Origin of the sequence: uncultured Campylobacter sp. (genome assembly GCF_938045345.1) — a bacterium.
GTDB lineage: Bacteria > Campylobacterota > Campylobacteria > Campylobacterales > Campylobacteraceae > Campylobacter_B.
Map to the genome: position 1 here is coordinate 1 of NZ_CALIMS010000012.1, position 57387 is coordinate 57387.

Here is a 57387-nt window from a genome sequence, read left to right on the forward strand (position 1 = left end):
ATGGGCGATGTGACCGCAAGTTTCAGAGCCTTATTTGAACGATTAACTTTCCAATCACTCACATATAATCTTGAAAAACCATCCTACAATGAACACTTGATACCGGTACTTTTTATTTTAACAAGCAACAGTGAGGATAGTGCATATGAAGAAGGTGGGTTTTATGGTGATTTGATCCCAAAGCACAAATACTCATTTGAAAGATTCGTAGGTCCAACCAATGTACTCGTATGTGGGAATACTGTTCAAGTTAAGGATTATAGCATATACGATTGGACAATGTTTGATGGGGATGCAAAGAAAGAACATCATGACAAAACATTCCAATCCTATTTGGAAAAAGCGTATAAAATGGGGCAGGATTTAGTGTAACCTTTTAAGGCTTTATGTCTCTGCAAATTCCAGTTTGTCGAAGTAAAAAAATCAAATAGGATATTACCAAGAGGAAGTAAAAGCAAATTGCCGATATTTCCTTTTTTTGTTGTCAAAAATCCAAAAAACGGAAAGGAGAATTTATGGAAGAACTGAAAAATAAGGATAAAAACGGCATTAGCACAGAGAGAAAGATTGGAAAGACCACCTATGAGGTTGCTGTCCATTTCAATGAAAATGCGACAGAAACAATGCAAGATAAGTTGACAAGAATAATGTTGAGGGAGCTTAGGAGAAAATCGGACGAAAAAAAAGATGATTTTGATTAAAAAGTCCTTGACAAGTAGCAACAGGTTCTGCAAATTAAAATTTTAAAATTTAAAGCGACCGTTAGAGCGACTGCGCCGTAGCTCAAAGACCGCCGAAGCGGCGCTGTTTGCGGCGGAAATCATCCACTATGCGTGCAAGCTCCTCGCGCCTGAAATCCGGCCACAGCGTCGGCGTAAACGCAAGCTCGGCGTAGCTCGCCTGCCAGAGCAAGAAATTCGACAGCCGCTGCTCGCCGCCCGTGCGCACCAGCAGATCCACGTCGCCGCTGTGCGCGGTATCCAGATGCGCGCCGATGCCCGCTTCGCTTAGTCGTTCGCCGCTTGCAAGCAGCCTCTCGTACGCTCGCACGATCTCGTCTCGCGAGCCGTAGTTGATAGCTAGGTTAAAATTTAGCGCTCGCCCGTTTTGAGTTAAATTTGAAAGATATTCGATCTCGCTTCGCAGATCGCCCCTAAAAGCCGATATGTCGCCGATCGGATAGAATTTTATCCCGTTTTGGATAAATTTTTCACGGCGCGAAATTAGGAATTTTTGAAGCAACTTCATCAAGAATTCCACTTCGCTTTTCGGGCGCTTCCAATTTTCGGTGCTAAAGGCGTAGAGCGTGAGGTTTGCGATGCCTTCGTCGATGCAAAACTCGCAGATCTGCTCCACGACCTCTGCGCCCGCTTCGTGCCCACCGGTGCGCAGCAGACCGCGCTTTTTCGCCCAGCGCCCGTTGCCGTCCATCACGAGGGCTAGATGATTTAGGCTATTCACGGATCAGATTTTTTTCAGCTCAGCCGCGATTTTTAGGGCGACTTCGTCCTTCGGCGCGGTGTCGATTACGACCTGATCGTTTTTCGTGATGAAAGTGACCTTAAGGACGTCGCCGCCGAGCTTGATGATGTCGTCCAGCACGTTTAGGCAGACGGCGTCGAGATGCTTTTCGTTTAGCATGCGTTTGGCCTCGCCGACGGCATTTTCGCGGTCGGTTTCGAGTTTAAAGCCTACCTTTTTGATATTTCCGCGCACGGAGCTTAAGATATCCTCGTTTTCGCCCAGGCGTAAATTCCAAATTTCGCCGATCTCCGCCTTTTTTACCTTATCTTTATAGCGCACCTTCGGCGAGTAATCGCTTACCGCGGCCGCCATTATCAAATACGCGCCGTCTGGAAATTTTGTGCTGTCAAGCGCCGATTTTAGCCCGATAGTGCTTTCAAATTTAACGAGCTTGTACGGTAAATTTTCATATTCGTTGCTAGAGATCAGCGTCACGTCCGCGCCTAGGTAAAACAGTGCGTCGGCAATCGCTTTGGAGGTTTTGCCGCTAGAGAAATTCGTAATGCCGCGCACGCTATCGATCTTTTCGATCGTCGCGCCTCCGGTGATGATGACGGTTTTATCCTCCCAAAATTTATCGTTGTAAAGCGCGCGCTTTAGCGTCTGCATGATCGCCTCGGTGCTCGCTAGCCCGCCCTTGCCGGTGTCGCCGCAAGCTAGAGTTTTTTCTACCGGATCCACGAAATACGCATTGACGCTCGCTTTTAGCATATCGATGCAGTTTTTCGTGATATTGTTTTCAAGTAGCGCAGGGTTCGCGGCCGGCGCGATGACCACCTTGGCGTGGGCGAAAGCCGCGTTTAGCACCTCTAAAAATACATTGTCGCAGACGCCCCAAGCGAGCTTGTTTATAGTATTTGCCGTCGCAGGCGCGATCAAAACCAAATCCACCTTAGAATAAGCGATGTGGTTGACGCCCGCTTGCCAGTTTTCGTTGGCTTTACAAAGTACCGGGTGATCGCACAGCGCCTCGAATGCCTTGTAGCTGACAAACTCCTGCACGCCGTCGCTAAGCGCAACATAGACGTCGAAATTCGACTTTTTCAGAGCGGATAAAATTTCAAACGCTTTGTAAAAACTGATACTCCCGCAAACCGCCAGTAAAACCTTTTTCTTACTCATCTTCGCTCCTAAAAAATTTATGGAAAAACCCATCTTTGTTGATTTGTTTGCTTCGGCTGATCGCCAGCGCGCCGCTCGGAACGTCGCTTGTAACCGTCGTGCCCGCGGCGATTATGACGTCGTCGGCTATCCGCACGGGCGCTACTAGCTGCGTATCCGAGCCGATGAAGACGTTTTTGCCGATTATCGTTTTGTATTTTTTCTTGCCGTCGTAGTTGCACGTAATCGTGCCGCAGCCGATATTGCTGCCCTCATCGATCTCGCAATCCCCAAGATAGCTTAAATGCCCCGCCTTGATCTTGTTTACTTTTGCGTTTTTAAGTTCGACGAAATTTCCGATATGGGTGCCGGTAACCTCGCATTTTGGGCGCAGATGCGCCATCGGACCGATGTCGGAGTTTTTTACGATGCTATCTTCGATGACGCAGCCGCTTTTGATGAGTGAGCTTTCGATCACGCAAGGACCGATGATGCTTACGTTTTCTTGTAGCTCGCATTCGCCGATAAATTTTGCTCTACTGTCGATGTAGATGCTTTGCGGTAGGCGCATCAAAACGCCTTGCTTCATCAAATTTTCTTTGATCTCGTTTTGCATTAAATTTTCGGCGATGCTGAGGGCAAATTTATCGTTTATGCCCATGAAGCTTTGCTCGTTCACCCACACGGCGGCGCATTTTAAGCCCATATCTTTGGCGATTTTGATCGCGTCTGTGAGGTAGTATTCTTTTTGCGCGTTATCTGGTTTGATCTGCGGCAGAATCTGTTTCAATGCCTCGCTTTTGAAGCAGTAGCAGCCTGCGTTTGCGTCTTTTACTGCCTTTTCTTCCTCGTTTGCGTCCTTTTGCTCGACGATCTTTAAAATTTCGCCACCTCTGGTGATTACGCGGCCATATCCGAATGGATCGCGCGCGCTAAAAACACTTAAATTTACTTCCGCGTCCCCCTCGCAGAGTTTGCGAAGCTCGGCGCTTTTTACCAAAGGCATATCGCCGCAGATTATGAGCGTTTTTTCCCCACGGATTTCGACCTCTTTTAGTCCGCCCGCAGTGCCCGGGAAGTGCTCGTGGTCTTGTTTGTAAATTTTAGCGTTTGGAAAGTGCGCCAAAACCGCGCTTTTAACCTCGTCGAATTGATAGTGTAAAATCACGCTCACGTCGTTTGAAATTTCGTAAGCTTTCTTTAGGATGTGGATTATCATCGGCTCGCCGCAAAGCTCGAAAAGAACTTTAGCTTTTTGCGACTTCATCCGAGTGCCGAGTCCTGCGGCAAGAACTATAACCGAAACATCGTTCATTTTTACCCTTAAATTTCAAAAATCGGATAATTTTAACACATTTAAAATAAATAAAAACCTAAATTTATGCCGCGCGGGCGAAATTTAAATCCCAAATTCAACTAAAATTTTATAAAATTCCGCCTAAATTTTAAAGCTTAGGCGGACGTTTTGAAAAAACTGATTTTGGTTACTTGTATTTGGGCTTTTAGTTTCTCGCTGATAGGCGAGTTTTTGCGCGGCATAGATAGCGCGTATTTGGCGTTTTCGCGCGTATCATTGGCGCTAATTTGCTTTTTGCCGTTTATGAAATTTCGTGGCGTAAATCTAGCCTTGGCGCTTAAAATTTGCGCCGTGGGCGCCGTGCAGATCGGCGTGATGTATATCTTCTACTACCGCAGCTTTGCGTATTTGAAGGTCTATGAAGTGGCGCTTTTTACGATATTTACTCCGTTTTACGTGACGCTGCTTTACGACGCGCTTAAGCTTAGATTTCGCGCGCTATATCTTTTCAGCGTCGCTGTCGCGGTGCTCGGGGCTTTGGTGATTAAATTCGGCGCGATAAACTCCGAGTTTTTGACTGGCTTCTTGCTCGTGCAAGGCGCAAATTTATGCTTCGGGCTCGGACAGAGCGCGTATAAATTTATGCTGGAGCGCCACGGCTTTAGCGAGCAGAAGGAGCTTTTCGGCTATTTTTTCGTCGGAGCTACCGCGGTTACGGCGATTGCCGCGATCGTGCTCGGGGATTTTTCTAAATTTAATCCCAGCTTCTCACAAGGCGCGGTGATCGTGTATCTGGGCACGGTAGCTAGCGCTTTAGGGTATTTTTTGTGGAACAAAGGCGCGTGCGAGGTCGATAGCGGCGTGCTTGCGATTATGAATAACGCACTCATTCCCGCAGCGATCGTCGTAAATTTAGTGTTTTGGCAAAAGGATGCCGATCTAGCGCGCCTGCTTGCAGGCTCGGCGCTGATTTATGTTTCGCTTATTTTGCATAAAAAGATCATGAAATTTTACGCCGTGCGCGAGCAAAGAATTTAGTATTTAACTAAAATTTTATATTTTTACATTAGAATTAGCCCTTATTTTATTTGAAGTTGGCAAAATGAAAAAAACCTTGAAATTTATCGCCTTTACCCTGCTCATAGTCATTGCGATATATTTCTTATACGGCAAATTTTTTAAGCAAGAAGAAGCGCCGAAGGCCCTTACCACAAGGCTTGAGAAGGGCAGCATCAGAGGCACGGTGACGGCTGCGGGCGAGGTTTATGCCAGGGATTTGGTCGACGTGGGCGCGCAGGTAAGCGGTCAGATCAAAAAGCTCTACGTCAAAGTTGGCGATAAGGTTCAAAAGGGCGATATGATCGCACAGATCGATTCCGTCACGCAAGAAAACGAGATCGCGCAGCAAAAGGCGCAGCTTCTGATCCACGAAGCAAATTTAGCTTCGGCAAAGATCGCTGCGGAAAACGCTAAAACGCAGTATAACCGCGAGCTGCAGTTGTATAAAAGAAACGCCGCTTCCAAAGAGGCGGTGGAAAATGCCAAAAATAGCGCTGCTTTAAAAGAGGCCGAGCAGAAGCAGATCGAGGCGCAGATCAAGCAGACCAAACTTCAGCTAAGCACGGCGGAGACAAATTTCGGCTATACCAAGATCACGGCTCCGATAAGCGGCACGATCGTTTCGATGCCGGTAGAGGAGGGCAAAACGGTAAATTCCAACCAAACTACGCCTACGATCGTAAAGATCGCCGATCTAAGCAAGATGGAGATCAAGATGCAGATCGCAGAGGGCGATATATCCAAAGTAAAGGTTGGAATGGACGTAGAATACTCCATACTATCGGATCTGGATAATATCAAAAAGGCTAAAATTTACAAGATCGATCCGGGTCTTACCACGCTTAGCGACGGGACGTACGATAAAACCTCTAGCGGTTCGTCCTATTCTTCGAGCAGCAGCGACAGCGCGATCTATTTTTACGCAAAGATGCTCGTGGATAACAAAAACGATTTTTTAAAGATCGGTATGACGACTGAAAACAACATAATCGTAAGCGAAGCGAACAATACGAGTTACCTGCCTACCTCCGTCATTAAGCGCGACGGGGGAGGTGATTACGTCACGGTACTTAACGGCAAAGAGCCCGAGCAGCGATACGTAAAAACGGGCGTTAGCGACGATCTGAATACCGAAATTTTAAGCGGCCTTGATGAAAAAGATGAGGTGCTCATCGCTGACGGAAAAGCCGCGCCGTTAAATATGGACGGGCCTCCGATGGTATTTTAGAGAATTTTATGGTGTGAAGATGCTAGAACTTAAAGATATAAACAAAAAATTCATTCTCGGCGATAACGAAATCCACGTACTAAAGGACGTAAACTTAAATATCGAAGCGGGCGAGTTTATATCGATAATCGGGCAATCGGGAAGCGGAAAATCGACTCTGATGAATATAATCGGCTGCATCGATACGCCAAGCAGTGGAAGCTACAAGATCGAGGGCCGCGAGACTGCGAATTTAAGCGGCGACGAGCTTGCGGCGCTTAGAAGTAAAAAATTCGGCTTCGTCTTTCAAAAATACAATCTCATCGCCACGATGGACGCGACCGCAAATGTCTCGCTGCCTGCGGTGTATGCGGGCGTAGTGGCAAGCGAACGGACGAAACGGGCGGTGGAGCTTTTGGATAAGCTGGAGCTTGGCGATCGCATCAAAAATTTACCGAGCAAGCTTAGCGGCGGACAGCAGCAGCGCGTAAGTATCGCTCGCGCTCTAATAAACGGCGGCGAAGTGATTTTGGCGGACGAGCCCACCGGCGCGCTTGATAGCAAAAGCGGCGAGACGGTGATGCAAATTTTAACGGCGCTGCATAAAGAGGGCCACACCATCATCATAGTTACGCATGATGCGCATATTGCGGAATTTGCGGATCGTATCATCGAGATAAAAGACGGTAAAATTTTAAGTGATAAAAGAAAAGCTGGGCGGGTTTTTGAGCGCAAAAAAGAGGAGATTAAAACGAAAAATTCCTTTATATTTTGCAAAGATCAGCTCATCGAAAGCTTTAAAATGTCCATTAGCGCGATATTTTCGCATAAACTAAGATCGATTTTGACGATGCTAGGCATCATCATCGGTATTGCCTCCGTCATCTGCGTAGTAGCTCTCGGTAAGGGTTCGGAGGAAAAAATTTTATCCGAGATCCGTAAAATTGGCACCAATACGATCGATATCTTTCCCGGTAAAAATTTCGGCGATGTGCGAGCGGGCTTTGTGAGCACCCTTACGATAAGCGATTCTAAAGTTTTGGCGCGCCAGCCCTACGTCGATTACGCTACACCAAATGCTTCTGCAAGCGGTACGGCAACCTATGCGAATTTAAGCTCCAAGGCTCAACTGCGCGGTGGTGGCGTGAATTCTTTGGCGGTTAATGGCATAGATATAAAAGATGGTAGAAATTTTAGTGACGATGATATTAAAAATTCTGCCTCTGTCGCGATTATCGATCCAAACACCAAAAAAACATTTTTCAAAAACACCGATCCTATCGGCAAGACGATTTTATTTTCGGGTAAGCCACTTAAGATCATAGGAGTTTCGGGCAAGGATAAAAACGCTTTCGGAAGCAACGAAAATTTAAGAATTTACGCGCCGTACTCAACCGTGATGAATAAAATCACGGGCAATCGAAAAATCAGCTCTATCACCATCAAAATAAAAGACGATGTCAATACTCAAGTAGCCGAAGAGAGCCTAACCCAGCTACTTATCCAAAGACACGGCTCACGGGATTTTCATACGATGAACGCAGATACTATCAAACAAACAATACAAAGCACTACCGGCACGATGACGATTCTGATCTCATCAATCGCGGTGATCTCACTCGTCGTCGGCGGCATCGGCGTGATGAATATCATGCTCGTAAGCGTCACCGAGCGCACGCGCGAGATCGGCATCAGGATGGCGATCGGCGCGAAGCAATCCAATATCTTGCAGCAGTTTTTGATAGAGGCGATCTTGCTTTGCTCGCTCGGCGGAGCTTTAGGAATTTTAATCGCTTTAGCGCTTGGATTTGCGTTTAATACCATAAGCCCCGATTTTGCGATGAAATTTACTACCGCACCTTTCGTGATCGCCTTTGCGGCGTCGTCCGCGATCGGTATAGTTTTCGGCTATTTGCCGGCAAGAAACGCCAGCAGATTAAATCCGATAGATGCTTTAGCACAAGAATAAACAAGGAGAGAAAATGATAAATTCCAAAGTAATTTTAAGCGGCGTTTTAGCTGTTTTTATCGGCGGTTGTGCCTCAAATCAAAGTGAGGTCGAATTTAAACCTGTAGAGCATTTCAAGGACGAAAATGCAAGCTATGAAATCGATACGCTGTGGTATAAAAAATATGGCGAATCATACCTAAATAAGCTTGTAGATCAAGCTCTTGCGAATAACTATGATCTAAAAACAGCGGCTTTAAACGTTGAGAGTGCTTATGCAAATTTAGGGCTAAGCAGGGCTGATCTTTTTCCTACGCTAAGCAGCTCGTGGAGTGCGGGCGCTAATCGCGACATAAGCACCGGCTCGAACTGGAACAAAACCTATAGCTCTGGTTTTAACGTAAGCTATGAGCTTGATCTTTTCGGCAAGATCCGCTCGGCGGTAAATGCCGAGGGCTGGAACGCTAAAGCCAGCGAGTTTGACCTTGAAAATACTCGCCTGACTCTTATAAATTCTGTCGTAAGCGGCTACTTCGAGATGCTTTATTTAAACGATTCGCTAAAATGGACAAAACAGAATTTAAGCGATTACCGCGAGATCGAAAAAATAATCAAGGCAAAATACGATTACGGCAAGTCCGAACAGCTAGATTACAGGCAGATTCAAAATTCTATCCTAGGGCTTGAAAACAAGGTCTTAAGCATTCAAAAAAATATCGAGGATAATCATAAATATATGAGAAATCTCATCTCTTCCAGCTTGCAATTTGATGATAACACCGATTCGATAAATTCCATAGAATTCCAAGGCGTTGATCTAAATGTGCCCTACACGGCGCTTGCTAACCGTCCAGATATTAGAGCTGCGATCGCTAGGTTAAATTCCAGTTTTTATGATGAACAGACCGCTAAGTTAAATTTCTTTCCTAGCGTGAATTTGGGCGCAGGGCTTACTAACGGGCAAGGCGTGAGCGCTAACGATAGCTTCAAGCTAAATTTTTTAAGCGGCAACGTAAGCATAAGTCTGCCGTTTTTGGATTATGCGAGGGTTGAAAACCGCCTTAAAATTTCGGAGATCGCTTTTCGCAAAAACGTCGTAAATTACGAACAGACGCTCTCTAACGCTACGAATGAGGTGCTAAATTTATATAGAATTTACCAGATCAATCTGGCTAGCCTTAAAAATTTAAGCGCTGCTTACGATGAAAAGGCGCGCATTGCCGATCTTTACGCTGCGAAATACGAAGCTGGCTCAAGTGAGCTGAAGGATATGCTAGAAGCCCGCACCGACGCCGTAAATGCCAAGATAAACGAGCTAAATCAAAGATATTTAACGCTTCAAAACGAGGCGGCGATCTATCGCGCGATGGCAGGTAAATTTAAACGCAAATGAAAAAGGCTTTGATATTTTGGCTGCTTTGTGGCGCGATATTTGCTGATTCTATGGTACTAAGTGCGCAAGATGGTGCAGTAAGCCTTGGCGCCAGCGCTTATGCTGCGGACGATAAACAATCAGAATTTGAGAAAAACCATAGTGAAATTCTGCTAAATCGTCAAAAAAATGAATTAGATCGGCAAAGCCTGCAAAATAATTTGCAACGTGAATCAAAAGGCGTAGGCGACCACGATGATTTTTCGATGAAAAAGCAGCCGATGCAAGACATCAAGGAGCGAAACAATAAAAATGAGAAGGACTTAAAACTGCGCCGTAAAAAGCTGCAAGGCGACGCTTATCGGCGCTAGGGCTGCTTTTGTTTATCGGTTTTTAAGTAAAGTTTCTATAAAATCTCCACTTTACATTTTCTTTAAGGAACAGTTATGAAAAGAACGTACCAACCCCACAATACCCCTAAAAAGCGCACTCACGGCTTTCGCGTCCGCATGAAAACAAAAAACGGTCGCAGAGTTTTAAGTGCAAGACGTGCTAAAGGCAGAAGAAGATTGGCTGCGTAGGCGAATTTACTGCGATAAGCGATAGCAGGGTTTTTTCGGAGGTTTATAAAAGTGCGGCGAAGTGGCATTGCGAATGCGCTGTTGTGTATTTTTTAGCTAGCGAAGAGCGTAAATTTAGCGCGGTCGCCAGCAAAAAAATAGGCAACGCAGTCGTGCGAAATCGCGCCAAAAGGCTTCTGCGCGCAGCGTTTTATAATCAAAAAGACGCCATTGTTAGCGGAATTTTTATATTAATCGCAAAAAAGCAGATCATAGATATGAGTTTTGAAGAGATCGAGCGAAATTTAAAATGGGCGTTTAAAAAGATCGGCGCAGTAAAATGAAGAGATTTTTTATAGCCGTGATCGAGTTTTATCGAAAATTTATTTCGCCTTTGCTACCGCGCTGTTGCCGTTATTATCCGAGCTGTTCGGAATACGCGCTTTATGAGTTTAAGTTTAACGGCGTCTTTGGCGCGCTCTGCGCTGTAACGGCTAGAATTTTAAGATGCAATCCGCTCTTTAGCGGCGGCATAGATTATCCGATAATCGCGCGAAATTTCAAATTTTGCGTATTTTCAAAAGCCTGCGAAGGCGGCTTTAACGCACGCGCGCAGAAATTTAAGCTTTGGTTTATACCATATAAAAAAAATAGATATTACGTCATACGACTAGGAGAAAATAGTGCTAGATAAACTTCCTCAATCAAAGCGCCTTGCTATCGCAATAGCAACTGCGCTCATATTTTTTGTAGCTTACGATCATTTTTATTTATCAAAAATTCGCGCCGCAATAGAGGCAAACGCAACCGCGGCGCAAATCGCTCAAAAAAATGCCGCCAAGTCCGCTCCGCAAACTACTGCCGCTGGCGTGAGCGCGCAGGGAGCGAATTTAAATACCGTAAATTCCATCTCTGCACCGTTAGTACGCGTGATCGGTAAAGAAGCAAATTTTACGATCGACGGACTCGGTCGCATAAGCTCGTATGCGCTAAATGATGCTAAATTCCGTGACGAAAACGGCGATGCGATAAATTTAATTGATCCTAAATCACATTCTAAACCGCTTGAGATGCGCTTCGAGGACACGGCGTTGAATGCGATGGCTTTCGATACTCCTTACAGCGCCTCATCTAATGAGCTTGACGCACGAAATGGAGAGGCTAGTGTTACGTTAAGTCAAAGTTTAGGCGCCGTTAGCATAAATAAAATTCTTACCTTTTATCCAAATGGTAGTTATAAATTGGATCTGAAGTTAAGCGGCAATGCGCGTTATTTTATCAGCCCCGGCTCGCGTCCGAACGTAGAAGTAGATAGCTATACGGTTCATGGCGTCATCGTAGGAAAACCGGGCGAAGCTGGAATTTCAGATAAAATCGCTTCATTTTTTACTGGCTCGCGAGCTATAAGCGAAAGCGTAGAAATTTTTAAAGATGGCGATGTGGATAAAAATGAGCGAATAAGTGGCGCAAATATCGCTGCAAGCTCCGATCGCTATTATACAACGCTATTTTACGGAGAGAGCTTGAATGCGACCGTGACTGACGCAGATAAAATTTCGCAGGTTTTCATAGGCTCGGACGGCGATCTTAGTCTTACGGGCTATATCGGCGCGAAAGATCACGCGACGCTAAGCTCGATAAATCCTGCTCTTACGCACATTATCGAATATGGCTGGTTTACCTTCATCGCCCGCCCGATGTTTAAATTTCTAAACTGGTTGCACGGCTATATCGGTAACTGGGGCTGGTCGATCGTCGTGCTTACGCTCATTATCCGCCTAATCTTATTCCCGCTAAGCTACAAGGGAATGCTATCGATGAATAAGCTAAAAGATCTGGCGCCTAAGATGAAGGAGCTTCAGGAGAAATACAAGGACGATAAACAAAAGCTGCAGATGCATATGATGGATCTGTATAAGAAAAACGGTGCCAATCCGATGGGCGGCTGCTTGCCAATACTGCTTCAGATACCGGTATTTTTCGCGATCTACCGCGTGCTACTTAATGCGATCGAGCTAAAGGGCGCGGAGTGGGCGCTGTGGATCCATGATCTATCGCTTAAAGATCCATATTACATCCTGCCGATTACGATGGGAATTTTGATGTTTTTACAGCAAAAGATTACGCCGACTACGTTTACCGATCCGATGCAAGAGAAGATGATGAAATTCTTGCCGCTCATTTTTACGGTATTTTTCGTAATGTTCCCGGCGGGTCTTACGTTATACTGGACGGTAAATAATTTCTGCTCCATTATCCAGCAATACGTCATAAACAAGGCCTTTGCTAGGCATAAACAAGCTCAAATAGCGGAGAAAAAGTCATGATAATTGAAGCAGAAAATTTAAAAGACGCATATAATAAAGCAGCAGCTGAGCTTGGATGCTCAGTAACGCAGCTTAACGTGCGCGTCTTGCAGCATCCAAGCGGTGGATTTTTGGGCTTTTTTAAAAAAAATGCTATTATAGAAGCGGTTTTGGAAGGGGAAAAATTTAGTGAAAATCCGGAATTTAACGCCTCTCAAAACAAAACCGGCAAAGCGGAGAAAAAGCAGAGCGACAAATCAGAGTCTCAAAGTCCTCGCACCACGCATTCTAAACATCGCAAAGAAAAGCAAAAGGGCGTTGTGACGGATGAAATTCTATCCGATATCAAAGAGAAGCTATCTGCGCTTTTTAGATCAAGCGAGTTTAATATCGAAGTTAGCGATGTTAGCAAAATAGACGAAAATACCGTCTATATCAAGCTACAAGGCGAGGATAGCGCGCTTTTGATAGGCAAAGAGGGGCACCGCTACAAGGCACTTTCGTATATGATTTATAACTGGATCAGCATTAGATATGATCTTGCTGTGGTTTTTGAAATCGCGGAATTTTTACAAAATCAAGAACGATTTATCGATTCTTATGTAAATGCGCTCGTGGAGCGCTCTGGAAATGAGCGTATCGTCACGAAGGCTTTTGACGGTGCATTTATCAAAATCGTAGCCGACAAGCTAAAACAAGCATATCCAGATCGTTTCGTGGGCATCAAATCCACGCGTAGCGGCAAAATCGTCATCGTAGACGAAAAAAGCTAATCGTGAGCGAGACTATCGCCGCTATCGCTACGGCTCACGGCATCGGCGGAATTTGCATAGTTAGAATTTCAGGCGAGGAAGCGCTATCTATCGCTCTAAGCCTTTCACATCGCAGTTTTTTGCGACCTCGCTATGCTACGCTTGTGAATCTTTTTGACGCGAGCGGCGAAGCGTTCGGCGAGGCGATTTTGATATATTTTAAGGCTCCGCATAGCTTTACCGGCGAGGATGTCGTAGAAGTGCAGACCCACGGCGGCTTTACGGCTTCATCCTTGGCATTAGATGCCGTACTGGCTCTGGGTGCGCGCATAGCAAATCCGGGTGAGTTTAGTAAGCGAGCGTTTTTAAACGGCAAAATGGATCTTAGCAAAGCCGAAGCCATAAGCGATCTTATAAATTCGCGCTCGCAAAGTGCGGCTAAAATTTTAGCTAGAAACCTGCGCGGCGAGCTAGCAGACTTCGTCGCAAATCTGCGCGCGGCTCTGGTTAAGACGCTAGCTTTTGTCGAGGTTTGCATCGACTACGCAGAGGACGATCTGCCTTCTGATGTGCTGCAAAGCTCGCAAAAGATGCTGGATGAAAATATAAAAAGCCTGGGAAAAATCACTCGCATCAGCCGCAGCCGAAGAGGGCTAATCGAGGGCTTTAAAGTAGCGATTGTGGGTAAGCCTAATGTCGGTAAATCAAGCATTTTAAACTCTATGCTGAGCTTTAGTCGCGCTATCGTGAGCGACGAAGCGGGCACTACGCGCGATCTCATCGAAGAAAGCCTGCAGATAGGCACTCATCTAATCCGTATAGTCGATACTGCAGGTATCAGACACAGCGGCTCAAAGCTCGAAAGTATCGGCATTTCATATTCGCTTCGCGCTGCAAGCGAGGCGGACGTGATTTTGGCAGTGTTTGACGCAAGCCGCGAATGGGATGCTGAGGACGCGCAGATCCTAAAAATATTGCGCGAACAAAAAGGCAAAAAAATCATCTACGTTTTAAATAAATGCGACTTGCCGCGTAAATTTCATCCTAGCGCGGAGGATCTTGGCGAGGATTTAGAGGCTTTTTCTGAAAAAAATTTCACAGCCGAAAATCCCATATCAGAGAATTTCACAGCCGAAAATTTAAAGCAAAGTCGGACCTGCGACGCTTCTTTAAATTCCTGCGCGCAGAATTTAAAAGCTAAAAATTTAAAGCGTGACTTAAGCGCGCAAAATTCTATTTTCACGAATTTCGCGCCTACAGGCCAAATAACTCCTGCGAATTCCATAAATCTGGTGGGGCAGAATTACGCCGCAAAAGCGGGACTAGTGGCACCAAATACCGAGCGCGCTACTGCAAGCTGTGCTGCGGGGAATTTTACTCAGGATGATTCCAAACAAAATTCTGCAAATTCCATCGCGCCTAGTAGCTCTGCAATAAATTCCGCTGGGCAAAATACCCAGGCAAATTCCATTTTTGCGCCGCTTGAAATTTCTGCAAACGAGGGCGTGGATAAAATTTTAACCGCGCTTGAGAGCTACTTAAATTCTCAAAATTTCGATGGCCTTATGCTAAGCAACGAGCGGCAAATTCTATCTTGCGAGAGCGCGCTTGCGGCTCTTAAAAATGCGAGCGAGCGCCTGGCTTGCGGCGAACTTGAGCTTTTTGCATTTGAGATAAATCGCGCGATTGAGGCGATTGCACGTATTTCGCGTCCATTTGAGCGAGACGAAATTCTAGACGAAATGTTTAGCAATTTTTGCCTCGGTAAATAGCGTTTTAGCTACTAATTAGCCAAAATTCAATATAATCTCGCATTTAAAACGAGGTCTTTATGAAGGAAAAAATCCAATATTTTTTGGCGCTGGGTCTGATAAAATTTGCAAAATTCGCGCCGAAAAGCTTCATATTCGCATTTTTCGATAAGCTCGCACTTTTCGCATCGTGGAAGCTTAGTAGGCGCGTTAAAGTCGCGCAGGATAACCTTCGCGCCGCCTATCCGCAAAAAAGCGAAAGTGAGCTTCACGCTCTTGCGATCGAGAATTTTCGCAGTATCGCTAGGACGCTTACTGATACGCTTTTATTTTACAATGGCAGACTAAAATTTGATGATCTGATTTCAAACGGCGAGCAGGCGCTAGAGCGCGTCCGAGAGCTAAAAGGTGATAATCCGCACGGGATTTTATTTTTTACGGCGCATTTTGGAAATTGGGAAATTCTAGCTAATTTTTTCGGCGCCAATGGCTTTCCTGTCTCGGTAGTCGGGCGTCGCAGCGATAATGAGTTGATTGAAGAGCGGCTCGTGGCGCCGTTTCGCGAGCGCTACGGCAACGACCTCATTTACAAGGACGATGCGATGCGCAGACTCGTGCAGGCGCTAAAGCAGGGGCGCAACGTAGGCATTCTGCCCGATCAAAAGCCAGGCCCTAAAAATAGCCTGATTACGACTTTTTTTGGACGGCAGTGCTACACCACGAAGACCATCGCGTCGCTTTATTTGAAATTTTGCCCCGTGCTGATACCCATTTTTGCGCGTCGCGGAGAGGATGATCGCTATGAGATCGTGATCAAGGATTTCCCGCCGCTACCTGAAGGGCTAAATAAGGACGAAGCCGAGCTATTTATCACGCAAAAGTGCAACGACATTTTCGAAGAGGTTGTGCGAACCGCGCCGCAGCAGTGGTTTTGGATACACAAACGTTGGAAGATGGACTGATGGCGCGGCAAATTTCAAGAGGCGAGAGCAGACAGGGCATCGCGAGAAATTTATCCGCGCCGCAGGGCTTGCGCCTTTTTGAAAAAGAGCAAAGCGCCGTAAATTTAAGTAACGCCGCGCGCGCCGTTAAAATTTTAAATCGCAAAAATTTCGTAGCGATCGCCGCCGCGCGAGATGGCAAAAATTCGAATTTCAAAAATTTCATATCGATTTGCGGCAGCCCCTCTTGCACTTTGCGGCGTGAAATCTTTAGAGGTAAAAATTTAAAATCGGGCGCTGCAGGTTGCGCGTGGCACGCAGGCAGCAGGTCGTTAAATTTAAACAGCGAAAACTCCGATGCAAATCCGTCCGCCCCAAAAACTCCGCATCGAAAAGCGCTCATCTTAAGCGACGGCCGCAAGGGGCATGAGAACCAAAGCATCGCATTTTGCGAGCTAAAAGGGCTTGAGTTTTGCATTTGTAGGATCGCTTACGCAAACAAGCTTCTTAAGCTCTGCTCCTACGCGCTTGATTTTTTCGGGCTTTATTTTAAAATTTTTAAGTGCGACCTTGGCGGAAGCGGCACGGCGGCGGACTACAAAAACGGATCAAATTTAAATAGCCCCGTCGCGTCAGATAGCGCAAATTTAGATGCCGCGGCGGATCGCAATTTAAATTTCGCGAATTTCGATCTATTTGTAGGCGCGGGCTCTACGAGCTATTACGCGCTGAAATTTTACGCGCGCAGATACGCTAGGCCGAGCGTCGCACTGATGTATCCGAAAGGCTACCGCAAGGATTTTAGCATCATCATAGCAGGCGCGCACGATCGCCCAGAGCCGCGTGCAAATCTTAAAATTTCGCCCGTCTCGCTTAGTTTTTCGCGCCCGCCGGGGCTGTATAAGCCGCAGCGCAAATCCATCGGATTTATCATCGGCGGGCCGAATTCCTGCTTTGAGATGGGGGATGAAATTTTAAAGCAGATAGAGGGCGTAAGGGCGCGGTTTGCGGACTGCGAGTTTGCGCTAACGACCTCTCCGCGCACACCGCGGGCTACCGAGAGCGCGCTAGCCAAGCTTAGCTGGGATTACAGCGTGATTTACAGCCGCGAGCCAGTAAATCCGATCGGCGATTTTTTGGCGCAGTGCGAGTGGGTTTTTATCAGTGAGGACAGCGTTTCGATGATAAGCGAGGCCGTATCTAGCGGTCGCGCGAACGTAGCCATTTTGAGTTTGAAACGTAAAGACGCTCATAATAAATTTGACGATTTTATAAGCGCTCTCGTTTCTACGGGCTACGCTAGGCGCTACAGCGAGGGCGTGAAGCTAAAAAAGACCGCAAAGTACGATCTGAAGGAATTTGTGAGGGAGATAGAGTTATGAGGGTCGTGCAAATTTTGCCAGAGCTGAACGAAGGCGGCGTCGAGCGCGGCGTAGTCGAGCTAAATAGGGAGTTTGCACGGCGCGGCATCGAAAATTTCGTTATCAGTAACGGCGGCAAATTGGCGCCCGAGATAGAAAACGAGGGCGGCGTGCACGTGCAGCTCGACGTTTGCTCTAAAGATATCCTAAGCGTTCCGTCGCGCGTTTTAAAGCTACGTAAAATTTTAAGCGAGATCACTCCAGACATCGTGCATGTCCGCTCCCGCGTGCCGGCGTGGCTGGTTAAATTTGCTCGCCCGCGTGCAAAGATCGTAAGCACCGTGCATGGGATAAATTCTGTAAATTTCTACAGCAAGATTATGACCGATGCGGACGCGATCATCTGTCCTAGCGGCTATGCGCGCGATCACGTGGTACGAAGCTACGGCGTAGATGCGGCCAAGATCACGATCATTCCGCGCGGCATCGATCTAGAAAAATTTAATCCCAAAAATTTAGACGAGCGCTTCATTGCGGAATTTCGGCAGAATTTTAACCTCGCGCAGGATGATTTCATCGTCTCGGGCGTTGGGCGCATTACGCAGATTAAGGATTACAAAACCCTGATCCGCGCCGCGGCTTTGGCAAGCGAACAAAAGCTTAAAATTTTGATCGTAGGCGGCGCGAGAGCGGATCGCGACGAGTATTTTTCCGAGCTAAAATCGCTCGTAGAGGGGCTTGGTCTCTGCGAGCGCGTAATTTTTGCAGGCTCGCAGAGCAAGGTAGCCGAGATTTACTCGCTCTCGTCGGTCACGGTAAGCGCTTCAAGCAAGCCCGAGAGCTTCGGGCGCTCGATGGCTGAGGCGATAGCGCTAAACTGCCCCGTGATTGCGACGCGCCACGGCGGCGCGCTGGATATCGTAAGAGAGGGCGAAAACGGTTATTTTTTTGACGCGGGCGACGCGCAGGCGTTAGCGGGGCTGTTTGCCCCCGCGCGCGAGCTGAAATTTGACGGCTACGGCTACGTTTCGCAAAACTTCAGCCTAAAGCAGATGGTAGAAAAAACGATAAAGGTTTATGAGAGTTTAATATGAAAAAATTTTTTTACGAAAACGCGCCTAGCGGCTGGAGGATCGCATTTTTAACGCTGCTGCTTCTTTGGTGCGCGTCGCTGTTTTTCAAAAACGCGGTCTATCAGATCTCCTTTGCGGCGCTAAGTCTGGCTACGATTTTGAGCTTTTTGGCTTATCGCGTAAGGATCGAGCGATGATCTACGCGGCGGTTTTGGCTTTTGCGGCGCTTTTTGCGTGGTTTTGCCTGCGCTTTGCGTGGTGGGCGAAGGACCAACCTTACGAGTATCCGCGCGTGCTGATGTATCATATGATCCGCGAGCATCTGCCAAAGCGCGCCTCTAAATTTAACCGTCTGCGCGTAGAGCCCGCCGCGTTTGAGAAGCAGCTTGCGTGGCTGAAGCGAAACGGCTTTACGAGCTACACTCTAAGTGAGCTTGCGAGTTTGGATAAAAAGCCCGCAAAGGCGGTTTGCATTACCTTCGACGACGGGTATCGCGATAATCTTACGGGCGCCCTGCCTCTTTTGCAAAAATACGGCTTTAAGGCGACGATTTTCATCGTGAACCGGCGCTTTGAGGGGAATTGGGCGACCGATAAGGATCTGAAAAAATCAAGCGATGAGCTAAATCGCGAGGAGATGCTAAGCGACGATGAGGTTCGCGAGCTTTTGCAAAGCGGGCTCATCGAGATCGGCTCGCATACGCTCGATCACGCGAACTTACCTAGCTTAGACGCGGCAGAGCAGCTGCGTCAGATGAGTGAATCAAAGCGCGAAATAGAGGCGAAATTTGACGTCCCTTGCAGCGCCTTTGCCTATCCGTTCGGCTTTTATGACGAGATTAGCGTGCGCTGCGCGCGCAAGGCGGGCTTTAGCTGCGCCGTTACGACCCAAAACGACGTGTTGCGCCCTCACTACTCAAATTTTGAAATTCCGCGCATCATGGTTAGCGGCAGGCAGGGGCTTTTTAGCTTCATTTTGAAGATGAGGAAGGGCAGAAATAGATGAAAATCGCCTATCTTTGCTGCTCCAGATTTTACGGCGGCGTCGAAAAGATCGTGATCGACTCGCTAAATGAGCTTTGCAAAAGCGAGCACGCGGCGCTCATCGTGCCCGATAGGTGCGAGTTTTTACAGCGTCTGGATGCGCGCGTGCAAATTTATGAGTACAAAAGCCGCGACAAGCGCTACAATCCGTTTTTGTTCGCTGAAATTTATCGGTTTTTACGCTCGGGCGGATTTGAAATTTTACATTCGCACGGCGCCAAAGCCGCGCAAATCGGCTTTGTGGTCGAAAAATTTTTAAGCCTTAAGCTTGTCGCGACCAAGCACAACGACCGCAAGGCGCCCGTTTTCGATCGCGTGCGAAACGTCATCGCAGCCTCGCGCAAGGTCGCAACCACGATAAATCACGCCGCGAAAGTGATATATTTCGGCATAGAGCCGCGGCGTGAGTTTGCAAATCATGAAATTTTCGCGCTCTGCAAGGACACGGAGGGTGCCGCAAACGTGGCGTCCAAGGAAACAAAGGGTGCGCGCGGCGACTCGGCCGGCGTTGCGGGTGCGTCGCAAAATATGGCTGACGCTGCGTACACGTCGCAAGATATGCCTGGCAGGGCGGGTGTGTCGCAAGATAGGGCTTTGGATGCGGACGCATCGCAAAATAAGACTAGTAGCGTATTCATATCGCAACAGGGCGCAAGCGCGGCGGCGGAAAATTTTAAATTTAGCATCGTAGCGGTCGGCAGGCTCGATAAGATAAAGGGTTTTGATCTTTTGATTTGCGCCGCAAGCGAGCTGAAATTCGATTTCGAGCTTAAAATTTACGGTCAAGGCGGCGAGAGACAAAATTTACAAAATTTAATCGATTCGCTAAATTTGCAGGACCGCGTGCGGCTATGCGGCTTTTGCGACGACGTCGCGACGGCTCTTGCTGCGTCGCACCTGCACGTCATCAGCTCGCGCAAGGAGGGCTTTCCGGTGATTTTGATCGAAGGTATTTTTTATTCGCCCGTGCTGATATCTACCCGCGTGGGCGGAATTTCGGAAATTTTAAGCGAGGAGTTTTTATGCGAGGCGGTGGATCTGGGCGCCAAAATCGATGAAATTTACCGCACTTACGGCAAATACGCCCGGGCTTTTGCGCAAAAACACGCCAAGTTCAAGCAAACTTTGACGCTGCAAAATTATATTAGCTCGCTTAAAAATTACTACGAGGAGCTGTTATGCGAAGCCTAAATTTAGGCAAAGTAGCGATTAATGGATGATATATTTATTCGTTTGGCGTATTTCGGGCATAAATTTAGTCTTGTAAATGCTTGATAATAATGTTATAATCCCGAAATAAAGGATAAAGATGTCTAAATTAGACGAAGCAAAAGAAAGATTGATGACGCTTAGATTTTGGTTGGGCATAATCGTCGGGCTAATGATTTCGCTTGGCGGTTGGTTATTAAATAACTACGAAACGGCAAAAGTATTTATTTTGATTTTAAGCGGATTAGGAATGATTGCTTTGTGTTTTGCTCTAGTGCTGGTTAATAGGAAAATTGAAAAAAAGTATAAAGAAATACGAGAGTTAAAAAAGTAGGAGGGTAGAGATGGTTGGTTATATAGTAGTTTGTGTGGTGATTTGTAGCTTTGTTTTTGCTGCCTTTTTGGGTGCACAGTCTGACGATACGGCGGCGTAATCAAAAACAGCATGCTATAACTTTTTACTTTCGATGCTAATTGCTTAAGCAAAGGCGGTATGGGATTGCTAAATTTTTTATGCCGCTATTATTAAATTTGGATGAGCATTGATGTTTATTGTAAAATCATAAGTGTTAAACGCCACTATTTTCTAGTTCAATTTTTAGAAGATTTTGATAATATAATAAGATGAAATATAAGAAAGGAAAATAAATGTTATCAAAATTTGGCTATGAAAAGATTATGGGATATTTATTATATATATTGTCTTTAAGTCTTTTTGTAGGTAAGTCTTATAATGTCTTCAGCGCCTTAATAGTAGTTATATTTCTATTCCATACTTTTAAGGAGCGCTTATTTTGCGTGTTTAAAGATAAATTTTTTATATTTATGTCTATTTGGTGTATATATATGCTGTCTAGTGTAATTTGGGCAACGCATAAAGATGGTATTATTAGTGCTGCAGGAGTTTTATTCTTATGGGTGCTTTTATATTTGGCGATTAAGACATATCTTGATTCCAAGGATAAATTAGAAAGATTTTTTAAATTTCAAACTTATATTGTTTTATTCGTTGCATTCAATGCACTGCTACAATTTCTTATAGGCTATAATATTTTTGGCGTTCCGATTTTGGATGGTAGGGCGACCGATATATTTTTTTCTAGCAATAGCAGAATTTTCCCTTTTATCTTGCCTCTTTATGTTGGAGTGTTTGGGGCTATGCTTAGTTTGAAAGATCGCTCTTTATCTCATTACATTCTATACGGCTCGGCTCTTTTTGGAATTTTAATAGCTGTTCCGCTAAGCGGCTCCAGGGGCCCTTTATTATTGCTTTCCGTGTTTATCCCTATAATAGTTTGGACTAGCCCTTATAGAAAAACAGCTTTTATTGTGTTGGCTGTTTTATGTGCATGCGTGATTTCTATAGCCTTTAATAGCGATAAATTACAGGATAGGTTGATTTCTTTAGTACATCCATTCGAGAATCAAAAGCACCTTAGGGTGGCTATTTGGAAAACTGCTATAGAAGAGTTCAAAGATAATCCTATATTAGGCGTAGGTTTTAAAAATTTTAAATATAGACAATTCGATTACTATAAACCGGAATTTGAAAGTTACGAAATAGACAAGGAACAAAATAAAATGGTTGAACATGCGCATAGCCCTTGGATGGATATACTTGCAGAGCAAGGAATTGTTGGATTTGGGTTTGCCATTACACTATTTTTTAGTATCCTTTATAATGTTTATAGAAAAGGAACTTTTATATTGATCGGTGCATTTAGTGTTTTTTATGCATTTTCCTTTTTAAATTCCACTTTTGTAATTTCTAAGAGCCGTTGGTCGTTTTTTATGATATTTTCTATAACCATATTTACGCTTGTCGCTAACTATTATAAGTATATAAATTCATCGAGTGATAGAAAAGTTAATGATGTAAAAGAATCAAGATGAACTATATTTTTATGTTTCTGATCTTTGCCGCCGTAGCGGGCGTTTCGCTGCGGTATAACTGGTGGCGGATCCCGCAGAGCTGGCATAAGGCACGGGTGCTGATGTATCATAGCATAGAGGAGCACAAGGGCGATAAATTCGACAAATGGCGGCTAAGACCTGCTGATTTTGAAAGACAGATCGCGTGGCTTGCAAAAAACGGCTTTAAAAGCTTTAAGCTTAGCGAGCTTATCGCGCTAGAGCGGCTGCCTAAAAAGGCTGTTTGCATCACATTCGACGACGGGTTTGAAAATAATTTTACTAGCGCCTTTGAAATTTTGAAAAAATACGATTTTAAAGCGAGTATATTTTTGGTGCCGGATGCCGTGCAAAACGACTGGGAGCGTGTCAACACCGCTCATCTCGCGCGGATGCTGAGCGAGGAGCAAATTTTAAAAATGCAAGCAAGCGGGCTGGTGGAGTTTGGCGCGCATACGATGCACCACGTAAATTTAGACCTTACCTACGCGAGCGATCCGCAGCTCGCCGTAGATGAGATCATCGCATCCAAGGCTCGCGTAGCAAGTATTTGCGCTCAGCCTTGCGAGGTGTTTGCCTACCCGTACGGTAAATTTAACGACGAAATTTTAAATATCGCCAGATCAAATTTCAAAGGCGCGGTAGTTGTCAAGCGCGGACTTTACGAGGCGGGCGACGACAGACACGCCGTAAAGCGTATCGGCATTTTGGGCACGGAGGGGTTTTTTGATTTTTGGCTGAAATTTACGAGGATAAGGAACAAACTATGATTAAAGCATCCGTTTATGCGATAGTGATGAATGAGGAGCGCCACATCGAGCGTATGCTGCGTAGCGTGGCGGATTTCGCCGAGATCATAATCGTCGATAGCGGCAGCACCGATGCCACGCTGCAAATCGCGCGTAAATTTACCGATAAAATTTACCACCACGATTGGCAGGGCGAGGGGGTGCAGAAAAACTATGCGTTTTCGCTCTGCAGCAACGAATGGGTGCTAAATCTCGACGGCGACGAGGAGGTAAGTCCTGAGCTAAAGGGCGAGATAGAGGAGTTTATGAGCCAGAGCGATTACTCGGCGCTGGATATTAAATTTCACGAATACTCGCTAGGGCGCAAGTGCTCGGATCTCGTGCGCAAAAATACTCACATCCGCTTCTTTCGTAAGGAGTGCGGCGAGTATAAAAATATGGGGGTGCACGCGCAAATTTCGATCATAAAAGGCGCGGTGAAAAAGAGCAAATTTTGCATTAATCACTTTAGCGAAAAGCCGATTGCAGAGCTCGTTATGAAAAATAACAACTACTCTACGCTGCGCGCGCAGGGGGATTTTGAGAAGGGCAAGAAGCCGAGCCTTGCGAAGCTTTTGCTGATCTATCCGTTTGCGTTTTTTAAATCGTACATTTTGCGCAGATCGCTTTTTGACGGGCGCAAAGGATTTATCACGGCAAATATTAACGCATTTTACGCGTTTTTAAAAGAGGCGAAACTTTACGAGAAGTATCTTAAAAAGGGCGAAAATTAATCGAAATGATAGAAAATTTTAGTTATTATTGCGACCTAAATTTAACGGCGAAAAGGGCGAAAAAATGGATAAAAAAACGATAGCGGCACATAAAATTTCAGACGAAGAATATGAAAAAATTTTAAAAATTTTAGGTCGCGAGCCGAATCTGCTCGAGCTTGGGATTTTTAGCGCGATGTGGAGCGAGCACTGTAGCTACAAATCGAGCAAAAAATATTTAAGCGGCTTCCCGACCAAGGCGCCTTGGGTTATCCAGGGGCCCGGCGAAAACGCAGGTGTCATCGATATCGGCGGCGGCATGGCGGCGGTTTTTAAGATGGAAAGCCACAACCACCCTAGCTTCATAGAGCCGTTTCAAGGGGCTGCGACCGGCGTAGGCGGGATACTGCGCGATATATTTACGATGGGCGCGCGCGTCGAGGCCAATATGAACTCGCTTCGCTTCGGCGAGGTGCGAGGAAGAAGCGAGAATGCGCGCAAGCAGCGCTATCTGCTAAAAGGAGCGGTTGCCGGCATTGCGCACTACGGCAACTGCATGGGCATCCCTACTATCGGCGGCGAGACGAGCTTTGATAAGAGCTTTGACGGCAATATTTTGGTTAATGCCTTTGCTCTAGGTATCGTTAAAAAGGATGAAATTTTCTACGGCAGGGCCGAAGGCGTGGGCAATAGCGTAATCTACGTGGGCTCTAAGACCGGGCGCGACGGGCTCGGCGGAGCCGTGATGGCGAGCGATAGCTTTAACGACGCGAACAAATCTCTGCGCCCGACGGTGCAGGTGGGCGATCCGTTCGCCGAAAAGCTGCTGATGGAGGCGTGCTTGGAGCTTTTTAAGACAAACTACGTCGTTGGTATCCAGGATATGGGCGCGGCGGGGCTTACTTCAAGTAGCTTTGAGATGGCGGGGCGCAGCGGCAGCGGCATGAGATTAAATTTAGACCGCGTACCGATGCGCGAAGAGGGGATGAGCCCGTATGAGCTGATGCTAAGTGAGAGCCAAGAGCGTATGCTGATCTGCGCCAAAAAGGGCTGCGAGGAGAAAATCAAAGAAATTTTTGCCAAATGGGATCTGGATGCCGCCGTCATCGGCGAGGTGACGGATAGCGGCAAGATGGAGCTTTTTTGGCACGGCGAGCTGGCGGGCGTTATTCCAATCGAGCCGCTTAGCGAGGCTGCGCCCGTGCTGGATCGCCCGATAAAAGAGCCTGCGTACATGGCGCAGATCGCGCGGCAAAATTTATGCGGCTGCGGCGCGAGCGAGCGCGAGCTAGACGCGGCGTTTGATAAAATTTTTGGGGACACCGAAGTGCTAAATAAATCCTACATCTACGATCAATACGACGCCAACGTGGGGTTAAACTCCGCCAAGCGTCCCGGCATGCTGGGCGCTGCGGTGATGCGAGTTAAGCAAAACGGCGTCAAGCTCGCGATGGCTGCGGACTGCAACACGCGGATGAATTACGTCCATCCTCGCATAGGCGCGGCGCTCGCGGTAGCGTCGACGGGACGAAAGGTCGCTATGAGCGGCGCAACGCCTCTAGCCATCACCGATTGCCTAAACTACGGTAATCCGCAAAATCCAGAGGTTATGTGGCAGTTCGCGCAGGGCTGCGAGGGGATCAAGCAGGCTTGCGCCGCGCTAAATACCCCGGTCATCAGCGGCAACGTAAGCCTTTATAACGAAACGGGCGGCGTTAGCATCCAGCCCACTCCCGCGATCGTCTGCGTGGGCACAAACGAGGGCGAGATCATCCCTAGCGATTTTTGCGCTAGCGGCGTGAGCGTCTATCTGGCGGGTGACACGAAGGGCGTTTTTGCGGGCTCGCTTTATATGAAAGCGGTGGAAAACCGCGTCGCAGGCAGCTTGCCTGAGTTAAATTTAAAGGCAGAGCGCGCTTTGTGGGACTTCGCGATCGAGGCTGGCAGGAGCGGGGTTTTGGAGTTTGCAAATTCTGTAGGAATCGGCGGCGTAGCGATTACGCTAGCTAAGATGGCGTGCGTAGGCGGCATAGGCGGCGAGTTTGAGATGAGCTGCGACGATAGCAGAGATATTTTCGACGAGAGCTTTTCGCGCGCGATTTTCGGCGTGCGCGACGAGGCGAAATTTAAAGAGCTGGCCGCAAAATACGGGCTAAGCTTGATGCGCCTAGGCACCAGCGGCGGCGAAGAGTTTCGCATAAATTCCGTCCGTAAAAAGCTCGCTGCGCTGAAAGAAATTTACTTCGGCGAGTTTGCCAAGATCGTAAAGAGCGAAGATTAGCGCGTGCTCGGCATTGTATTTCTTTTAATCGCGCTTTATATTTTTGCTCAGATCGGCGGAGTTTTCGGTAACTCTGGCTATCGCGGCAAGGCTCAAATGCAGCTAGCAGAGGCTAAAATTTTAGTAGCGCTTCTAGCCAAGGTCGCCAAAAGCGACGGGTACGTAAGCGAGTCCGAAGCCGCGATGATAAGCGAAATTTTAGACGATTTGGTGCGCCAAATGGGCGCCGGCGAACGCGAACGCCAGGCGCTGAAACTCGTTTACAAAGTCGAGAAAGAAAGCCTTGCAAACGTGCGCGAGCTCGCCGAAAAATATAACCAAACTTACCGCCCGAGCCCGAGCCGCAAAACTGGGCTAATCTATTTCTTTTTAAATTTAGCCTATGTCGATCGCGGTTTTAGCGCGGCGGAGCGGCGCACAATCTCGCAGATCTGCGACGGATTGGGCTTGCCCGAGCATATACAAAGCCAGATGTTTGCGACCTTTGAGCGCAGCTTTTACGGCACCTATTACGAAAATGGCGGCGCGCAAAGCGATTCCGCTTACGACGAATACGACGGCTATAGCACAAGAAGCGGCGGATATTGGGACAAATACGGCGGCAGAAGTACCGGCGGCTACGGCAGCAGCAGTTACGGCGGCGGCACCGGCTACGGATATGGCGGCTCTGCCGGTTCGGGCTACGGAGGCTCGCAAAGTTCGGACGGTTCATACGGCGGATATGGTAGCGGCTATTCGGGCGGCTCGCAAGGCTCTGCCAAAAGCAAAAGAGATCCGTATGAAATTTTGGGACTCTCAAAGGACGCTACGTTTAGCGAGATCAAGAAAAAATATCGCGAGCTCGTGAAAAAATACCATCCCGACATCCTGATGGGCAAGGGCGCGGACGAGGAGATCATCCAGGAGGGCACGAAGAAGCTTCAGGAGATCAACGAGGCGTATAAAATTTTAAAGGAGCGCTTCGGCGAGAAGTAGGGCGAGTAAATTTTAAAATTTGAGGGCGCAAAATGCCTTGAAATTTTAATGTAGGGCTTGCGATACGGCGGCAAGGCGCGGCGAAGGAATTTTAAGGCACGATATCGCAATATGCGCGGCGTGCGAAAATTTTAAATCGCGAGAGATTGGATGCGGCGCGGTAGTGAAATGTCAAAGCGTGCGATATGGAAATTTAAGGTGCAGGCGTGCTAAGGTCGCTTCGCTAAAATTTCAATGTGCTGCGGCGAGCGCGGTAAAATTTTACGCTAGAGCTTTAAGGCACGTGGATGAAACCAGATAAAATTTACGGCGTCGGATTAGAATTTAAGGAGTGATAAATGAAAAATTTTATAATTTTTGCCGTTTTGGCGACACTGCTTGGAGGATGCGCGGGCAAAAAAGATCAAAACGGAATTGCCGACTCGGAAGATATCGCAATGTTAAGCTTTGACAAAAATATTTCCACCAGATACCGAGCCCATAACGGAAAACTCTATAAAAATGGCAAAGTGTTAGGCAAATATCTTACGGCACTGGGACTTGGTACGCACATTTATACTGATGAAATGGGAAATGGTTATATAGATCCCAGCGCGACAAAGGAACATAATTCTAAAAAAATTACGGAGATAATATTCGTTCCGAACGAATTTATTAAAGTGATCTCTTATAGCCATAATGACGGCGTTTGTAAAGCATTGTCCGCAGGAAAATATGTACATATAAAGGAGTATATCACTATATATTCACGAGGCGAGCCGATCGTGGCATATAGTTATGATGTTTTGATGTCAAGAAAAGGAATGGGGAAAATTTCATCCAGGTATGATTTCGTTAATGAAAAGTTATCTTATGTGGATAAAAAAATTTTAGAAAAACTAAATTCGACAGTAGCAGATCATGTGAAAAAATCCGTCGTGCTTAGCGGTGCTACGCTTCTTGGTCTGCTTTGCAGAGAAAAGTCTAAAAGGTTGGATTAAATTTAAGGAGTGATAAATGAAAAATTTTATAATTTTTGCCGTTTTGGCGGCACTACTTGGGGGATGTGGGATATTGCGCCCGGCTAAGAGCGATAAGGAGTTTAAATTTTACGACGGCAACAAAACCATGATCTATAAATTTGTCGGCGAGGATCTGTATGAAAACGGCAGAAATTTAGGCTCCTATTCTATGGATAGAGGCGAGTTTAGGATGCTTGTGCTCGACGAGGCGGGCAAGTCTTACGGCAACAATTACAAGTCCGCGCTGAATGCCAAGAGGATGAAATTTTATCTTTTTAACGACGAAAGGGCAATGGTATTTAGCATTTGGCACAAAGATGGGATTTGCAGCGTCTATAACGCCGGCAGATACGTAAATTTCGACTATACTTCAAATATGTTCAAAGACGGCGATTGGCTTTATGCGGACGGTAGAATTTCAAAAAGCGAGAGCTCGGTGCAAAATATGAGTTCAAAAACGTTGAGCGCATATAAAAATATGAATTTTGAAAAAGCGGTCGATCGCAAAGATACGAAATATATCGCGGAGGAGTTGGCTGTGGCTGGATTTTTCAAAAAGACGATCGAGGGTCTTAGAACCATGATCTTAGACGATTTTTGCAGATAAACTTCGGAGGATTTATGGATAAAATTAAAATTTTAGCGCTGCTTGCGGCAGCGGTGCTGCTTACAGGCTGTATGAAGATAAAGTATTCGCAAGCCGAGCTGCATCCGGAAAATTCCGTGATGATGAGCTATGACGGGCAGACCGTCACCGAGTATAAAATTTCAGGCGGCGTGCTTTTTAAAGATGATGCAATCTTAGGAAGATACGAAGAGGCGGGCTCCAATCTCTATCTATTTACGGACGAAAGAGGGATGAACGTGGCTGGGGATCAAATTTCGCAAAGAGCTCTAAATAAATTTACGATCTACGTTTTTACGCCCAATAAAGAGCTACGAATCGCCGAGTATTCCGCAAGCGGCGGCGTTTGCAAGGCCTTTGCGGAGGGCAAATTCGTAAGCCTAAAAGAGCACTTTAGCGGCTATGCTTCCTCCGCGCCGCTTTATTCATACTCGTTTTCGGCTTCGGTGTCGCAAAGCTCCAGCGCAAACGTGATCTCACGCTATGAATACGTGAGCTCAAGTCTAAAAAATAGTAGGGCGTTTTTGCAAAGCCCACATACGGCTCTAGGCAATACGGTTAAGGAGAGCATCGAGTGGCATCGGGACAGATTACGCGATATTTGTAAGTTAAAATTTTAAAATCAAACCAACACGAAAGGAAAAACATGGGATTTTTATCCAAAGACGAAGAGCCGCATAGGCAGGGCGCCAAAAAGGCGGCGAAGCAACCGCCGATCTTGATGAAGCAAACGCAAGAGGTGATCACGAATATCGAGAAATATCTGGGCGCGCCGCTGCTTACCTACTTCAATTCGGGCGCCGGCAGCGTCTGCGGCAACGACGCGATCAGTATCAACGACCATCTTAAAGGCAAGCATTTCGAAAAGCTCTACCTTTACATCAAATCTGACGGCGGCAGCGGTATCGCCTCGCTTAAGATCGTCTCGATCCTGCGCAACCACTGCGACGAGCTGATCGCGCTGGTGCCGGCAAACTGCGCTTCGGCGGCTACGATGATGGCGCTTGGAGCGAATAAAATTTTAATGGGGCCGCTGGGCTATCTCACGTCGGTCGATACCTCGCTGCGCCACGAGCTCTCGCCGGTTACGAACACCAACGACCAAGCCAACGTTTCGATGGACGAGCTAAGCCGCGTGGTGAAGCTTTGGAAAAATAACGAGCGCCCGAACGACGAGAACCCGTACAAGGAGCTTTACAAATATATCCATCCGCTCGTTTTCGGCGCCGTCGATCGCGCAAGCAGCCTGTCGCTTAAAATTTGCCGCGAAATTCTGCGCTACCACTTCGAAGATGAGCAAAAGATCGCCTTTATCAGCGACAAGCTAAACAGCGGCTATCCGTCGCACGACTATCCGATCTTATTTAGAGAGGCTAACGAGCTTGGGCTTCAGGTCGAGAAGATGGATACGCGCCTAAGCGAGATGCTTCAAATTTTAAACGAGCTCTACGCCGAGATGGGGCAGCGCACCTTCACCGACTTCGATGAGAACAACTACCACGACAACAACATCGCTAATATCATCGAAATTTCGGGATGCCAGATCTACTATCAGATCGACAAGGACTGGTTTTATCGCGAGGAGGAGAAGCGCTGGATCGTGCTAAACGACGAGAGCTCGTGGCGCAAAAACGAGATCGACGGCAAAAATATCAAAAACAGCATCTACTATATTTAGTGCGGTTTTGGATTTCGCGTCGCTTTAAATTTGCGGCTTGTAAAATTTAAAGCGGCGCGAAAAATTTAAACGAGCAGCAGCGGCAAGGTGCGATTGATGATGACATAGCCGCGCTTATGGACGAGCTGGAAAATAGGATGTGCAAGTAAATTTAAAATTTTAAAAGTGGCAAAAGCAAGCGCCAATCTAGCTTGGCGATAAAAGCTGCGCTGCGAATTTTAAATTTAGCCGGTTCACGCAGATCCTTGCGGCTAAATTCGCGCTGCGGTTTAAATTTACGTTTTGCGCGCGGCTTTTAATTTAGCCTTTGCAAGTGGCGCAGAATTTTAAATTTACGTCCGCGCGAGCAAAGCGGCGGCATTTGAGAAGCAAAATTAAAATTTGCGCGCGGTAAATGCGATAAATTTAGCAAATTTCGCTTTGCCGATTCCGCTTCATAAATTAGGCAAAATTTTAAAATTTAAAGGATTTTTGCGATGAAATTTTTTATCTCATCTCTGTTTTTGGTTCTGTCGCTGCTCGGCTGCGCGGGCAAAAACTCGCCCGCAAGCGATAAAACCTACGTTCTTTCGGACGAGCTTAGGGGTACGAAATACGCTTTTTACGGCGGAAATCTTTACGAAAACGGTACGATTTTAGGCCCTTACGAAACGCGCGGCGATGCGAAGCTTGCGATTTTAGGCGGTAGCGGCGCAAATTTAGACGCAAATGCAAAGCTCATAAAACTATATTTTTTCGAGCGCAGATACGGCGCGATCTACTCCGCAAGCCACAAAAACGGGGTCTGTGCCGAGTACAATAAGGGAAATTTCGTAGATTTTCAAATTTTATTTAATATTTTTCAAAGCAAAGAGTGGTTTAATTATAGCGGCGGCATCTCTCGCGATAATGAGAGGCTAAAAGAGCTGGCTTCGGCGCGCATGGCGAAATTTAAAGACGCAAAGCTCGGCGCGGCAGATGAAAAGACGAGGCGCGAGTATCAAAAGGCTCGCCGCGAGGCGATTTTGTATTTTCAGCTTAACGCAAACGATATGCGCGAGCTGATTTTTAAAAAATTATGCGAATAAATTAAAAGGAGAAAAGATGAGAGCGTTAATCAGCGTTAGCGATAAAGAGGGCATTCTAGAATTTGCCAAAGGGCTGGAAAAACTCGGTTTTGAGATTTTAAGCACGGGCGGCACGCATAAATTGCTTTTGCAAAATGGCGTGAAAGCAGCGGAAGTGAGCGAATACTCGGGCTCGCCTGAGATGTTTGAGGGGCGGGTTAAGACCCTGCATCCAAAGATCCACGGCGGAATTTTGTATAAGCGAAACGACGCAAATCACGCCAGTCAAGCCGCGCAGCACGGCATCGGCGGCATCGATCTCGTGTGCGTAAATTTATATCCTTTTAAAGCGACCGTAGCCCGCACCGACGATTTTTCTGAGATTATCGAAAATATCGACATCGGCGGCCCCGCGATGGTTCGAAGCGCGGCTAAGAATTTCGCAAGCGTCTATGTCGTCACTAGCCCGCTTGATTACGGCGCGGTTTTGCAAAATTTAGCGAGCTCTGACGAGAGCGAGAAGCTGAAATTTAGGCAAAATTTGATGATAAAAGCTTATGAGCACACCGCAGCCTACGACGCGATGATCGCAAACTATATGAACGAGCGCTTTAACGGCGGCTTCGGCGCGAAAAAATTTATCACGGGCAGCAAGGTCTTCGATACTCGCTACGGCGAAAATCCGCACCAAAAGGGCGCGCTGTACGAGTTCGAGGACTTTTTTAGCAACCATTTTAAGAGCCTAAAGGGCGAGGCGAGCTTTAACAATATGACCGATATGCACGGCGCGCTGATGCTCGCTAGCAGCTTCGGGGAGGCGCCTGCGGTGGCGATCTGCAAGCACGCCAATCCGTGCGGCTTCGCCGTAAAGGGGAGCCTGCTTGAAAGCTACGTAGAGGCGCTAAAATGTGACCCCGTAAGCGCATACGGCGGCGTCGTGGCGATAAACGGCGTTTTGGACGAGGAGCTAGCAAATAAAATCAATGAAATTTTTGTCGAAGTTATCCTTGCCGCCCGCGTCACGCCCGCGGCGCTTGCGGTATTTGAAAAGAAAAAGCGTATTAAAATTTTCGAGCAGGGCGGGGAGTTTTTGATTCGCGAAAACGACAAATACGATTTTAAATTTATTGACGGCGGCTTTGTGTATCAGCAGCGCGACTACGTAGGCGCGGGCGAGGTCGCAAACGCTAGCTGCGTCACGGGGCGCGCGGCGAGCGAGAGCGAGCTTGACGATCTAAAAATCGCGTGGCAGATCGCCGCACTTACGAAGAGCAACTGCGTGGTTTACGTCAAAAATCGCGCGATGGTCGCGATCGGCATGGGTATGACGAGCCGCGTGGACGCCGCGCGTGCGGCAGTGGCAAAGGCGCGCGACGTGGGCGTCGATCTGAGCGGCTGCGCGCTTGCCAGCGAGGCGTTTTTCCCGTTTAAAGACAGCATCGAGATCGCCCATGCTGCGGGCGTCGCAGCGGTGGTGCAGCCGGGCGGCAGCATCCGCGACGATGAGGTGATCGCAAGCGCCGACGAGTTTGGCATGGCGATGTATTTTACGGGAGTGCGCCACTTTTTGCATTAAATTTCGCTCGCCCGAGGTGGAGCGGATTTATTGCGCTCGCTTCGTAACTTTTTATGCCGTTGCAAATATTAAAAACCGCGCCGGAGCGGATCTCGTTGCTTACTACGTAGCGGGCGCAGCGCGGACCCAGGTTGCGCTCCGATACGCGGCGAGCGTGATGCTTCGGACTACTTGCGTTTTGCCATACGGCTGTGCGACGACGATTTAGCTGTGCGGTATATCGTTTTGTAACGGGCGCGGCGTGGGTCTAATGCACGGTGCTTTGTTATGCGCCAGCGCGTAGCGGACCCGGCTACCTCCGCTACGCAGCCGTGCGCGATGTAAATTTGACTGCGCTCTGATACGCGCCGAGCGTGATGCGAATCGGACTACTTGCGTTTTGCCATACGGCTCTGCGGCACCGATTTAGCTGCGCAGCATACTGCTTCGTATCGATGCGGCGCAATCTAAATTTAATCACTCGCCGCTTTTAAATAGTCGCGAAAATTTTATCTTGCGGCGGCGGCGCGTAAATTTTAAATTTAATTTCGCAAAGCGTCTGACCTGCCGCATGTCCGCGTGGTTTAGTGTAAATTTATCGGTTCAAATTTAAGAGGGTCGCTCGGTTGCATTTTGCTAGGAATTTTAAAATTTACGCAAGTTCATGGGCTTAGTTGCGCCATAAATTTTAAAATTTAAGTAGAATAGCGCGGCGCACGCGGCTTGGGCGCATGTTTTATCACGACGCGCGATTTTGGCGCAGCCTTAGCACGGTTTTATTACAGTGCGCAACTTAACGTAAATTTTGCCGTAGCCTCTAAATTTTGGCTCAAATTTTACCGCGCCACGCTCAAGCGTCTTTAAATTTCGCCGTTTGTGGCAAATGTCAAGCTCGGCAAAATTTCACTCTCATTTCATTTACGGATTGTAAAATTGCGCAAAATTTAAAACGAAAGGATCAAAATGAAAATTTTCAAAGCCTTAATCTGCCTCTTTGCTTTGGCGGCGGGTTATTTAGTCGCGCTAAATGCCGCAGGCGGCAGCGCGGCGGACGCAAATTTTAAAGTTAAAGGGGGCGGCATGAACGCAAACGTGAAAGAAATTTATCTAGCAGGCGGCTGCTTCTGGGGCATGGAGGCGTATTACAAACAGCTCGACGGTATAGTCGCGACGCAGGTAGGCTACGCCAACGGCAAGAGTGATAAGGCAAGCTACGAAGGGCTGCATAGCAGCGATCATGCTGAGACGCTACACTTAAAATACGACGCCAACGTCATCAGCGAGCCTGAAATTTTGGCGCATTATTTCCGCATCATCGATCCGTTCTCGATCGACAAGCAAGGTAACGACCGCGGTCGCCAGTATCGCACGGGCATCTACTACACCGACGAGGCGAGCGGCGAGATAGCGCGCTATTTCATAGCGGCGCAGCAGGCTAAATTTAAAGAAAAGATCGCCGTCGAAGTGGCGCCGCTAAAGAATTTCGTCCGCGCCGAGGAGTATCATCAGGACTACCTCGGCAAAAATCCCGGCGGATACTGCCACATCGATCTGCGCCTCGCTAAAAAGCCGCTTGAGGACGATGAGAAATTTAAAGTGCAAAGCAAGGAGGAGCTGAAGAAAAATTTAACCGAGCTTCAGTATCAAGTCACGCAGGAAAAGGCGACCGAGCGGCCGTTTTCGAGCGAATACGACAAGAATTATAAAAAGGGCATCTACATCGACATCGTGTCGAAAAAGCCGCTGTTTTCATCCACCGATAAATTTGACGCGGGCTGCGGCTGGCCGAGCTTTTCAAAGCCGATAACGACCGATGCGATCGCCTATGCGCAAGATGACAGCCACGGCATGCAGCGCGTCGAGGTCTCCAGCCGCGTAGGAGGCAGCCATTTAGGGCACGTCTTTGATGACGGACCGAGAGAGAAGGGCGGTATGAGATACTGCATCAACGGCGCGAGTTTGAAATTTATCCCGCTTGAGGAGATGGACGCGCTAGGCTACGGCGAGTATAAAATTTACGTGCAGTAACGCGGGCTAGGGCTTTGGCTCGGCGGTCGGTCGGTTAGTTTTTACGGCTCGGCTGCCGATCGGTTGTCGGTATATTGCTTCGGCAGTAGGTCATTTTGTAACTCGGGCGCGCGCTTCTTTAGTCTGCGGCTACTGCTTTTGGCGGTCGGTCGGTTTTATACGGCTCTGCTATCGATAAATTCGGCGGCTAGACGATCGATTTTCAATCGGTCGGTTGCCGATCGGTTTGGCCGGCGGATAGTTTAGTTTGCGGTCGAGCGGAAGCTTGACGATCGGCGGACGGCTTGGCGGTTTGATGATTTATCGGCGGATAAATTGGCTTGGCGGCTAATGATGGAATTTTAAAATTCCAAATACGATAAAAATTTAGCGGTAGTGGAATTTTAAAAATTTATCGATACGGAATTTCATGTGGCGCGAGCCGCTAAATAAAAATGCGCGGACGCAGTCCGCCCCGCTAGCGTCGTCGGAGGTTGGGTGGGGTTTGGAGCGGGAAGGGGAGCGACCTCGCAATTCAAGCTCCCTTCCCGCCCTGATAGAAACGGAAATCACGGCATAAAATTCGCAAGTCGTGAATTTGGGGATAAAATTTTGAAATTTTATCTCTTAAAATATAATAAGTGTAGCATGCTTAGTAAGAGATGCGGCGTAAAATTTGAAATTCTGCAACGAAAACGGCGTCTATGCAATGCCCGTTCTGCATCCGCGTCGCAAATTTTAAATTTAGGATAAAATTTTAATGGCTAGCCCCGCGCAAAATAGAAAAATCCCCGCATAGATCGCTAAAAACGGCGCGATTATCGCATAATGGATGATGAACTCGAAGAAATTGTAGATTATGTGCTTGCTTTTGGGCTCTTTAAATTTTAATTCTAGCGGCTCGTTCGAATCAAACGGCGTGTTGGAGCGCAAAATGTGCCTCGGTCCAGCGCACGAAGTCTATTTTATTGCGCTGCATATAGTCTTTGCCGATCCCGCATACGCCGTTATATAGCATGCCAAAGCCGCCGAAAAACAAAATGAGTCCGATGTCGATCAGCTTATCCGCCATAGCAATCTTTCCTTTGCTTTTTAAATTTAGAAATTTAGCCCGCCGTATTTGCTATATCGCCGTTTGCTTATTGAAATTCTAATTTTGCAGGATTGCACTCTTTATCGGCTTTGCAATCTTGCAATTTTTTGATGATTTTATTGAAATGTTCTTTATCATACGCTAGATCTCGCGTCATTGTCATATATTTTATTACCTCGTTTATATCTAAAGAGTAATAAAAATGGGTTATTGCACAGAGCAAACAAGAATCTCCTACCTTGCCTACCTCACAAGCTCTTATTAATCGTTTTAATCCAGTTTCAATCTTATTTGTTTTAACTAAAATTTCTCCGGACAAGCTGCATGCTAATAAATTTTCAATTTGATCTTTTTCAAAGCAGCGCTTATCCGCGATACTTAATAAGCTCTGACAAGCGCTATATTTTCCATCGCCGAAACCGCATTCCTTTATAAGTCGTGAAATTTCTAGTGAGTAAATTTTGTCACAATCATTGTAAATATGGGAAGTAACACAGCGACCGACCGCATTCGCGTATTCTCTTGCGGATAGCTTCAAAAACCCGTCGCTTAAAATTTTAACTCCCGCGGAATTTTGTACTTGCGCCTCGCTCGGCTCCGTATCTTGCATCGCAAAAGCAGCCCCGCTAAAACCGAGCCACAGCGCAAACGCCAAAAATACTCGCTTCATTTTCTCTCCTTCATTTATTTCATTATTTGCTTATGATACCTAAAAAGCGATAAATTTTATTTATTTTGCGTGGGATTTGGGCTGCAAGGTCGTAAAATTTTTAATACATTTTAGAATCGTCTTGTGGGATTTTAAGTAGGTTAAATTTTAAATTCCAAAATGCAATCCTTAAGCAAGTTAAATTTAGGCGCGATACACGATAAATTTAAGTAGATTAAAATTCTTGCACGTTGGAATTTAAGCGGAAAACTAGGCGTCGCGATCGGGCAAACGCAAAAATGCGAAAAATGCGAAGCTAAAATTTATCGCATGTCGAAATTTAAACCGCCTTTTGGCTAAATTTAAGCTAAAAACGCTATAATCCCGTTTCTTTTATTTCGTGCGCTCGTAGCTCAGCTGGATAGAGCATTTGATTGCGGTTCAAAAGGTCGGGGATTCGAATTCCTCCGGGCGCACCATCTACAAATATTTTTTTCGCTATAATCCGTGAAATTTCAATCTTGGAGCAAAAATGAGAGCATTCGCCGAATGGGAGGAGCAAGAGGCGCTTTTGGTGTCTTTGCCGCACGCAGGTACTGACTGGGCGCCATATTTGAGCGAGATACGGGCGGCTTATCGCGACTTTATCGCCGCCGCAGCGAGGTTTGAGCCGGTCGTTGCGATCGCGCCGCGCCGCGAGGATTTTGAGCAAATTTGCGGCGGCTTAGCAAACACGAGCTTCGCGCAAATCGATACCGACGATACGTGGATTCGCGATTACGGAGCGATCGACTTAGAGGAGGGCGGCAAAATCACGGGGCTAAATTTTCGTTTCAATGCCTGGGGCGGCAAGTTCGCAAGCGCCAAGGACGATGCGTTAAATTCTAAGCTTTACGCTGCGAGCGCTCGTCCGCTGCGAGACATGGATCTGATCTTAGAGGGCGGCAGTGTCGATTTTGATGGCGCGGGCACGATGCTGACTACGAGCGCGTGTTTGCTAAACGAAAATCGCAACTCCTTAAGTAAGGCGGAGCTGGACGCGCGGCTGCGTGAAATTTTTGGCCTAAAAAAGATAATCTGGCTAGAGCGCGGCTTCATAAAAGGCGACGATACCGACAGCCACGTCGATACTCTCGCGCGTTTTTTAAGCCCGCGCGTCGTGGCGATAAGCTCGTGCGACGATCCGAGCGATCTGCACTACGCGGAGCTTGGCGCGATGAAGGATGAAATTTCATCGCTCGGATACGACGTGATCGAACTGCCGATCCCGCGCGCGATCTTTTATCGGGGGCGCAGGCTGCCCGCGACTTACGCAAATTTCGTCTTTTTAAACGGCGCGCTCATCGCGCCTACCTACGCAGATCCCGCAGATCCGTACGATCCAAACCGCGCGGCGGACGAGCTGGCACTGTCGCGTCTGCGAGCGGCGTGCGCGGATCGCGAAGTAGTGGGAGTAAACGCGCGCGTTTTCATCCGCCAAAACGGCTCGCTACACTGCTCGTGCATGAATAAATTTAAACTTTAAATTTAGATCGAAGGGAAAATATGAAAATTCTAAAAGTTGGACTGATTTCGCATAAATTTGAAGGCACCAAGGCGCGCACGATAGCGCGTAGTATCGAGCTCATCGCGCGTGCAGCGGCGAATGGCGCGCAATTAATCGTTTTGCAAGAGCTTCATCAGACGCATTATTTTTGCCAGCGCGAAAATACCGAAAATTTCGACTATGCGCAGGATTTCGAGCGCGATTTGCGGCTGTGGAGCGAGGTAGCGAAGAGATTTGGCGTCGTGCTGGTAAGCTCGCTTTTCGAGCGCCGCGCCGCGGGGCTGTATCACAACACCGCCGTGGTCTTCGAGCGCGACGGCAGGATCGCCGGCAAGTACCGCAAGATGCATATCCCCGACGATCCGCAGTTTTACGAAAAATTTTATTTCACGCCGGGCGATCTGGGCTTTGAGCCCATAGATACGAGCATAGGGCGGCTCGGCGTGCTCGTGTGCTGGGATCAGTGGTATCCCGAGGCGGCGCGCGCGATGGCGCTACGCGGTGCCGAGCTGCTCATATATCCGACTGCGATCGGGTGGTTCGACGGCGACGACGAGGACGAAAAAGCGCGTCAGCTGGAGGCTTGGGTTGCGGTACAGCGCGGGCATGCAGTGGCAAACTCTCTACCCGTAGTCGCCGTAAATCGCGTGGGCTTTGAAAGCGCCCCGCTTAGTGAGGTCTCGCCGGATGAAATTTTATTCGGTGGCGAAGCAAATTTAAATGTGCGCGATAAAATTTCGCGCTCCACGGATGCGAGCGGCGAGAGTAAAATTTTAAGTGAGGGCGGAATTTTATCCTTTAATAACGGTGCGCTAACGGATAGCGGCAAAATGGCGATCGGCGACGAAATTTTGCCCGCGAAGGATGAGGCGGCGCGAGAGAATTTAAAAATTTCGATAGAGATCAAATTTAACGGCGAAACTTTAGAGGTGCTGCCGAATAAACAGCGCGTAGACCAGCTTGCCAGCGAAGAGGGGATTAGATTTTGGGGCAATAGCTTTGTTTTTGGCGCGCAGGGCGAGCAACTGTTTCGCGCAAACAGCACCGACGAGCTATGCGAAGTCGTAACCATCGATATGCAAAGATGCGAAAACGTGCGCCGCTGGTGGCCGTTTTTGCGCGATAGACGCGTAGAAAACTATGAAATTTTGACTAAGCGATACGGGCTGTAGCTCCTGTATCTCGAATAGCCATATAGTTTATCGGGTGCGCATGAGAATGAAAGCGAATAATTTTATGATATCAATGTGTAGAAGCGCCGATAAAATACATTATATAAGCCGAATGGATTTAAAATTTTGATTTTACAATGCCCGCAAAATCGAGCTTTGTAAATAAATTGTAAAAAATTTGCTAAAAACTATTGACAATTTTTAAATTTTTCTCTATAATTCCGCCAAGTTTCGCATATAGGTATGCGGGATGAATTTTATTTAAGGAGTAAACCATGAAAAAAGGTTTTACTATGATCGAGTTGATCTTCGTTATCGTTATTTTAGGTATTTTGGCAGCTGTTGCTATTCCAAGACTTGCAGCTACACGTGATGATGCTGAGGTTTCTAAGGCAGCTTCTAACATTCAGACTATGGTAACAGATTTAGGTGCATATTATACATCTCAAGGAAATTTCTCTTCTACTGTTAGCACTATGACAAATGTTGCCAATCCAGTAAAAGTTAAATCACTAGCTTGCTTTGAGGCTCACCCTGCTACTGTTGGTAATGATACAATATCTGTAACTGTTACTGCAACTGGTTTATGTGGTCAGGTATGGAGTATGCCAGGTTTATCGCAAATTAACACTAGAATTAGTGCAGATCATGGTCTAAAATTTGGTGGTAAAAACGTTAACTATAACTAATATTTTAGTGTAGATATAGTTTTAAGGCTCTAGCTTTTGCTAGAGCCTTTTTTTGTTTATATAAATATAATTTATTCGTTGAGTCCTACTGATTTTCATTAATCCGCTAATAAAGCTTAAGATTAATCTTGACTTTTGGTTAAAGTTTTTGTATAATTAAATTCCTTTTTTGTTGGGGTATAGCCAAGCGGCAAGGCAATTGGTTTTGGTCCAATCATTCGGAGGTTCGAATCCTCCTACCCCATCCATTTGGCGAATTTAAAAATTTATTCGCACTTCTTGTATCGCAGAGTAGAGCAGTGGTAGCTCGTCGGGCTCATAACCCGAAGGTCGGTGGTTCAAATCCACCCTCTGCAACCAAATCATCATTAAATTTATATCGCAGCATCGTGACTTTAAATTTTACTCTTGCCTTTATTTAAAAATACAAAAATATACATTTGTATTTCAAATTTGAGAATTTTATTTATAAAGCTGCTCTTAACTAATAGTCTAAAATTAATAAAATCATCGAGTATAAGGCAGATACATCAAATTCCTTAAATCATAAAATTTGCCGTCTCATCTAAAATCTATGATTTATATTGTGACACTGATCTTGTTAATAGCATTATCGAGTATTGAAAGGACTTAAATTTGCACATAGTTTCTATCGTGACATTAAAATTTTTAAAGGTTCAAGATAAGCCAAAAATTCCTTTAAAAGTTTTCAACTTATCTTGAGTCAAATTTTATTTATCTACTCACCAAAAACGGAGCTATGTAGGCTATTTTTCATCTATAATTACCCATCTTTTTCTGGGCTCTTCATCGTATCGCTTTAAAATTTTTATTATTCTATTTTGCAATATTCGTAAGGTTTGTATATATTTTGTAGGGATTATCTCGAAAATATCCTCTAGTTCGCAACATTCAGTTATTATATCTATGACACGCTTGCTAACTTTATTGTTTTCCAAATGCGTTGAAATATAGGGCGAAAACAAAATTCTTTGGCTTTCATCTATGGTAATCGCCTGGTGCTCCAATGCCTGCAATGAGCCTAGCGCCATCAATAAAATTGCCCTCTCGCCCACAATATCAATATTTTTCTCTAATATCATTCGTCTCGCTCCGCCCGTATTTAATTTTATCCAAAATCATACAAATCTTCCTCTCGTCTATCTCCCCATAAAGGCAAGGGTTTGCCAGTTCAAATATGATTTCCTGCAAAATTTCATCCTCATATCCTATGTCCTCGCGGCACTCGATTAAATTTGCCCATTCCTCAAGGAGCTCATATGAAATTTCTTTATCGACGACTCTATTTAAGATCTTTGCAATGGTATTTTGAGTTATTGTTACAAGCTCCAATTCGCTATCAAAGCCTATCTTTGCTAAGTCACTTTTTATCGCGCTTATATCTTTGGTGAAATTTATCAAATTTAATAAAATATCTATTTTAGCCATCAATGTCGCATTCGCCCTCGCGCCTCTATAACCATATCCTTATACTTTTCATAAAGCCTTAGTTCTAAAATTCTAAATTTCATATTGTTTTTCCTTTTAAAATTTAATCGGTTGTCGATATTTTATTTGCGCAATCCAATTAAAATTTTCATTTGGACACCCACCCGGGGCCAATGGCTGGGCAATATGCAAAATCATCTTCGTTTCTAGTACGATAATTGGTGATATATTGGATCGCCACCTCAAATGCATTGTCATCTTCCGCTTTAGTACTCCAGCCGTCGTATGTGATGACGGGCTCATTACCGCTTAGGCGATATACGTCTACTCCTAGGATAATCATACCTTTATCTCTTGCGATTTTTAGCACCTTCATTACATCGTCAAATTTCCAAGCGATTTCATAAAATCCGAGCTTCTCTCTTAAGTTTATACCGCGCTCCAAAAGATCCTGCGGCACTATATTTACAAAATCTTCATCTGTAAACAACATAATTCGCTCCTTTTAAGTATAAGATTATTACCATTGCCATTTTTCTATTTCGTCTTTCTTTACGAAATACTCCGTTTCGCTGCAAGGATAGTAAATTTTACACCATTTACCCTCGCAGGATTGGATAGGGATGACTATCTCATCGTAATAAGCAAATTCTTCTTTATCTTCATAGAAAATTTTATGAATAACGGCGTCTTTAAATTTATATATAATTTTTTGATCTATTTTTTCGCCGCACTCGCCGTAAAAGGCATCGTCTGCGTGTTTTGCAAAAGTGATTTTATGCCCTAAAATCGTAGGACTGCACCCATATAGGCATAATGCGACAAAATATATAACAAAATTTCTCATTTCTTTCTCCTTTCTTCTATAATATTGCGTATCGCGTCTTGTACTTTTTGATGCTTTTGACGCCTCTACCGTCGAATTTTGGCAAAATATGCGCTTTGTTCATATGGGAAACCCCTAATGCGAAAAAGCCCCTAATAAGGCTCCTAATATTTCGGAAAAGATTATATCTAAAATAAAAATGAAAGAAGCCTGAATGGCTAAAATTTAAGATAGGCGCCTGTGCACCGGAACCAAATGCAACTCGAATAAAAAGTGATTAAAATTCAAAAAAATTGGTGGAGGTGTGCGGGATTGAACCGCAGTCCGAAAACAAACGACCAAAGCCTCTACATGTTTAGCAAAAGTGAAGTTCTCGCGCAGGCTCGCTCACTTTCCAAAACGACCCGCCGGCGCAAAGACTAGAGTTTCACCCTACGGCTCGTCACACCGCAGAGCTACGCTATCACAGATTACCCGCCGCCGCGCTTAGATAGTATCGGCGCAGAGCAGGGCTCGACTGGACTTACGCAGCTTTAGCGTAAGCAGGAGCAAATTTAACGTTGTTTGCGTTTAAATTTAGTTTGGATTTTATACGCTGTATCCAAAGCGACATGCCGCCTTGACCCATCCGTTCCCGTCGAAGCCAAGTCACCCCCGAAAGAATGCGCGCGCATTTTACTTTAAAATTTTATAAATGTCAAATTCGGCTTATGCTAGAATTGCGTTCAAATTTTAACCAAATCAAGGAGCCAAAATGCCAAAAATCACGCTTTCTAAATTATACGAGATGAAAAAATCCGGCGAGAAGATCGTGATGATCACCGCCTACGACGCGCTTTTTGCTAAAATTTTCGACGACGAGGTCGATATGGTGCTCGTAGGCGACAGCCTAAATATGAGCTTCGGCGGGCACTCCGAGACCTTGGGCGCAAGCGTGGAGCAGATGATCTATCACGCGCGCGCCGTAAGACGGGGGCTCAAGCGAGCGTATATGGTCGTGGATATGCCGTTTTGCTCGTGCGCGACGCGAGAGCTCGCGCTACAAAACTGCGCCAAAGTCTATGAGAGCACCGGCTGTGACGCCGTTAAGATCGAAGGCGGCGCGCATATGGCAGATACCGTGGCGCTGCTTAATCGAAACGGTATCGCCGTGATGAGCCACATCGGGCTTAAGCCGCAGTTTTCGCGCTTTACGGGCGGCTACAAGGTGAGCGGACGCGGAGAGGAGGGCGCGCGCGAGGTCTTAAACGACGCTAGAGTGCTTGTCGAGGCGGGCGCGGTGCTGCTGCTGGTAGAGGGGACAATCTCCGCGGTCGCAAATCAAGTAGCGCTCGGCACCGACGTGCCCGTCATCGGCATCGGCGCAGGCGCGGGCACAGACGGGCAGGTGCTCGTGTGGAGCGATATGTGCGGATTTTTCACGGAGTTTCGGCCAAAATTCGTTAAGCGCTATTTAGACGGCGCCGAGCTGGTAAAAGGCGCGGTGCGCGAATACGCGCGCGAAGTCAAAGAGGGGAGCTTTCCGAGCGAGGAGTTTGAATATAAGCAATAACGGGATTTTGGGCTAAATTTTAAAATTTACGCGCCGAAATTCCAGCGATAAAGCCCCGCTTGCCTTAAAACAATGCTTCGTTTTCGCGCGTCGCAAACTACGTAAACAGCTCGCCAGCTCGCGCCGCTTAAAATTTATTCGGCGCGAACGATTGCGAGCGCTTTACCTAGTTGCGAGAGATCGCAGGCGCTTTGGGCGGATACTCTGCGCGGTATATTTTATACGGGGCGCCATGCGAGAGTTTGCGCGCTTCTGCATGCGGGCGCTATTTCTGTCGCCGAGCGCAATGCGCGAGCGCTTTTCATGAACGCTCTCGCGCCTGTAGCTCTAAAATACGCTACGAGCGCTAAATTTTACGCACGTAGCCGTAGAGCTCAAACATAAACCAGCCGTCAGGCCTAAACGGCTTATAAAATTTAAGGAGAAAATTTGGCTAAAGTTTTAAAAATCGTCATAGCCGCGGTTCTGGGCTTGCTCTTTTGCGTAAAGGTGCTGCCGATTTTGGCGATAGTTTTGTATTTTAAATTCTTTTTCATCGATCACGACGCAATAGAGCTAGATAAAGCCCCGCCGATGCAAAACTACGAGCAAAATCGCGAGAAATTTTTGGATCTGTTGGCTTTTGCAGGTCGCAACTTCCCTAAAAATTTGCGCGTTACGATCCAGAGCACTTACGGCGATGAGTATATTTGGATCGATTTGGACGGCAACGAGACGAAATTTTATACGAATGCCTTTTTTAGAGACAATGTGCCGAGTATCGGCGAGGGATTGAAGCTCATCGGCTGGGATAAAAAGACATTCGGAGAGCTAAAGACAAAGCTCGCGGCGATAAACGCTAGAACCATCGTACTAAATAGAAGCGGCGATAGCGGGGTGCCTTGGGCGGAGATCACCTACCGATACGTGGAGCACTTCACCGATAGCTATCAGTTTTATGTCCCTGATAGCCCGAAGCTCGCCAAGCTACACGCCAAGGGCTGCTCGAAAAAATTTCAAAAGGACGGCATAGTGTTTTTATTCGAAAGCACAACGTCCGGCTCATATAGAGCGTTCTGCGATGGCGACGACGATAATAAGAGCGTTTTGATTGAAGAACACGATTTGTAGAACTAGGCTCGCGCAGGAAAAATTTAGCGTCTTAATTTGGAGCGCGATCGATAAGGCAGCGCGAGGCTGAAAGGCTAAATTTAATCGCGCGAGCCCGCGTTGAGCTTAGCGGCAAATTTTAAAATTCACGCTAAATTCTAAGTCGTCTTGAAAAACGAAATGTCGCGCGAAATTTTACCTAGCCACGTAAGCGCGCAAAGCAGAATTCTGCATAAAATTCTACGCAGAATTTCTTGCAAAATTTTAACCGACTATGCGAGATGGAATTCTAGCCGGCTGCCTGCCGCGGAGCTTAAAGCGTAGAATTTAAAGCCTCACTGCCGCAAAAAACGAGGTCTGCATTAAAAATTCTACGAGACAAAATTACGTTGCAAAATTTCGTCGCAAAATTCCAGGCACCGAATTTAATATCTTAAAATTCCAGTGCCAAATTTCACGTCGCAAAATCCTGCGCGTATTTTTCAAACGGCTAAATTTTACTTCATAAATTCACCGCAAAATTTCGCACCGCCGCTCCGTAATCGCACTCGCGAACGCCAAGGTCTTAAATTCTGCGAGATCAAAATTCTACGCGCTAAATTCCGCGCCGTAAAATTTAGCGCAGTTAGCGACCCGCGCGCTGTTTGGGAGCCACTACGACAAAATTTCACACTTAAGGCATAGCGGGCGTAGCGGCATGAGTATAGCCTTAAAACGTCACGCTAAAATTTCGCGGTCTTTTGCGACGGGTGCTCTGCTTTTTAGCCCCAGCCCTAAACGCGTACCGTAAAATTCTGCGCGGCAAATTTTATTTCCGCCCGCAAAGATCCGTCCCTTTAAAATTGTCAAAATTTAGCCATTTTTCGCTACACTTGCTAAAATTTTAAAAACGATTAAAGAGAGATTATGGACAGAATTGTAGAGATCGAAAAGATGCAGCTTGATGAGAGCGTGGAGAGTTCGCTGCGCCCGTCGAGCTTCGAGGATTACGTTGGGCAGGAGAAGATCAAATCAAACCTCGCTATCGCGATCGCCGCGGCGAAAAAGCGCGCCGACGTGCTCGATCACGTGCTTTTCTACGGGCCGCCGGGGCTCGGTAAAACCACGCTGGCGCATATCATCGCCGCTCAGATGGGCGCCGCTATCAAGGTCACCGCCGCGCCGATGATCGAAAAGGCGGGCGATCTGGCGGCGATTTTAACGAACCTGCAAAGCGGCGACGTGCTTTTCATCGACGAGATCCACCGCCTAAGCCCCGCGATCGAGGAGGTGCTGTATTCGGCGATGGAGGACTTCCGCCTCGACATCATCATCGGCTCGGGTCCCGCCGCGCAGACTATCAAGATCGACATTCCGCACTTTACGCTCATCGGCGCCACGACGCGAGCGGGCATGATCTCCGCGCCGCTGCGAGATCGCTTCGGCATGCAGTTTCGCTTGCAGTTTTACACGCACGCCGAGCTTGCGCGGATAGTGCAGATCGCTTCTGTTAAACTCGGAAAAGAAAGCGCAGCCGACGCCAGCGCCGAGATCGCGCGCCGCTCTCGCGGTACTCCGCGTATTGCGCTACGGCTACTGCGCCGCATACGCGATTTTGCCGAGGTGCGCGATGAGGGCGCTATCTCGCACGATCGTGCGCGCGAGGGGCTTGAGGCGCTAGGCGTGGACGAGCAGGGCTTTGACGAGATGGATATAAAATATTTGGAAATTTTATTTGACGCCAAGCGCCGTGCCTTGGGGCTTAGCACGATCGCGGCGGCGCTTAGCGAGGACGAGGGCACGATCGAGGACGTCATCGAGCCCTATCTGCTCGCCAATGGCTACATCGAAAAGACCGCCAAGGGCCGCATCGCAACCGATAAGGCGCGCGAGGCACTCGGTCTCGTGCTAAAGACTGCGGAGAGAAATCTGTTTGAGGAGTAGGGCGGATGAAATTTTATACTTTACGGCGCTGAGCCAATAGCTACGCAGGCGGAGACCCTACCGTGGCGATTTTGTATATTTGATCTTTGAATTTTGCTTGGTTTTAAAATTTCTTCAGATTTAAAATTTAAAGCGGGAAATTTTATAAATTTAGAGCAAATTTATTATCGGCTCAATAAAATATCCAAAAGAATATGAAGAGAAATTTTATGAAATTCATAACAAAATATATAAAAAGGCTCTTATATTATTTTTACGATGTATTTTATAGGCGTGTTTTTATCAGGGGAGTTTCGCATCCGCCGGCACAGGTGGCTAGCATAGGCTGCTATGGTTTGCTTTTTGTCCTGTGCGGAACGCTCCTTACTATTTATAGAACGGATACGTCGCCTAAGCAGTTAAATGAGCTTGAGATAGATACCGGAATTTTAAGAAGCGTTTATTATGATTTTCGCGGAAGCGGCGGACGAATACATATAGAACTAGAAAACGGCAAGAAAAAGGTTTATGAAATAAGCAAAAGCGATAGCGATATTTACGAAAAGATAAAAGGGCAAAAAATCAAAATTTATGGCGAGCCAAGCCCAGATATATTAGGTAATAATGAAATTTTACAGCTTGAAGATAAAGATGGAAAGATATATAAGGAATATAATTTTGATCATAGATTGTTAAGACCATATTTGATGACCGCACAGTTTAAATTCTTTTTAAAAGGGGCAGTTTTTCTACTTTTATTGATATTTTTTATAAATTTTTCAGATAGAAATTTGATTAAAAAAAATCCAGAAAAAGGAGCAAAAAATGAGTAACGGGTTGGGTATTTATTAGGGATGCGCTTTCGCATGGTCTCGCTAATGCGGCTGCAGCGCAAGCTGGAGCGAAGTTCTGCTTTCGTACGCCTATAAGGGCGGCTATTATTCTCACTCTCCATTGAAAGTTAAAATTTAGTTTATTCGCGCACCTGTTGTGCTCATTATTTTATAAATTCGCTATTCTTTTGCTCTACGTAGATTGTTGTTTGCGATTATTAAGGTACATTGATTTTCTAAAAAATAGCCTGTCACCCGCTTAGCTTTTACTTCACTCTCGTTTATTGTACCGATTTTTACTTCGCTTCTAGCAGACGCATTCGCTATACATTTTTCTTTTCCGCATAAAGTTGCCATTGGGCTTATTGTAAGAGTTGTGGCGCGAACGAATCCAAACATCGGGTGCGCGCGGCTTTAGATTTTGCGGCGCGGCGCACGCGTCTAGCGCCAGCATATCAGCACTGCCCACCAAAGCGCTAATTTCATCAAATTTAGCCGCACGCAGCCTGCGCATTCGTATCGCGCGCGCCGATTACCACGCGAGATAGGCCTAGCTCCGCCAAAAGCTCGGCGCAAGACGGCGTCTTGCCGCGATGCGCGCAGGGCTCGAATACGGCATAGGAGCGCACATCTGGTTTTGACGTATGTTCGAGCTATGCGCTATTTTCATAAATTAGGCACGATTCGTGTACATGTCGTATAGCGCGCTGTATGTGAAAACGCGTGAGAACGCCGCTCGTAAATTTTGTGAAATTTTAAAATTTAATCGAAATCTGATAAAAAAATTTATAAAATACGTCATCAAATTTCAAAAGGATAAAATTTGCCGACGCCAAAAGACAACGCCGCAAGCCGCAATGAAAACCAGGCTGAAAACGCGGCTCAAAACAACGCCGAGAATAACGCCAAAAGTGAGGCTCAAAATTTCACCGAAAATCAGACCGTAAATAACGCTGAGGGCAAAATCGAAGCCGCCACCAAAGGCGAAGCCGTCGTCAAAAACAAAGCCAAAACCGCTACTGAAAATAGAGCCAAAACCGCTGCCGAAAATCAAAGCAAAAACTGGACCGCAACCGACAAAGTCTCATCTGCTGGTGCTTCCGCGCTAGGCGACGCCACCGCTTCGGGAGCCGCTGCGGGTATGAAAGCAGGTCTTGCCAAGGCTAACGGGCGCGCGAAAACGAACAAGATATTTTTTATCGGCGCAACCTTGCTGATGTTTTGCTGCGTGATCTATCTATTTTCGCCGTTTTTGATGGTGATCGCAATCGGCGTGCTGATGGCGGTGGCGACCTCGGGTCTGCACGCTAAAGTAACGAAGCTGTGCCGCGGCAGGCGCACGCTAGCCTCGGTGCTGAGCCTGTTTTTGCTCTGCGCGCTTTTTTTCGTGCCCTTCATCTACGCAGTGATCGAGATCGCCAAAAACGCCGCGGGCTTCGATATGGCGCGCCTAAACGATGCGCTTAGCTACGTTCAGAGCCTAAACATCAAGCTGCCCGGGCCTTTTGAAAAATTCGATACGCAGTTTCGCTCGTTTTTAGCGAACCTGGACGTCGCAGGCGTGGCGAAGCAGATCATCTCCTATCTCTCGGTCGTCGGAAAATCCAGTGCGAAATTTATCGTCGATATGGTGCTTATCGTCGTGTTTTGCTTTTTTGCATACCTCTACGGCGAGAGCTTCAAGCGCTTTTTCAAAAAAATTCTACCCGTCGAGCCCGCGCAGATCGATTATATCTTTTCCGAGACGGCAAATACGATGAGCGTCGTGTTTTACTCGACCATCTTCAACGCCGTATTGCAGGGCTTTTTGTTTTCGATCATCGCGGGGATCTTTGGCTTTGACGCGCTGCTGATGGGGGTGCTTTTCGCCTTCTGCTCGCTCATCCCCGCAGTCGGCGGCGCGCTCATCTATGTACCCACCGCGCTATACGTGCTAGCGGGGGGCAGCACCTCGGGCGCGATCGTTATAATGGCGTATTGCGTGATACTGATCTCGACGCTCGCGGACAGCTTCATAAAGCCGCTCGTGATAAAATTTATCAACTCGCGCCTGGTCGAAAACCCCGCAAACATCAACGAGATGCTGATCTTCTTCTCGATGCTTTCGGGCATCAGCACGTTTGGGTTCTGGGGCGTGATCTTGGGGCCCGCGATTTTAACGCTATTTATCGCGGTGCTAAATTTATACGATTATCTAAAAAAGATAGAATTCGAGTAGAGCTTGCGCCGCTTGAGGGTCTTTAAATTTATGAAAATGTCGCCCGTAAAACGTAATGCCAAGCACGCCCTTGCAGCTCTTGCGCTCTTGCGGCTTTTTGTCCGTTCGCGCTCTTGCGCGGGCTTAAAGGCTTTAAATTTAAAGGTAAATTTTAATTTCAGCTGTCGCTCGCGCTCTTTGACGAATTTTAGAGCAAAGATCGCGAGTATCGGCGAGGTTATTTTGGGTCGCGTCATGCGGTGGCGCAGTATTTTTAAGCTACACCGCGCGGCGTGGCGAAATTTTATGGATTAGAGTTTAAATTTAAAGTAGTCGATAATAAAAGAAAGAATTTTAACTTCAGCTCTAGCAAGCAATGCCCAGCAATTCAATACCCACTTTCGTCGCCTTCTCCTTGTGAGTTAAAATTTATCTTATTCTTTTGATTTTTTAAATTTTGGTATTGTTTAAAAAGTATGTCCGTCTCATGTTTATAATCGTATAAATTTTTATTATAAAATATCGTTTTATAATCGAGATTGTTCCCCTTGTCGTATATTGAAATGAAAGAAAATATATATTCTCTATCGCAATCCATATTTTCATCAATTATCTTTTTATAGTTATAGCAAAACGGGTATATGCTCTTTTTTTGTTGATAAAATATATCCCTAAATATAGAGTTTAAAAGCCTTCTATGACATCTGTTTTCTGGAGTAATTATGTCAAATTTTTTAGTTTTTGTTTCGTGCATAATTGGTAATTGTATGTCATTTTTACTTATAAATACAAAATCAGTAAATAGGTCGAATGAGTGGTTGGCGCCATCTCCAAACCTCATATATATAAAATTCTCTATAAAATTTCCATCTTCGTCAATCAAATGCTTTTGCTCCCAAGGATAAAAGAGTCGTAGCTTTAAAATCTCGTCGTTTTCTACAATCTCTTCGGCATTTTTTATAGGCTTGCCGTTTTTGCAAATTTTAGAGCCCAGATCCATTAGATAATCAAAATTTAGCCTTTTATCCAGCTTCCAAAATTCGCATCTGTCGTCGGAATATTTATCGCCGTTGCACCATGAAAATCTTGCTCTCTCATAGCCGTTTTTGTCTAAGTGAATATCCGCCATCTTGCCGAAATCTATTTGCGGATAATTATCTAAGTAGTGAAGCTTTTTTAGGTAATCTTTTAAATTTAGCTCTACAAGCTCTCTTTGCGTCAGGTTTTTATCGCTAAAATCAAGCGCTTCTAAGATTGCCGAAATCTATACGTAGGCAGCAAGGCGATAAATATGCAAACCCAAATTAGAAAAACTATGATACAAAGGTATTTCAGGCGCAAGCTTACTCCTTCGGGCAGATTGCGCTATATTATCCAATGCAAGCTTAACGAGCCCATAATCCGCAGCGCTTGCAGCAAACGATTTGCTGTAAAAATTCCAAGCTTGCTTACGCGGTTAAAATTATATAGTTAAATTTGAAATTTTAAAATTTACATTTGGCGGTAAAATTTTAAAATTTGCGGCGGCGGTTTAGACCCGCACCTTGCCGCCGTATTTGATCTGGCTCGGGTCTTTTTCATCCAGCTCGCGCATTATCTGCTCGCCGTTGTCGGAGTTTGCCGCGGCGATATCTGCGTCCAGATCGGAGTATGAGTAGATCATCATCGCCTCGCTTACGTCCTCTATGGCTTCTATCGCGCGAAATGCAGTGATCTCGTCCTCGAAGCTCTCCGCACTAATCGTGGCTACCGCCTTGCCGTCCTGGCACGCTACAAACTCGCAGCCGCCGATACTTTTCAACTGCTTGCGAAACGCCGCTACGTCGGCATTTGCGCCTAGATAGATCACGACGCTTGAAATATTCATTTTAGCCCCCAAAAGTAGATATATCTATTATACCCCGAGCCCACGAGATAATCTCCTTCGAAAAGCAGATAGTTGATGATATCGTTATCTAGCTCGATGCTGCGAACGATCTCGCCTGCTTTATCGATTACGCGCACGCCGTTATTAACGGTAAAAGCGCCTAGCTCGGGGCTTAGCGCCACGGCAAAAACTGCAAAACGGGCGTTATAAAATTTAGCGAAATCGCCGTTTTCGTAGTAGCACGATCTTTCTTTGTCGTTCGAGCCGCTCATCATGCGATCGCCAAGCAGCGCCACGGAGTAGATTCCGTCCTTGTGCAGGGACTTTTGGCTCATAAGCTTTTTCGCTTTCGTGTCGAAATAAAACACGATACCGCCTTCGCATGAGATTAGTAGCGTCCCGCTAGCGCGGTCGTAGGCGCTGCCACCCAAAGACGCGATGGTGAGCTTTTGCTCAAAGCTTACCTTGCCGCTAGGTAGGTCGAAATATAAAATTTCGCTACCAAGACCTAGCAAAATAACGGTATTTTCATCGTAGAAATAGACGTTTTTAATCCCCGTCATCGGTAGCTTGTAGTGTGTGATCTTGCCGCCCGCAAACACGCCCAGCATCTTTTCAAACGCGTCGCCGTTATATAAAAATGCATATTTTTCGCCTAGTTTATCGACGTCGAATATGGTAGCGCCCATCGGCTCGTCTAGGTAATTTTTGGACGAGGGCAGGGCGAAAATTAGCGTCTTGGAGATTGCGTCCGGCACGGAATTTGAGATGGAATTTTGAGCGGAATTTAATGCCGTAGAATTTTCGGCAGAATTTTGCGCTGTGGAATTTGCCGCTGCGGAATTCTCTACGGAATTTATAGCGGCGGCAGAATTTCGCGCGGAATTCTCCGCGGAGTTAATGGTGATTTTATAGAGCTTTCCGTTGTCAAGCCCTGCGTAAATTTCGCCGTTTAGATTTTTTAGCACCGCGACATTTGCGTCAAGCTCTAGTATGAATCTAGCGTGTTTGATCTTTGCAGGCGTATCTATACTCGCAGCACCGCTAGGTACCGCGACGCCGTTGCCGGCATAGATGAAGCAGGCGCAAAGTAGCAGCGGTGGTAAAAATTTCATCGCGCGCTCCTACTCAACCTCGGCGCCTTGATTTAGCGTATCTATGAGATTAGAAGTGGAATTTGCGTCGCTAAACCTGCTAAAATCGGCTTTGAAATTATTTTTCACTAGCGGATTGGTTTGGGCTTGCGGTACGTGGCATTGAGTGCAGTTGAATCTCTGCTCGGCTAGCGTGCCGTTTAGATCCGCGCCTGTGCGAAAGTCCACCAAGTGGCTTTTTGGAATCGGCGTAGAGCCTACATCCTTAGCGACATCGGGCATATGGCAGGTTACGCACATATTGTTATCCTTTGTGATCGGCACGAGCCCCTCTAAGCTGTGCGGTATGAGCGGCGGAGCGTTTTCAAAGCTGCGCTCGATCTTCGAAGCGGCGCCCGGAGCGTCCTCACTATATTTGAAATCGGGCAGGGAATTTTTATTTTGTGCCGATTCGTCCACGCTTTTTATAAAGCCCAAGCTGTCGGCATCTATAGAAGCCGTCTTGTCCGCGGCAAAGAGCGCCACACAGCATGCAAGAGCCAAGCCTAAAACCATTTTTTTCATTTTTTCACTCCTAATATACTAAAATTTAACGCATCGTCGTCGCATACGTCGATGCAGCGCCCGCAGCTGATACACTCGCTGCTAACGCGCCCGTTTTCGCGCCCGACCATCTTAAGCACCTGAACTTCGGGGCAGACCATTTTGCATTTACCGCACATCGTGCATTTATCAACCTCGTGGCAAATACGAATGATGCTAAAATAGCTAAGCGCCGCCCAAAATCCGCCGAGCGGGCATAGCCGCGAACAGATTGTGCGATCGCCTGCGAAAATTTCAAAAACTACAATCAGTAGTGCGATTGCAAACGCACTCGCACTCAGCGATATGACGGCGCGCGCGAAAAGCGAGATAAAGCTTACGCTCTCAAACGCCGCAAAGCCGAAAGCTCCACTGCAAATGAGCGCTAGCACCGCTAGGACGTAGCGAGCTTTGCGATTTACGCTAACGATCTTAGTCGTTATACCAAGTCTTTTACGAAGCCATGCGGCAAGATCGGTCAGTAAATTTATCGGGCAAACCCACGAGCAATATAATCGCGGCGCTATAAGCGCATAAAATGCTCCTACGATAACCGCTCCGATAACCGCCGTAGCACCTAAAGAAAAGCTAGCTAGCAGCATCTGCGCCGTCGCAAACGGATCGCTTAGATTAATCGTGCCGAAAAGTTTCGACGAGCTTAGATTGCCCTTTAGAATTCCTGATAAAATTCCGTTTTCGCTCGCGGCCTTGAAGGCGAAATTATTTCCTAAAATAAAAAGGACTAGAATAGAAATTTGGCTCAAACGCCTTAAAATAGTGTATTTCATTGCCTAGTCCCTTCCATTAGATCGTCCTCGTTTAAGTAATCCTTACTCTTTTGCGGATCGAGCTTGATTTTGGTGTCTGCGTCCTTTAGCTTCGCGTCGTCGCCCCTGATCCAGCCTTTGACATAGTTATCGCTGGAAATTCCTATGACGCGCTCGCGTTCCACGACGCTGATAGACGCCTTTTTCGTGACGCAGGCATGCTCGCATTTGCCGCAACCCGTGCAATAGTTGCTATCTACGACGGGCACGAGCAGGGCGTGCTTTTCAGTGCGGTTGTTGTGACGGTAATCGATCCTTAGCGCCTTATCCATCACGGGGCAGCTTCGCACGCACGCATCGCATTGGATACCCGCATAAGCGATGCAATGCTCGGTATCTATGACCGCAACGCCCATTCTGGATAGACGCACGTTAAGCTTGGAGTCTTCGCTTACCAAGCTTTTATCTAGCGCGTCGCTAGGACAGGCTGCGACGCAAGGTATATCGTCGCACATATAGCACGGAATTTCGCGCGGGATAAAAAACGGCGTGCCGTTTGCAATAGCGTGATCGCAAAAGCTCGCAAGCTTAAGCGTATCAAACGGGCATGCCTCGACACAAAGCCCGCACCTCAGGCATTTGCTAAGAAATTCTTTCTCGCCTATAGCTGCGGGCGGGCGGAGTTTGGCGTGCTCGCCGGAGTTTGCGACTCCGAGTCCCAAAACGCCCACGCCCGCAGCTAAAGAAAGAATGCCTAAGACCTCACGCCTATCCATAATTTACGCCTTGTAAATTTTAACCGCGCATTTTTTGTAGTCGGTCTCTTTTGAAAGCGGGCAGGTATGATCGAGCGTGACACGGTTGATATAAACCTTCTCGTCAAAAAACGGCACGAAAATAAGCCCTTTCGGCGGAACGTTACGTCCGTGGAAGTCCACACGCGCTTTTACCTTGCCGCGGCGCGACTCGATCCAGACGATTTCATTTTGTTGCACGCCGATTTTGGCGCCGTCTATCTCGTTCATATAGCATCTTGCTTCCGGTACGGCGCGATAAAGCTCCGGTACGCGCATAGTCATAGTGCCCGTATGCCAGTGCTCCAGCACACGACCCGTACATAGCCAGAAAGGATATTCCTCGCTTGGCACTTCTACAGGATCCATATATGGACGGAAGAAAATTTTAGCTTTATTGGCAAGGCTTGTTTTTTCTTCGCCAGAAGTAGCGGATTTTAGATCGCCGCTAGGAAGCGCCACTTTGGCGTTACCGTAGAAGGCGAAGTCGCTATCCGGAGCCGCTTTTTTAGCATAAGGATCGTATTGAGCGTTAAAGCGCCAAAGTGTTTCTTTGCCGTCTACGACCGGCCATCTAAGACCGCGCACTCGGTGATATGTATCGAAATCGGCTAGATCGTGTCCGTGACCGGTACCGAATTTTCGGTATTCCTCCCAGAGATATTTTTGGATGAAAAAGCCATATCCTTTAAATTCTTTGCCGTCGCTACCGATGACGCCACGAGAGTCGCCGTTTACTTCGGAGTTATCGAAGCTTGCCATAATCGGATCTTTTGCAGCGAAAGCCTGAGCGTCTTTGTTTGCAAAGAGCACTTCAAATAGTGTAGTCTCTGGCGTATAGCCGAATTCTGAAATTTTATCTAAAACGTTTGGAAGCGTAAGCTTATCATTTACCTTTGTCTCGCCCCAGAAATCCTTGAGTTTGAAGCGCTTGGAAAACTCTAACATCTGCCACGTATCGCTCATAGCGTCGCCCACAGGAAGGACCTGCTGTCTCCACCACTGAGTTCTACGCTCGGCATTGCCGTATGCGCCCCATTTTTCGTAGATCATCGCGGTTGGCAGGATTAGATCAGCTACCTTTGCGCTTAGTCCTGGATACGGATCGCTTACTACGATGAAGTTATCCATCTCGCGCGCCGCTGCGATCCAGTGGTTTGCGTTGGCGATCTGCTGCCACGGGTTGTTGACCTGTACCCATATCCATTTTATTTTGCCGTCTTCGAGATTACGCAGAGCCTGCACGTAGTGCGCACCCGGTTTTGGATTTATCGTGCCTTCCGGAAGCTTCCAAATTTTTTCGGAAACCTTTCTGTGAGCCGGATTTGCCACGACCATATCAGCAGGTAGGCGGTGAGAAAACGTGCCCACCTCTCTAGCTGTGCCGCAAGCGCTAGGCTGACCGGTAAGCGAAAACGCTCCGCAGCCGGGCTTAGCTTGCTTGCCAAGAAGAAAATGCACCATGTAGCTTTGCTCATTGACCCAGGTTCCTCTTGAGTGCTGATTAAAGCCCATCGTCCAAAAGCTTACTACTTTGCGATCTTTTTCTATATAAAAATCTGCCAGCTGCTTTAGCTTGGTCTTAAATGCCTCTAAATTCTCGCTTTCATCGCCCTTGGCCAAAGGCGCTACAAATTCTAACGTGTAAGGCTCCAGCGCTTTTTTAAATTCCTCGAAGCTTATGAGCCAGTGAGCATCCGATTTGTCAGAGTGTTTGTTTTCGAGTACGTCGCCCTCTTTCATACCCAGATATGCTAAGGTAACACCCTCGGATTTGCTTAAAATTTTAGATTTTTGCTTAGCTGCTGTGTCAAGCTCGGTCTTGCGGTATTTTTTATGATTTATATCTTCTCGTAGGCCATAACCGATATCTACTGGACCGGTAGCGAATACGCAGTGCTCTTTAATAAATTTTTCGTCTATCATCTCTGGATGGTTATAAACGATCTCTCTTGCTATGTAGTTCCATATCGCAAGATCGGTATTTGGACGGAATATAATTTCGATATCGGCGATATTTGAAGTGCGGCTAGAGTAGGTCGAGAGATTTATAACTTTTACGCGGTCCGGGTTGCGAAGCTTGTGGTCGGAGACGCGAGACCAAAGAATCGGGTGCATCTCAGCCATATTTGCGCCCCAGGCGATGATGGTATCGGTTAGCTCGATATCGTCGAAAACGCCCGCAGGCTCGTCGATACCGA

At 46.7% G+C, this 57387-nt stretch carries 61 protein-coding genes, 3 tRNA genes and 1 other RNA gene (1 of these 65 only partly in view); 45 read left to right on the forward strand and 20 right to left on the reverse strand.

Features of this window, described 5'->3' with window-relative positions; genetic code table 11:
• The coding region (locus Q0144_RS02970) for a hypothetical protein (RefSeq protein ID WP_298061573.1) at positions 1–372 on the forward strand (372 nt) is incomplete at its 5' end.
• A gap of 143 nt (positions 373–515) precedes the next feature.
• A complete protein-coding gene (locus Q0144_RS02975) occupies positions 516–701 on the forward strand; it encodes a transposon-encoded TnpW family protein (RefSeq protein ID WP_298061575.1) in 186 nt (61 codons plus the stop codon).
• 82 nt (positions 702–783) lie between these two features.
• On the opposite strand, the gene uppS is transcribed toward Q0144_RS02975, so the two are convergent.
• The 3 genes from uppS to glmU are packed head-to-tail and all read right to left on the reverse strand — an operon-like array spanning position 784 to position 3940.
• Positions 784–1461, reverse strand: a complete 678-nt coding sequence (uppS, locus tag Q0144_RS02980; protein ID WP_298061577.1) for a polyprenyl diphosphate synthase — start codon at positions 1459–1461, stop codon at positions 784–786.
• Positions 1462–1464: 3 nt separating this feature from the next.
• Positions 1465–2646 carry a bifunctional phosphopantothenoylcysteine decarboxylase/phosphopantothenate--cysteine ligase CoaBC gene (gene coaBC / locus Q0144_RS02985; protein WP_298061580.1) on the reverse strand — a complete coding sequence of 394 codons (1182 nt, stop codon included), beginning with the start codon at positions 2644–2646 and terminating at the stop codon, positions 1465–1467.
• Positions 2639–3940, reverse strand: coding sequence for a bifunctional UDP-N-acetylglucosamine diphosphorylase/glucosamine-1-phosphate N-acetyltransferase GlmU (gene glmU, locus Q0144_RS02990; protein ID WP_298061583.1), 1302 nt, complete (start codon positions 3938–3940; stop codon positions 2639–2641). The genes coaBC and glmU overlap by 8 nt, the downstream gene beginning before the upstream one ends.
• A gap of 150 nt (positions 3941–4090) precedes the next feature.
• Here glmU and Q0144_RS02995 point away from each other — a divergent pair, with 150 nt between their 5' ends.
• The 29 genes from Q0144_RS02995 to purH all read left to right on the forward strand — a co-directional run bounded on the left by Q0144_RS02995 (position 4091) and on the right by purH (position 33099).
• Complete coding sequence (locus Q0144_RS02995) at positions 4091–4960, forward strand: EamA family transporter (protein ID WP_298061586.1); 870 nt, start codon at positions 4091–4093, stop codon at positions 4958–4960.
• A gap of 64 nt (positions 4961–5024) precedes the next feature.
• On the forward strand, positions 5025–6209 hold the full coding sequence (locus tag Q0144_RS03000) for an efflux RND transporter periplasmic adaptor subunit (RefSeq protein ID WP_298061588.1): 1185 nt from the start codon (positions 5025–5027) through the stop codon (positions 6207–6209).
• 19 nt (positions 6210–6228) lie between these two features.
• Complete coding sequence (locus tag Q0144_RS03005) at positions 6229–8157, forward strand: MacB family efflux pump subunit (RefSeq protein ID WP_298061591.1); 1929 nt, start codon at positions 6229–6231, stop codon at positions 8155–8157.
• Positions 8158–8170: 13 nt separating this feature from the next.
• Complete coding sequence (locus Q0144_RS03010) at positions 8171–9529, forward strand: TolC family protein (RefSeq protein WP_005873225.1); 1359 nt, start codon at positions 8171–8173, stop codon at positions 9527–9529.
• The gene (locus Q0144_RS03015) at positions 9526–9879 is read left to right on the forward strand and encodes a hypothetical protein (protein ID WP_298061593.1); all 354 of its coding nucleotides are present in this window, start codon (positions 9526–9528) and stop codon (positions 9877–9879) included. The genes Q0144_RS03010 and Q0144_RS03015 overlap by 4 nt, the downstream gene beginning before the upstream one ends.
• 75 nt (positions 9880–9954) lie before the next feature.
• The gene (rpmH, locus tag Q0144_RS03020) at positions 9955–10089 is read left to right on the forward strand and encodes a 50S ribosomal protein L34 (protein ID WP_005873223.1); all 135 of its coding nucleotides are present in this window, start codon (positions 9955–9957) and stop codon (positions 10087–10089) included.
• A gap of 14 nt (positions 10090–10103) precedes the next feature.
• Positions 10104–10412 (forward strand): ribonuclease P protein component, encoded by a 309-nt coding sequence (gene rnpA, locus Q0144_RS03025; protein WP_298061689.1) that lies wholly within the window; start codon positions 10104–10106, stop codon positions 10410–10412.
• On the forward strand, positions 10409–10762 hold the full coding sequence (gene yidD, locus Q0144_RS03030; protein ID WP_298061595.1) for a membrane protein insertion efficiency factor YidD: 354 nt from the start codon (positions 10409–10411) through the stop codon (positions 10760–10762). The genes rnpA and yidD overlap by 4 nt, the downstream gene beginning before the upstream one ends.
• The gene (gene yidC / locus Q0144_RS03035; protein ID WP_298061597.1) at positions 10752–12395 is read left to right on the forward strand and encodes a membrane protein insertase YidC; all 1644 of its coding nucleotides are present in this window, start codon (positions 10752–10754) and stop codon (positions 12393–12395) included. The genes yidD and yidC overlap by 11 nt, the downstream gene beginning before the upstream one ends.
• Positions 12392–13147 carry a Jag N-terminal domain-containing protein gene (locus tag Q0144_RS03040; protein WP_298061599.1) on the forward strand — a complete coding sequence of 252 codons (756 nt, stop codon included), beginning with the start codon at positions 12392–12394 and terminating at the stop codon, positions 13145–13147. The genes yidC and Q0144_RS03040 overlap by 4 nt, the downstream gene beginning before the upstream one ends.
• Before the next feature lie 2 nt (positions 13148–13149).
• Positions 13150–14898 carry a tRNA uridine-5-carboxymethylaminomethyl(34) synthesis GTPase MnmE gene (gene mnmE, locus Q0144_RS03045; RefSeq protein ID WP_298061601.1) on the forward strand — a complete coding sequence of 583 codons (1749 nt, stop codon included), beginning with the start codon at positions 13150–13152 and terminating at the stop codon, positions 14896–14898.
• A gap of 59 nt (positions 14899–14957) precedes the next feature.
• Positions 14958–15839 (forward strand): lysophospholipid acyltransferase family protein, encoded by an 882-nt coding sequence (locus tag Q0144_RS03050; protein WP_298061603.1) that lies wholly within the window; start codon positions 14958–14960, stop codon positions 15837–15839.
• Positions 15809–17200, forward strand: coding sequence for an ELM1/GtrOC1 family putative glycosyltransferase (locus Q0144_RS03055; protein ID WP_298061605.1), 1392 nt, complete (start codon positions 15809–15811; stop codon positions 17198–17200). Before Q0144_RS03050 ends, Q0144_RS03055 begins: the two co-directional genes overlap by 31 nt.
• Complete coding sequence (locus tag Q0144_RS03060; protein WP_298061607.1) at positions 17197–18273, forward strand: glycosyltransferase family 4 protein; 1077 nt, start codon at positions 17197–17199, stop codon at positions 18271–18273. Before Q0144_RS03055 ends, Q0144_RS03060 begins: the two co-directional genes overlap by 4 nt.
• A complete protein-coding gene (locus Q0144_RS03065) occupies positions 18270–18449 on the forward strand; it encodes a hypothetical protein (RefSeq protein ID WP_298053651.1) in 180 nt (59 codons plus the stop codon). Before Q0144_RS03060 ends, Q0144_RS03065 begins: the two co-directional genes overlap by 4 nt.
• Complete coding sequence (locus Q0144_RS03070) at positions 18446–19258, forward strand: polysaccharide deacetylase family protein (RefSeq protein WP_298061609.1); 813 nt, start codon at positions 18446–18448, stop codon at positions 19256–19258. Before Q0144_RS03065 ends, Q0144_RS03070 begins: the two co-directional genes overlap by 4 nt.
• Positions 19255–20487, forward strand: a complete 1233-nt coding sequence (locus Q0144_RS03075; protein WP_298061611.1) for a glycosyltransferase — start codon at positions 19255–19257, stop codon at positions 20485–20487. The genes Q0144_RS03070 and Q0144_RS03075 overlap by 4 nt, the downstream gene beginning before the upstream one ends.
• Before the next feature lie 118 nt (positions 20488–20605).
• Positions 20606–20839 carry a hypothetical protein gene (locus tag Q0144_RS03080; RefSeq protein WP_298053642.1) on the forward strand — a complete coding sequence of 78 codons (234 nt, stop codon included), beginning with the start codon at positions 20606–20608 and terminating at the stop codon, positions 20837–20839.
• Positions 20840–21153: 314 nt separating this feature from the next.
• Positions 21154–22398: an O-antigen ligase family protein gene (locus Q0144_RS03085; RefSeq protein ID WP_298053641.1), complete on the forward strand. Its 1245-nt coding sequence runs from the start codon at positions 21154–21156 to the stop codon at positions 22396–22398.
• Entirely contained in the window at positions 22395–23186 is a 792-nt protein-coding gene (locus tag Q0144_RS03090) for a polysaccharide deacetylase family protein (protein ID WP_298061615.1), read from the forward strand. The genes Q0144_RS03085 and Q0144_RS03090 overlap by 4 nt, the downstream gene beginning before the upstream one ends.
• The gene (locus Q0144_RS03095) at positions 23183–23938 is read left to right on the forward strand and encodes a glycosyltransferase family 2 protein (protein WP_298053635.1); all 756 of its coding nucleotides are present in this window, start codon (positions 23183–23185) and stop codon (positions 23936–23938) included. Before Q0144_RS03090 ends, Q0144_RS03095 begins: the two co-directional genes overlap by 4 nt.
• A gap of 64 nt (positions 23939–24002) precedes the next feature.
• Complete coding sequence (purL, locus tag Q0144_RS03100; protein ID WP_298061619.1) at positions 24003–26198, forward strand: phosphoribosylformylglycinamidine synthase subunit PurL; 2196 nt, start codon at positions 24003–24005, stop codon at positions 26196–26198.
• A 96-nt stretch (positions 26199–26294) separates the two neighbouring features.
• Positions 26295–27173 carry a DnaJ domain-containing protein gene (locus tag Q0144_RS03105; protein WP_298061621.1) on the forward strand — a complete coding sequence of 293 codons (879 nt, stop codon included), beginning with the start codon at positions 26295–26297 and terminating at the stop codon, positions 27171–27173.
• Positions 27174–27511: 338 nt separating this feature from the next.
• Positions 27512–28153 carry a hypothetical protein gene (locus Q0144_RS03110; protein WP_298061624.1) on the forward strand — a complete coding sequence of 214 codons (642 nt, stop codon included), beginning with the start codon at positions 27512–27514 and terminating at the stop codon, positions 28151–28153.
• Between the two features lie 16 nt (positions 28154–28169).
• Complete coding sequence (locus Q0144_RS03115; RefSeq protein ID WP_297923743.1) at positions 28170–28781, forward strand: hypothetical protein; 612 nt, start codon at positions 28170–28172, stop codon at positions 28779–28781.
• 14 nt (positions 28782–28795) lie between these two features.
• The gene (locus Q0144_RS03120) at positions 28796–29419 is read left to right on the forward strand and encodes a hypothetical protein (RefSeq protein WP_298061625.1); all 624 of its coding nucleotides are present in this window, start codon (positions 28796–28798) and stop codon (positions 29417–29419) included.
• A gap of 26 nt (positions 29420–29445) precedes the next feature.
• Positions 29446–30477 (forward strand): hypothetical protein, encoded by a 1032-nt coding sequence (locus tag Q0144_RS03125; RefSeq protein ID WP_298061627.1) that lies wholly within the window; start codon positions 29446–29448, stop codon positions 30475–30477.
• Between the two features lie 476 nt (positions 30478–30953).
• A complete protein-coding gene (locus tag Q0144_RS03130; protein WP_298061629.1) occupies positions 30954–31544 on the forward strand; it encodes a hypothetical protein in 591 nt (196 codons plus the stop codon).
• Positions 31545–31560: 16 nt separating this feature from the next.
• Entirely contained in the window at positions 31561–33099 is a 1539-nt protein-coding gene (gene purH, locus Q0144_RS03135) for a bifunctional phosphoribosylaminoimidazolecarboxamide formyltransferase/IMP cyclohydrolase (protein ID WP_298061631.1), read from the forward strand.
• Positions 33100–33400: 301 nt separating this feature from the next.
• On the opposite strand, the gene Q0144_RS03140 is transcribed toward purH, so the two are convergent.
• A complete protein-coding gene (locus Q0144_RS03140) occupies positions 33401–33559 on the reverse strand; it encodes a hypothetical protein (protein ID WP_298061633.1) in 159 nt (52 codons plus the stop codon).
• Positions 33560–34041: 482 nt separating this feature from the next.
• Here Q0144_RS03140 and msrB point away from each other — a divergent pair, with 482 nt between their 5' ends.
• Positions 34042–35106, forward strand: a complete 1065-nt coding sequence (msrB, locus tag Q0144_RS03145; protein WP_298061635.1) for a peptide-methionine (R)-S-oxide reductase MsrB — start codon at positions 34042–34044, stop codon at positions 35104–35106.
• 723 nt (positions 35107–35829) lie between these two features.
• On the opposite strand, the gene Q0144_RS03150 is transcribed toward msrB, so the two are convergent.
• The 3 genes from Q0144_RS03150 to Q0144_RS03160 form a co-directional block, all read right to left on the reverse strand.
• Positions 35830–36018, reverse strand: coding sequence for a hypothetical protein (locus Q0144_RS03150; RefSeq protein WP_177387276.1), 189 nt, complete (start codon positions 36016–36018; stop codon positions 35830–35832).
• Positions 35996–36157 carry a hypothetical protein gene (locus tag Q0144_RS03155; RefSeq protein WP_298061641.1) on the reverse strand — a complete coding sequence of 54 codons (162 nt, stop codon included), beginning with the start codon at positions 36155–36157 and terminating at the stop codon, positions 35996–35998. Before Q0144_RS03155 ends, Q0144_RS03150 begins: the two co-directional genes overlap by 23 nt.
• A 67-nt stretch (positions 36158–36224) precedes the next feature.
• Positions 36225–36848 carry a hypothetical protein gene (locus Q0144_RS03160; protein WP_298061644.1) on the reverse strand — a complete coding sequence of 208 codons (624 nt, stop codon included), beginning with the start codon at positions 36846–36848 and terminating at the stop codon, positions 36225–36227.
• A gap of 381 nt (positions 36849–37229) precedes the next feature.
• On the opposite strand from Q0144_RS03160, the gene Q0144_RS03165 reads away from it, so the two are divergent.
• The 6 genes from Q0144_RS03165 (at position 37230) to Q0144_RS03190 (ending at position 40594) form a co-directional block, all read left to right on the forward strand.
• A tRNA-Arg gene (locus Q0144_RS03165) sits at positions 37230–37306 on the forward strand.
• Between the two features lie 53 nt (positions 37307–37359).
• A complete protein-coding gene (locus tag Q0144_RS03170) occupies positions 37360–38352 on the forward strand; it encodes an agmatine deiminase family protein (RefSeq protein WP_298061647.1) in 993 nt (330 codons plus the stop codon).
• A gap of 20 nt (positions 38353–38372) precedes the next feature.
• On the forward strand, positions 38373–39545 hold the full coding sequence (locus tag Q0144_RS03175) for a carbon-nitrogen hydrolase (RefSeq protein ID WP_298061649.1): 1173 nt from the start codon (positions 38373–38375) through the stop codon (positions 39543–39545).
• Between the two features lie 275 nt (positions 39546–39820).
• Positions 39821–40234 (forward strand): prepilin-type N-terminal cleavage/methylation domain-containing protein, encoded by a 414-nt coding sequence (locus Q0144_RS03180; protein WP_298061651.1) that lies wholly within the window; start codon positions 39821–39823, stop codon positions 40232–40234.
• A gap of 173 nt (positions 40235–40407) precedes the next feature.
• A tRNA-Gln gene (locus Q0144_RS03185) sits at positions 40408–40482 on the forward strand.
• A gap of 37 nt (positions 40483–40519) precedes the next feature.
• Positions 40520–40594 (forward strand) — tRNA-Met (locus Q0144_RS03190).
• A 407-nt stretch (positions 40595–41001) separates the two neighbouring features.
• Here the strand turns inward: Q0144_RS03190 and Q0144_RS03195 are convergent.
• The 5 genes from Q0144_RS03195 to ssrA form a co-directional block, all read right to left on the reverse strand.
• On the reverse strand, positions 41002–41337 hold the full coding sequence (locus tag Q0144_RS03195; protein WP_298061653.1) for a DUF3969 family protein: 336 nt from the start codon (positions 41335–41337) through the stop codon (positions 41002–41004).
• Positions 41315–41683, reverse strand: coding sequence for a hypothetical protein (locus Q0144_RS03200; protein ID WP_298061656.1), 369 nt, complete (start codon positions 41681–41683; stop codon positions 41315–41317). The genes Q0144_RS03195 and Q0144_RS03200 overlap by 23 nt, the downstream gene beginning before the upstream one ends.
• A gap of 148 nt (positions 41684–41831) precedes the next feature.
• On the reverse strand, positions 41832–42176 hold the full coding sequence (gene imm40, locus Q0144_RS03205; RefSeq protein WP_298061658.1) for an Imm40 family immunity protein: 345 nt from the start codon (positions 42174–42176) through the stop codon (positions 41832–41834).
• 27 nt (positions 42177–42203) lie between these two features.
• Positions 42204–42530 (reverse strand): hypothetical protein, encoded by a 327-nt coding sequence (locus Q0144_RS03210; protein ID WP_298061660.1) that lies wholly within the window; start codon positions 42528–42530, stop codon positions 42204–42206.
• Between the two features lie 273 nt (positions 42531–42803).
• Positions 42804–43165, reverse strand: a transfer-messenger RNA (tmRNA) gene (ssrA, locus tag Q0144_RS03215).
• Positions 43166–43263: 98 nt separating this feature from the next.
• Between ssrA and panB the strand changes: the two genes are divergently transcribed.
• The 3 genes from panB to Q0144_RS03230 all read left to right on the forward strand — a co-directional run bounded on the left by panB (position 43264) and on the right by Q0144_RS03230 (position 45474).
• Positions 43264–44061, forward strand: a complete 798-nt coding sequence (gene panB, locus Q0144_RS03220) for a 3-methyl-2-oxobutanoate hydroxymethyltransferase (protein WP_298061662.1) — start codon at positions 43264–43266, stop codon at positions 44059–44061.
• A gap of 429 nt (positions 44062–44490) precedes the next feature.
• A complete protein-coding gene (locus Q0144_RS03225) occupies positions 44491–45171 on the forward strand; it encodes a hypothetical protein (protein ID WP_298061664.1) in 681 nt (226 codons plus the stop codon).
• 147 nt (positions 45172–45318) lie between these two features.
• Positions 45319–45474: a hypothetical protein gene (locus tag Q0144_RS03230; RefSeq protein WP_298061666.1), complete on the forward strand. Its 156-nt coding sequence runs from the start codon at positions 45319–45321 to the stop codon at positions 45472–45474.
• A gap of 393 nt (positions 45475–45867) precedes the next feature.
• Here the strand turns inward: Q0144_RS03230 and Q0144_RS03235 are convergent, their stop codons facing one another.
• Positions 45868–45999: a hypothetical protein gene (locus Q0144_RS03235; protein ID WP_298061668.1), complete on the reverse strand. Its 132-nt coding sequence runs from the start codon at positions 45997–45999 to the stop codon at positions 45868–45870.
• 57 nt (positions 46000–46056) lie between these two features.
• Between Q0144_RS03235 and ruvB the strand changes: the two genes are divergently transcribed.
• The 4 genes from ruvB to Q0144_RS03255 all read left to right on the forward strand — a co-directional run bounded on the left by ruvB (position 46057) and on the right by Q0144_RS03255 (position 50397).
• Positions 46057–47073 (forward strand): Holliday junction branch migration DNA helicase RuvB, encoded by a 1017-nt coding sequence (gene ruvB / locus Q0144_RS03240; protein ID WP_297997151.1) that lies wholly within the window; start codon positions 46057–46059, stop codon positions 47071–47073.
• 311 nt (positions 47074–47384) lie between these two features.
• Positions 47385–47885: a hypothetical protein gene (locus tag Q0144_RS03245; RefSeq protein ID WP_298061670.1), complete on the forward strand. Its 501-nt coding sequence runs from the start codon at positions 47385–47387 to the stop codon at positions 47883–47885.
• Between the two features lie 823 nt (positions 47886–48708).
• Positions 48709–50103: an AI-2E family transporter gene (locus Q0144_RS03250; protein WP_298061672.1), complete on the forward strand. Its 1395-nt coding sequence runs from the start codon at positions 48709–48711 to the stop codon at positions 50101–50103.
• 30 nt (positions 50104–50133) lie between these two features.
• Positions 50134–50397: a hypothetical protein gene (locus Q0144_RS03255; RefSeq protein WP_298061674.1), complete on the forward strand. Its 264-nt coding sequence runs from the start codon at positions 50134–50136 to the stop codon at positions 50395–50397.
• Between the two features lie 73 nt (positions 50398–50470).
• On the opposite strand, the gene Q0144_RS03260 is transcribed toward Q0144_RS03255, so the two are convergent.
• The 7 genes from Q0144_RS03260 to napA all read right to left on the reverse strand — a co-directional run.
• Positions 50471–51211, reverse strand: coding sequence for a hypothetical protein (locus Q0144_RS03260; protein WP_298061676.1), 741 nt, complete (start codon positions 51209–51211; stop codon positions 50471–50473).
• Positions 51212–51613: 402 nt separating this feature from the next.
• A complete protein-coding gene (locus tag Q0144_RS03265; protein WP_298061678.1) occupies positions 51614–51949 on the reverse strand; it encodes a chaperone NapD in 336 nt (111 codons plus the stop codon).
• On the reverse strand, positions 51946–53064 hold the full coding sequence (locus Q0144_RS03270) for a hypothetical protein (protein ID WP_298061680.1): 1119 nt from the start codon (positions 53062–53064) through the stop codon (positions 51946–51948). Before Q0144_RS03270 ends, Q0144_RS03265 begins: the two co-directional genes overlap by 4 nt.
• Before the next feature lie 9 nt (positions 53065–53073).
• Positions 53074–53607: a nitrate reductase cytochrome c-type subunit gene (locus Q0144_RS03275; protein ID WP_298061681.1), complete on the reverse strand. Its 534-nt coding sequence runs from the start codon at positions 53605–53607 to the stop codon at positions 53074–53076.
• Positions 53604–54413 carry a quinol dehydrogenase ferredoxin subunit NapH gene (napH, locus tag Q0144_RS03280; RefSeq protein ID WP_298061683.1) on the reverse strand — a complete coding sequence of 270 codons (810 nt, stop codon included), beginning with the start codon at positions 54411–54413 and terminating at the stop codon, positions 53604–53606. Before napH ends, Q0144_RS03275 begins: the two co-directional genes overlap by 4 nt.
• Complete coding sequence (gene napG / locus Q0144_RS03285) at positions 54410–55168, reverse strand: ferredoxin-type protein NapG (RefSeq protein ID WP_298061685.1); 759 nt, start codon at positions 55166–55168, stop codon at positions 54410–54412. Before napG ends, napH begins: the two co-directional genes overlap by 4 nt.
• Positions 55169–55171: 3 nt before the next feature.
• Positions 55172–57387, reverse strand: partial view of a nitrate reductase catalytic subunit NapA gene (gene napA / locus Q0144_RS03290; protein WP_298061687.1) — the 3' portion only. Its footprint extends 568 nt past the window's final position; 2216 of the gene's 2784 nt are visible here — the last part of the coding sequence; the start codon falls outside the window, past its right edge — the gene reads right to left on this strand; the stop codon is at positions 55172–55174.

Coding starts and splice junctions, on each gene's coding strand:
- Q0144_RS03105 (WP_298061621.1), top strand. CDS start 26,295: ATGCAGCTAGCAGAGGCTAAAATTTTAGTAGCGCTTCTAGCCAAGGTC.
- purH (WP_298061631.1), top strand. CDS start 31,561: ATGAGAGCGTTAATCAGCGTTAGCGATAAAGAGGGCATTCTAGAATTT.
- Q0144_RS03120 (WP_298061625.1), top strand. CDS start 28,796: ATGGATAAAATTAAAATTTTAGCGCTGCTTGCGGCAGCGGTGCTGCTT.
- Q0144_RS03080 (WP_298053642.1), top strand. CDS start 20,606: ATGTCTAAATTAGACGAAGCAAAAGAAAGATTGATGACGCTTAGATTT.
- msrB (WP_298061635.1), top strand. CDS start 34,042: ATGAAAATTTTCAAAGCCTTAATCTGCCTCTTTGCTTTGGCGGCGGGT.
- napG (WP_298061685.1), bottom strand. CDS start 55,168: ATGGATAGGCGTGAGGTCTTAGGCATTCTTTCTTTAGCTGCGGGCGTG.
- ruvB (WP_297997151.1), top strand. CDS start 46,057: ATGGACAGAATTGTAGAGATCGAAAAGATGCAGCTTGATGAGAGCGTG.
- purL (WP_298061619.1), top strand. CDS start 24,003: ATGGATAAAAAAACGATAGCGGCACATAAAATTTCAGACGAAGAATAT.
- Q0144_RS03110 (WP_298061624.1), top strand. CDS start 27,512: ATGAAAAATTTTATAATTTTTGCCGTTTTGGCGACACTGCTTGGAGGA.
- Q0144_RS03130 (WP_298061629.1), top strand. CDS start 30,954: ATGAAATTTTTTATCTCATCTCTGTTTTTGGTTCTGTCGCTGCTCGGC.
- rpmH (WP_005873223.1), top strand. CDS start 9,955: ATGAAAAGAACGTACCAACCCCACAATACCCCTAAAAAGCGCACTCAC.
- Q0144_RS03065 (WP_298053651.1), top strand. CDS start 18,270: ATGAAAAAATTTTTTTACGAAAACGCGCCTAGCGGCTGGAGGATCGCA.
- Q0144_RS03180 (WP_298061651.1), top strand. CDS start 39,821: ATGAAAAAAGGTTTTACTATGATCGAGTTGATCTTCGTTATCGTTATT.
- coaBC (WP_298061580.1), bottom strand. CDS start 2,646: ATGAGTAAGAAAAAGGTTTTACTGGCGGTTTGCGGGAGTATCAGTTTT.
- Q0144_RS03210 (WP_298061660.1), bottom strand. CDS start 42,530: ATGAGAAATTTTGTTATATATTTTGTCGCATTATGCCTATATGGGTGC.
- glmU (WP_298061583.1), bottom strand. CDS start 3,940: ATGAACGATGTTTCGGTTATAGTTCTTGCCGCAGGACTCGGCACTCGG.
- Q0144_RS03000 (WP_298061588.1), top strand. CDS start 5,025: ATGAAAAAAACCTTGAAATTTATCGCCTTTACCCTGCTCATAGTCATT.
- Q0144_RS03260 (WP_298061676.1), bottom strand. CDS start 51,211: ATGGCGGATATTCACTTAGACAAAAACGGCTATGAGAGAGCAAGATTT.
- panB (WP_298061662.1), top strand. CDS start 43,264: ATGCCAAAAATCACGCTTTCTAAATTATACGAGATGAAAAAATCCGGC.
- Q0144_RS03060 (WP_298061607.1), top strand. CDS start 17,197: ATGAGGGTCGTGCAAATTTTGCCAGAGCTGAACGAAGGCGGCGTCGAG.
- Q0144_RS03265 (WP_298061678.1), bottom strand. CDS start 51,949: ATGAATATTTCAAGCGTCGTGATCTATCTAGGCGCAAATGCCGACGTA.
- Q0144_RS03125 (WP_298061627.1), top strand. CDS start 29,446: ATGGGATTTTTATCCAAAGACGAAGAGCCGCATAGGCAGGGCGCCAAA.
- Q0144_RS03070 (WP_298061609.1), top strand. CDS start 18,446: ATGATCTACGCGGCGGTTTTGGCTTTTGCGGCGCTTTTTGCGTGGTTT.
- Q0144_RS03175 (WP_298061649.1), top strand. CDS start 38,373: ATGAAAATTCTAAAAGTTGGACTGATTTCGCATAAATTTGAAGGCACC.
- Q0144_RS03155 (WP_298061641.1), bottom strand. CDS start 36,157: ATGGCGGATAAGCTGATCGACATCGGACTCATTTTGTTTTTCGGCGGC.
- Q0144_RS03050 (WP_298061603.1), top strand. CDS start 14,958: ATGAAGGAAAAAATCCAATATTTTTTGGCGCTGGGTCTGATAAAATTT.
- Q0144_RS03085 (WP_298053641.1), top strand. CDS start 21,154: ATGTTATCAAAATTTGGCTATGAAAAGATTATGGGATATTTATTATAT.
- imm40 (WP_298061658.1), bottom strand. CDS start 42,176: ATGTTGTTTACAGATGAAGATTTTGTAAATATAGTGCCGCAGGATCTT.
- Q0144_RS03255 (WP_298061674.1), top strand. CDS start 50,134: ATGAAAATGTCGCCCGTAAAACGTAATGCCAAGCACGCCCTTGCAGCT.
- Q0144_RS03015 (WP_298061593.1), top strand. CDS start 9,526: ATGAAAAAGGCTTTGATATTTTGGCTGCTTTGTGGCGCGATATTTGCT.
- Q0144_RS03200 (WP_298061656.1), bottom strand. CDS start 41,683: ATGGCTAAAATAGATATTTTATTAAATTTGATAAATTTCACCAAAGAT.
- Q0144_RS03075 (WP_298061611.1), top strand. CDS start 19,255: ATGAAAATCGCCTATCTTTGCTGCTCCAGATTTTACGGCGGCGTCGAA.
- Q0144_RS03040 (WP_298061599.1), top strand. CDS start 12,392: ATGATAATTGAAGCAGAAAATTTAAAAGACGCATATAATAAAGCAGCA.
- Q0144_RS03005 (WP_298061591.1), top strand. CDS start 6,229: ATGCTAGAACTTAAAGATATAAACAAAAAATTCATTCTCGGCGATAAC.
- Q0144_RS03275 (WP_298061681.1), bottom strand. CDS start 53,607: ATGAAAAAAATGGTTTTAGGCTTGGCTCTTGCATGCTGTGTGGCGCTC.
- Q0144_RS03090 (WP_298061615.1), top strand. CDS start 22,395: ATGAACTATATTTTTATGTTTCTGATCTTTGCCGCCGTAGCGGGCGTT.
- Q0144_RS03195 (WP_298061653.1), bottom strand. CDS start 41,337: ATGATATTAGAGAAAAATATTGATATTGTGGGCGAGAGGGCAATTTTA.
- napH (WP_298061683.1), bottom strand. CDS start 54,413: ATGAAATACACTATTTTAAGGCGTTTGAGCCAAATTTCTATTCTAGTC.
- Q0144_RS02975 (WP_298061575.1), top strand. CDS start 516: ATGGAAGAACTGAAAAATAAGGATAAAAACGGCATTAGCACAGAGAGA.
- Q0144_RS03115 (WP_297923743.1), top strand. CDS start 28,170: ATGAAAAATTTTATAATTTTTGCCGTTTTGGCGGCACTACTTGGGGGA.
- Q0144_RS03160 (WP_298061644.1), bottom strand. CDS start 36,848: ATGAAGCGAGTATTTTTGGCGTTTGCGCTGTGGCTCGGTTTTAGCGGG.
- Q0144_RS03010 (WP_005873225.1), top strand. CDS start 8,171: ATGATAAATTCCAAAGTAATTTTAAGCGGCGTTTTAGCTGTTTTTATC.
- Q0144_RS03270 (WP_298061680.1), bottom strand. CDS start 53,064: ATGAAATTTTTACCACCGCTGCTACTTTGCGCCTGCTTCATCTATGCC.
- Q0144_RS03170 (WP_298061647.1), top strand. CDS start 37,360: ATGAGAGCATTCGCCGAATGGGAGGAGCAAGAGGCGCTTTTGGTGTCT.
- Q0144_RS03095 (WP_298053635.1), top strand. CDS start 23,183: ATGATTAAAGCATCCGTTTATGCGATAGTGATGAATGAGGAGCGCCAC.
- yidD (WP_298061595.1), top strand. CDS start 10,409: ATGAAGAGATTTTTTATAGCCGTGATCGAGTTTTATCGAAAATTTATT.